The organism is Bacillus sp. C28GYM-DRY-1 (assembly GCF_030519405.1).
GTDB lineage: Bacteria > Bacillota > Bacilli > Bacillales > Bacillaceae > Bacillus > Bacillus spizizenii_A.
Genome location: NZ_JAUMKF010000007.1, coordinates 57,672 through 115,342, shown reverse-complemented (window position 1 = coordinate 115,342; position 57,671 = coordinate 57,672). Strand labels below are relative to the sequence as shown.

The following is a 57,671-nucleotide window of genomic DNA, read 5'->3' as shown; positions in this document are numbered from 1 at the left end:
ATCACCGCAGGGGCGAGGAGTTTATCAGAGATCCGCTGCTCGTTTATATGGAGCCGTACGCTTCATCGACAGCGGAATTGGTGACAGAGTTGCTTGAATATCAGCCGAAGCGCTTAAAAATCAATATGATTGAAGCAACAGCCCTATTAGCTGGTATAATAGTGGATACAAAGAGCTTTTCTCTCCGCACTGGTTCGCGGACTTTTGATGCGGCTTCTTATTTAAGGGCAAAAGGCGCCGACACGGTGCTTGTGCAGAAGTTCCTGAAAGAGACCGTTGATTCCTATATTAAACGGGCGAAGCTGATCCAGCATACAGCCCTCTATAAAGAGAACATTGCGATTGCTTCTCTTCCTGAAAATGAGGAGGAATACTTCGATCAAGTGCTAATTGCGCAGGCGGCCGATTCGCTGCTGTCGATGAGTGAGGTAGAGGCTTCATTTGCGGTGGCGAGACGGGATGAGCAAACTGTTTGTATCAGTGCGCGGTCACTTGGCGAGGTCAATGTACAGATCATCATGGAGGCGCTGGAAGGCGGAGGGCATTTAACAAATGCGGCGACTCAGTTGTCCGGCATTTCAGTTTCTGAAGCGCTGGAACGGCTGAAGCACGCCATAGATGAGTATTTTGAGGGAGGCGTACAGAGATGAAGGTTATTTTCTTACAAGATGTAAAAGGAAAAGGAAAAAAAGGCGAAGTCAAAAACGTAGCAGACGGTTATGCGCATAACTTTCTGATTAAAAAAGGCCTCGCGGTTGAAGCAAACGCGTCAAACATCAGCGCGCTGAACGGACAAAAACAAAAAGAGAAAAAAGAAGCCATTGCCGAGCTTGAGCAAGCAAAGAGCTTAAAAGAAACATTAGAAAAACTGACAGTTGAGCTCAGCGCGAAATCAGGCGAAGGCGGCCGTTTATTTGGTTCTGTGACAAGCAAGCAAATTACTGAACAGCTCCAAAAAGACCATAAAATTAAAGTAGATAAGCGGAAGCTTGAACTGCCGGACGGCATTCGTGCATTAGGATATACAAATGTGCCTGTGAAGCTGCATCCTGAGGTTCAGGCTGTGTTAAAGGTACATGTGAAAGAAGAAGTTTAATAGAAAAGAGGCTTGGAGCAATCCAAGCCTCTTTTTTTTATTCCACGAGATAAAGAGTTTGCTGGCTTTTTTCGCCTGGTCCTCTTCGCAAGCCTTGCTGGCTGCTGTTTGAGCTGCTAGAGGAACTGCGGTACTCGTCAGATGATATTTCTTTTCCACTTTTCTTAATCCAAGAAACAAGTTCGCTGTTTCCTGAGTTATTTCCTGATAGAAGGAAGTATTTCACTTTCCCTTCTTTGACCCATTTTTTTAGCTCGGACACAGTCAGTATTGGATCTGTGCCGTTAAATCCGCCCATTGCCATAACAGATTCATTTTCATGAATGATGTATGGCGCAGCCGTTACAGTTGTCAAAGTAGCAAATAGATACTCTTCGCCGGTATTATGCTTTCTCAGATAGGACAAGAGTCCGGTGTCAACCTCTGAGGAGAACATGTTCCCGCCGTTTGCTGAGCTTTTGAGCTGCGGGCCGGATTCAGGAAGAACGCTGTTGCCTCCGTATAGAAGCGGCGTTGCTGACCAGTAGATTGGCGTGAGCAGCAGAACACATAAGCTGATGATTGCTAGCTGCTTGCTGAACGGATGGCTGCGTTTAATCACCAGAAGCGCAAGGGTGATGCCTAGTCCTAAGAGTCCCAGCACGTACATCCATGCACTGCCGATTTGGCTTGTATAAGCGCTTAGAATATAAACCTGGAAAGCGGCTGTGATCAGAACGGCTGCCGGCAGAAGATAGCTGGCCCAGTCTTTATTGTTATTGTATAAACGGTACATCGTATGCCATCCAATACCGGAAAGTGCGGCAATCGGAGGTGCCAGCATAATTAAATAGTACTGGTGGAAAAATCCTGCAACGCTGAAGAAACCGGCTACAGGAACGAGCCAAGCCGCCCAGAATATCGATTCTTTCACTTCAGTAGCTTGACCCCGGCGATTACGGTACCAGTTGATGAATTCGCCCAGCAATCCGATCAATGCGAATGGAAGCATCCAGCTGATTTGGCCGGATAGTGCCGATTGGAAGAGACGGAGCGGTCCTGCATCGCCAGTGCCGAACATATTCGTGCTTTTTCCACCGCCAGGTCCGCCGTTTCCAGGGCCGATGCCGCCTGTTGGAGGTGTGCCTCCGCCATTGGGAACGCCGTTTTGACCGCTAGGCGGCTGAGGCCCCTGTGAATTGTTTCCGAATGATTGATTGGCGGTACTTTCGTCAGACTTGCTGTTTCCCGAAAAAGATGATCCGTTGCTGTTTGGCGGTTGCATGGTGCTATTATTCTGCATGTTACGGCCGTCAGCAGTATTCATATCACTCCTTGCAAGGCCGGTGGTTTGTCCAAGCAGCCGCTCTGTGCCGTTGTAACCAAAGGCCAGTTCTAACACTGAATTGGTCTGGCTGCTTCCTACATAGGGCCGGCTGGACGTTGTGGTTGAATCTACTACAACCGCCCATGAGAGCGAAACGCCTGTCAGAAGGACGAGAGACAGTATCAGAGACCCGATTTTTTTCTTCAGAGATATCCGAGATGCAATCAGGTAGAATAACACAAATGCAGGCAATACCATAAACGCTTGCATCATCTTCATATTAAAGGCGAGCCCAATCAGGGCAAATGCTGCCAGGAGCCAAACCAGCTTGCCTTGTTTGACGGATCGAATCAGGCATGATGAACCGAGCAATAAGGTAAAGACAAGCATGCTGTCAATATTGTTTGTCCGGCTGACGGCTACTGCGATAGGCGTCAGTGCCATGACAAGTGCGGCAATGCGGGCAGCTCCAATTCCAAAAGTCGGTTTGATCATTCTGTATAGAAGGAATACAGATCCAACTCCGGCGAGAGCTTGGGGAATGATTACACTCCATGTGTGAACGCCAAAAATCAGTGCGAAAATCGTTTGAATCCATAACACAACAGGCGGTTTATCTACTGTCACAAATCCAGTAGGGTCAAATGAGGCATAAAAGAAATTGTGGAAGCTTTGCGTCATGCTTTTCACAGCCGCCAAATAGTATTGGTTCGCTGTGTCATCCTGCCAAATGTTATACGCATTAAGAAAAGCCGCTGTAAGCAAGATGAGAATAAGGGCCACGTCGAATCGTTTGGTTTTCATCGTTTTTCACCTCTTTATGGTGTTTATTGTAAAAAACAAATATGAAAAACTTATGAATAAACCATAAATATTCGAAGAATGTCAAAGGAAAAAGCGGAGATATCTTCCCCGCTTTTTATGCTGAATTTCTTTGCTTCGCTGACTGAAGAATGTATCGGTCTCGTCCGGCTCCCAGTCCGGCCGCTCCCATTACAATCAGGGCAGCAATAAGAAGCACAATCGGCATTGTCCATGAATGTGTCTGGTCAAAGAGATAGCCGACAAAGATTGGACCGACAGCTGCAAGCAGGTAGCCGAATGACTGAGACATACCTGACAGCGCAGCGGCCTGCTGTGCATTTTCACTGCGGAGACCGATAAGAGCGAGTGCCAAACTAATGCTGGAGCCTTGTCCGATACCGATAATCACCATCCAGATAGCAAGCGTTGTATGGCTGCCGCCCGCTAATAATCCGCATAGGCCGATCAGGTAGACTGCGGCCAGCGCCGCAACGATACCGCGCTGATGTTTCACACGGTCGGCTAAAACCGGTGTCAGAAAAGTGGAAGGCAGACTTGCAAATTGCATGAGTGACACCATCCATCCAGCTGTTGATGTATCAATCCCGTGTGAACGGAGAATTTCAGGAAACCAAGCGATGCTGCTGTAAAATAAAAATGATTGCAGTCCCATAAAGATGGTGACAAACCATGCCATTTTGGAAGCCCAAACGGAACTGGTTTGAAGCTTAACCGCTTTATTTGCTGTATCCCGGTGGCGCAGCTGAGGTATCCAGATCAGCAATGCAAGGAACGCCAGCCCGCCCCATAAGAGAAAGGCTTGCTTCCATCCGCCTTCCATTTGTGCCGCCAGGGGTACGGTGACACCTGATGCCAAAGCAGCGAATATATTCATTGATGTCGTATACAGGCTGATCATGATCCCTGACTTTTCAGGGTATTTATGTTTGATTAAGCTTGGCAAAAGAACATTCCCGATTGCAATTCCGACTCCAATGAGTGCTGTTCCGAAAAACAAAGCGGCAGTGTAGCCGACAGAACGAATCAAAACGCCGATAAACAGGACCAGGAGACCAAGCCATAAGGTTCGCCCATTTCCGAGGCGCTGTCCGAGCTTAGGCGCAAGCGGAGAAAGAACTGCAAACGAAAGCAGCGGCAGTGCTGTCAAAAATCCGGCTGCCCCATTGGACATGTGCAGCTCTGCCCGAATAGAGCTGATGACCGGACCGACTGAAGTGATCGCGGGCCGTAAGTTAAACGCGATAAAGATAATGCCGGCAATCAGCCAAAACGATTGGATTTTTTTATTTTGTGGATGTGGCAAAGCAGTTACTCCTTCTTTCTAACATATACTAAATATCATTCCGTAAGATGAAAGCAAGTATGCCAACGAATGCTACGATTGTTTTTCTTCTTTCTGTATTTCAGCCATTTTGGCAAGCAGTATATGCTGAGGCATATGCATGATCTGTTCAAGCGGCAGATGTAAGGATTCTGCAAGCTTTTGGGCAGTTTCAGCAGAAATTTGCAAAGGTCTCACAAAAGATCCCTCCTCTCTTCTGTCCATTGTACAAGAATCAGATGTGAAATGTAATAAGATGTCACAAAGGATTGGAACAATCCGTAAATGCCCGTTATAAAAGAGGGAAGGAGGGTTCTTATGCAAGCACCGTTGTCATTTTTAAAACAAATGCTGACTGAGCATCAGATAGATACTGAGAAGGCTGTCACCTTTGAAGAATATATGGCTATGAGGCGGAAACTTCAGGAGCTGATGGGGAAATTTGCTTCATTCGAGGAGTGGGATCTGTATCAACAAGCGGCAGATCTGATGATGCATACAGGCTTCCAATGGATGAAATAAGCTGATCCACGAAAAAACCCCCGCTGCAGCGAAGGGTTTCATTCCATTAAAATGAGTATTCTTCTTCCACATTTTTGAACTGGTCATAAATCACAAGAGTTGCTGGACTGTTTTCTTTTGCCATCTGTTTGGCTTTTTCAATTGCGGCGTCTTTAGATGTATACAAAGCTGTCGGCGCCACATTCTCCACCTTAATAAACCAGCCGTCCGCATCAACATTAGGTGTAACCGCATATTTTTTCATCATCAATCATTCCTCCCACAAGTTTTATTGCATTTTTCCCGCCTTGTTACTGTCCGAAACGATCCAATCGGCTAGCTGAGAAAAACAGGAAATAGACAATTTTTCTATTTTTTTTCTGCAGAAATGGTAGAATGGAGTTTGGAGATTTTTTAATGAGAGGACGGTGCTTAGCATGACAGACCTTCTGAATGATCGGCTTCCTCCGCAAAATATAGAAGCCGAACAAGCCGTGTTAGGCGCAATTTTTTTACAGCCGTCTGCTTTAACGCTGGCTTCAGAAGTATTGATTCCAGATGATTTCTATAGAATGTCCCACCAAAAAATCTATAATGCGATGCTGGTGCTCGGTGACCGCGGTGAACCGGTTGATCTAGTGACGGTAACGTCAGAGCTTGCGAATACAGACCTGCTGGAAGAAGTGGGGGGTATTTCGTATCTGACAGATATCGCAAACTCGGTGCCGACAGCGGCTAACATAGAATATTACGCGAAGATCGTTGAAGAAAAATCAATTCTTCGCCGATTAATCAGAACAGCGACAACCATCGCTCAAGACGGGTATACCCGTGAGGATGAGGTCGAGGATTTACTCAGTGAAGCTGAAAAAACGATTATGGAAGTGGCGCAGCGCAAAAGCACGAGTGCCTTCCAAAATATTAAGGACGTCCTTGTCCAAACCTATGACAATATCGAACAGCTTCACAATCGAAAAGGCGATATTACGGGAATTCCGACAGGGTTTACAGAGCTTGACCGGATGACGGCCGGTTTCCAGCGCAACGACTTAATCATTGTGGCTGCTCGTCCGTCAGTGGGGAAAACGGCCTTTGCCCTGAACATTGCACAAAACGTGGCGACCAAGACCGACGAAAGCGTAGCAATTTTCAGTCTTGAGATGGGTGCAGAGCAGCTCGTTATGCGTATGCTCTGTGCCGAGGGAAATATCAATGCCCAGAATCTCCGTACCGGCAACCTGACCGAAGAGGATTGGGGCAAGCTGACGATGGCAATGGGAAGCCTGTCAAACAGCGGAATCTACATCGATGATACACCGGGTATCCGCGTGAGTGAAATCCGCGCCAAGTGCCGCCGCTTAAAGCAGGAAAGCGGCCTCGGCATGATTTTGATCGACTACCTGCAATTGATTCAGGGAAGCGGACGCTCAAAGGATAACCGTCAGCAAGAAGTATCAGAAATTTCCCGTGAACTGAAAGCGATCGCGAGGGAGCTGCAAGTCCCTGTTATCGCGCTTTCTCAGCTTTCCCGGGGCGTTGAGCAGCGTCAGGATAAACGCCCGATGATGTCTGATATCCGGGAATCAGGAAGTATCGAGCAGGACGCGGATATTGTGGCGTTCCTTTATCGTGATGACTACTATGACAAAGAAACCGAGAATAAAAATATTATTGAAATCATTATTGCCAAACAGCGTAACGGCCCGGTAGGAACCGTGTCACTTGCGTTCGTAAAAGAATACAACAAATTCGTCAACCTGGAACGGCGTTTTGATGACGCAGGTGTTCCGCCCGGCGCATAAACCCTCAAGAGCTGATCTTGGGGGTTTTTTTTCATTCGAAAGATGGAAGGAATACCGTTCGCTCAGCGGATGTAAATTTGAAAACGTTTTAATAAAATGGGAATAAAAAGGAGATGGTAACCATGGGAAACTCTTTTTCACACTTTCACGCAGCGCAAATCCGGATTGCGCGGCCTACGAGCCAGCTCAATGAAATCATTCGCTTTTACGAAGGGGGACTGGGCTTGAAACGGATTGGAGAATTTTCGCAGCATGACGGGTATAACGGTGTCATGTTCGGCCTTCCTCATGCCGATTATCATTTGGAATTCACCCAATATGACGTGGAAAGTACTCCTCCCGTTCCCCATCCCGACAGTCTCCTCGTTTTTTATGTGTCGAATGCAGATGAACTGACAGTGATCACTTCAAAGCTAAAACACATGGGCTATCAAGAGGTTGAATCTGAGAACCCGTACTGGAGCCATGGAGGCGTGACGATAGAGGATCCGGACGGCTGGCGAGTCGTTTTTATGAATACAAACGGGATATCAGGCAAGTAACTCTTTTCTGTGCTAAAGGACAAAAGTTTCACGAGAATTTTAGGACAATACGATGAGAAAACGCTTATAAAACGAATGGAAGCGAACGAATATCGATTTACATTAATTTAATGTTCGGATTTACAATTGACTTTCTGTTGCTTCACTGATAAACTTGATTTGTTTGAATAGAATCGTTTTGAAAGGTTAACGGAGGTGCACGGACATGTCTTCAGTAGTTGTAGTAGGTACGCAATGGGGCGATGAAGGAAAAGGCAAAATTACAGATTTCCTTTCAGAAAATGCAGAAGTGATCGCCCGTTATCAAGGCGGAAATAACGCAGGACATACAATCAAGTTTGACGGAGTCACATACAAGCTTCACTTAATCCCGTCAGGAATTTTCTATAAGGATAAAACGTGTGTGATCGGAAACGGAATGGTTGTAGATCCGAAAGCATTAGTCACAGAGCTTGCGTATCTTCATGAGCGCAACGTTAGTACAGATAACCTGAGAATCAGTAACAGAGCTCACGTCATTCTGCCGTATCATTTGAAATTGGATGAAGTGGAAGAAGAGCGTAAAGGGGCTAACAAGATTGGGACAACGAAAAAAGGAATCGGCCCTGCTTATATGGACAAAGCGGCCCGCATCGGGATTCGCATCGCAGACCTGTTAGACCGTGACGCGTTTAAGGAGAAGCTTGAACGTAATCTTGAAGAAAAAAACCGTCTGCTTGAGAAAATGTACGAGACAGAAGGGTTTAAAATTGAGGATATCTTAGACGAATATTATGAATACGGCCAGCAGATTAAAAAATATGTCTGCGACACATCTGTTGTCTTAAATGATGCTCTTGATGAAGGGCGCCGTGTATTGTTTGAAGGCGCGCAAGGGGTTATGCTCGATATCGACCAAGGAACATACCCGTTTGTTACATCATCTAACCCTGTTGCCGGCGGTGTTACGATCGGTTCCGGTGTCGGCCCGACCAAAATCCAGCACGTTGTCGGTGTATCAAAAGCATATACGACTCGTGTCGGCGACGGTCCTTTCCCGACTGAGCTGAAAGATGAAATCGGCGATCAAATCCGTGAAGTCGGCCGCGAGTATGGAACAACAACAGGCCGTCCGCGCCGTGTCGGCTGGTTTGACAGCGTTGTTGTCCGCCACGCCCGCCGTGTGAGCGGAATTACAGATCTTTCTTTGAACTCAATCGACGTTTTAACAGGAATTGAAACACTGAAAATCTGTGTGGCGTACCGCTACAAAGGCGAAATCATTGAAGAATTCCCAGCAAGCCTTAAAGCACTTGCTGAATGTGAGCCGGTATATGAAGAAATGCCAGGATGGACTGAGGATATCACAGGAGCGAAAAGCTTGAGCGAGCTTCCGGAAAATGCGCGTCACTATCTTGAGCGCGTGTCTCAGTTGACAGGCATTCCACTTTCTATTTTCTCTGTCGGCCCAGACCGTTCACAGACAAATGTCCTTCGCAGCGTGTACCGTGCGAACTAGATAGATTTTGCTTAAAAGCCCCTAATTCAGGGGCTTTTTTTTATTTGAAAGCCGCATATAAGTTGGTCTGAGAAAAAAATATGAAAAAAAACCAAAAAAGTTATTGCCACTTCTATTTGTTCGTGATATTATAAATCTCGTTGTTACGGAAACTGCTTCAATAGAGTACAAGATAGAACTTGATCCAAGTCGTTTGCTCTATGGAAATTCCGACATCTTAAGAGCCATTAGCTCAGTTGGTAGAGCATCTGACTTTTAATCAGAGGGTCGAAGGTTCGAGTCCTTCATGGCTCACCATTTCGTGAAGGCCCGTTGGTCAAGCGGTTAAGACACCGCCCTTTCACGGCGGTAACACGGGTTCGAATCCCGTACGGGTCATTGATTTACTTTAGCGTTATTGCTAATTCCTTATTTGTCTGCGAGGGCTGACACGACAGCTCTCGCGGCAAATTACTGTAAGGTCCGGTAGTTCAGTTGGTTAGAATGCCTGCCTGTCACGCAGGAGGTCGCGGGTTCGAGTCCCGTCCGGACCGCCATTTTACTTTACTTAGTAGAGAAAAATAAAACATTTGGCTCGGTAGCTCAGTTGGTAGAGCAACGGACTGAAAATCCGTGTGTCGGCGGTTCGATTCCGTCCCGAGCCACTTACCAAACGCATCTGCAATCGTAGGTGCGTTTTTTTCTTATAGGAAAAAGGTAAACATGAGGAGTGTTATAATAGAAGAAAAAGGGAGAACCGGCCCTGCGGCCGGTTCAAAGAAGAAGACGTCAATGATAAAGACGCACTCCGGTGAGGAGAGGTTTCAGTAAAGTTAGTTATTTTTAAAAAAGTTGACTAGTATGACAAAACATAAACAATGAGCGGATAAAGGTGAAATATGTGTTTTTTTCCAAACCTTTATTTTTTTTATCTTTTGACCTTAAACCGTTATAATAGACAAGGACCCTATGTTTACACGGGCCATAAGTGATGAAACGAATGTTATATAGATGAAATGAAGTCATTCGGCAGGAGGAAAATCAAAATGATGGATAAAAAGATCCTTGTAGTAGATGATGAAAAACCGATTGCAGATATATTGGAATTTAACTTAAGAAAAGAAGGCTATGAGGTGCACTGTGCCCACGACGGAAACGAAGCTGTTGAAATGGTAGAAGAGCTTCAGCCTGATTTAATTCTTTTAGATATTATGCTTCCTAATAAAGACGGTGTTGAAGTATGCCGTGAAGTCAGAAAGAAATACGATATGCCGATCATTATGCTGACGGCAAAGGATTCGGAAATTGACAAGGTCATTGGGCTTGAAATCGGTGCTGATGACTATGTCACAAAACCATTCAGCACACGCGAGCTCCTGGCACGTGTAAAAGCGAACTTGCGCCGCCAGCTGACAACAGCGCCTGCGGAGGAAGAGCCGTCCTCTAACGAGATTCATATCGGCTCTCTCGTCATCTTCCCTGACGCGTATGTCGTATCAAAACGAGATGAAACAATCGAATTGACTCATCGTGAGTTTGAATTGCTTCATTATTTAGCAAAACATATCGGACAAGTGATGACCCGTGAACATTTGCTTCAAACCGTTTGGGGCTATGATTACTTTGGCGATGTCAGAACGGTTGACGTAACAGTCCGCCGGCTTCGTGAAAAAATCGAGGACAACCCGAGTCATCCAAATTGGATTGTCACACGCCGCGGCGTAGGTTATTACTTGAGAAACCCAGAACAGGACTAATGCCCCTATGAATAAGGTTGGTTTTTTCCGGTCGATCCAATTTAAGATTACCTTGATTTATGTGCTTTTGATTATTATTGCCATGCAAATCATTGGTGTGTATTTTGTTAATCAGGTAGAGAAATCGCTGATCAGCTCGTATGAACAATCACTGAACCAGCGAATCGACAACCTTTCTTACTATATTGAACAAGAATATAAAAGCGATAACGACAGCACGGTCATTAAAGATGACGTTAGCCGTATTTTGAATGACTTCACGAAAAGTGATGAGGTCCGGGAAATTAGTTTTGTCGATAAAAGCTATGAAGTGGTCGGTTCCTCAAAACCGTATGGTGAGGAAGTAGCGGGGAAACAAACGACCGATCTGATCTTTAAAAGAATTTTTTCTACTAAACAATCGTATTTAAGAAAGTACTATGACCCGAAAAGCAAAATCAGAGTTCTCATTTCCGCGAAGCCCGTCATGACTGAGAACCAAGAGGTTGTCGGCGCGATCTATGTTGTCGCGAGTATGGAAGATGTCTTTAACCAAATGAAGACGATCAACACGATACTGGCATCTGGCACAGGTTTGGCACTTGTTTTGACGGCTCTTCTCGGTATTTTTCTTGCAAGAACCATTACCCATCCGCTTTCGGATATGAGAAAGCAGGCGATGGAGCTTGCGAAAGGGAATTTCTCGAGGAAGGTTAAAAAGTACGGGCATGATGAAATTGGACAGCTTGCCACTACGTTTAATCACTTAACGAGAGAGCTTGAAGATGCCCAAGCGATGACAGAAGGAGAACGCAGAAAGCTTGCCTCTGTTATTGCCTATATGACAGACGGCGTTATCGCCACAAACCGAAACGGAGCAATTATTCTCTTAAACAGCCCGGCGCTGGAGCTGCTGAACGTTTCACGTGAAACAGCCTTAGAAATGCCGATTACGAACTTGCTTGGGATTCAAGAGAATTATACATTTGAAGATTTAGTGGAGCAGCAGGATTCTATGCTGCTTGAAATTGAACGGGATGATGAATTAACGGTGCTTCGCGTGAATTTCTCTGTGATTCAAAGGGAACATGGCAAAATTGATGGCTTAATCGCTGTCATTTATGATGTTACCGAGCAAGAGAAAATGGATCAGGAACGCAGAGAATTCGTTGCAAATGTATCACATGAGTTACGGACGCCGCTCACGACAATGCGTAGTTATTTAGAGGCATTAGCTGAAGGCGCGTGGGAAAATAAGGACATTGCTCCGCGTTTCCTAATGGTGACGCAAAATGAGACAGAGCGTATGATCCGGCTTGTCAATGATCTGCTTCAGCTTTCGAAGTTTGACAGTAAGGATTATCAATTTAACCGGGAATGGATTCAGATTGTCCGGTTTATCTCACTTATTATTGACCGTTTTGAAATGACAAAAGAACAGCATGTGGAATTTATCCGAAATCTGCCGGACAGAAATCTGTACGTCGAGATTGATCAGGATAAAATTACGCAGGTGCTCGATAATATTATTTCCAACGCTTTAAAATACTCACCGGAAGGCGGACATGTCACATTCTCAATTGATGTAAATGAAGAGGAAGAACTCCTCTATATCAGCGTCAAGGATGAAGGGATCGGAATTCCGAAAAAGGATGTCGAAAAAGTCTTTGACCGCTTCTACAGGGTTGATAAAGCGAGAACGAGAAAGCTCGGCGGCACCGGTCTGGGGCTGGCGATTGCCAGAGAAATGGTTCAGGCGCACGGCGGAGATATTTGGGCGGACAGCATAGAAGGAAAAGGCACGACGATTACATTTACTCTTCCATATAAAGAGGAACAAGAGGATGATTGGGATGAAACGTGAAAATATAAAAACGATATTACTTACGGTACTCGTCATCATCAGTCTTGTGTTTACATGGGGGATATGGACGTTCCAGCCAAACTTTTCTGAAGGCTCTTCATCAACAGAGTCTACTGTGCGTGAGAAACATAAAATTGAAAAAAACACCCAAAAGTTGTCTGAAACGGTAAGGCCGAGGGACATGTTTATCCATGATGACGGCGCTCATTACAAAGTGGGTGATGAAGCCCTCTATGAAGAAGTATGGTCTGACTTGCCGCATTGGGATGTAAAAGGAATTAAAGATATCTCGGATCAGTATGATAAGGTTGGATTCAAGAGCTGGTTTTATGGAATAGGCGGATATGAAGCAAAGCTTGACTTGCAATTCACTGACACGATTCCGATTGATATTTTCCAAACGCTGTTTAGATGGTCTAATCAGTCGTTTGAATACAGTTCGTTTGATCATATTCTGATTCCGTTCAATGAATCAAAAGCGAATAAGAAGATTTATTTGGTGTCTTACAGCAAACAGCTCATTCTGGAAGTGACCGTTGAGTCTGCAAACTACCGGAACATTATGAGCGACTTGAAAAACAGGCAATCAAACATGCCGGCGTACAGTTTGTTCTCAATCGGTTCCAAGAAAGAATTCTTGCTGCCGAACAAAACGCTTATTATGGACAAAAAAGAATTTGTCACAGAGTCGATTAAAACAAATACCTTTAAGCAGGCCTTGTTCAGCGATCCGAGCATTGTAAGGGAAGATTCGAATTACAACAATAGAAATGTGCTGACAGATGGGATCAGCCGTTTAGATGTGAATTTAAGCCAGCGCCAGGTGCAATTCCAGCAACGCAATTTAGTCCAGAGCACTTCTTATCAAACAGGTGAGTTAATCAAAAGAAGCCAAAAATACCTTGAGGATACGGGAAGCTGGACGGATCACTATCAATTTTTCAATATCAATGACAGCCAGCAGCTGAGCTTCTATATCTTTATGGATCAGATGCCGGTCATTAACAGCATTGCCAAACCGTTCGGAGCGACATCGGCGATTACGTTGCAATGGGCGAACGATGATATTCTCAGCTATAAGCGGCCGAACTACAGTCTTGGAACGAATCCGATTAAAACAAGCGAGACAGAGCTGATGAGCGGCAGCGAAGTGAAGATGCTGCTTTCTAAACAAACCAAATATGATATTGACAAAATTGATCAGATCTTCCTTGCTTATCAATTGGTATCAACCTCAACCAATGATGACCCTCTTGTTGAGCTTGAACCGGTTTGGGCGATGAAAATAAACGGAAAAATGGTGCCAATTACAAAGGATTTGTTGACGAAGGAGGGGGCAAACAGTGGAGTGGAATAAGACAAAATCAATCTTCATCGTTGCCTTCCTCATTTTAGATATATTCTTAGGCTATCAGTTTTTCCAGAAATGGCAGGCTACCAGCAAAGAATATGAGGTCATCAAAAATGATGTCGAGCATGACATGAAAGCCGACCATATCACGTATGAAGGCCTGAATAAGGGAGCAATAGAAGGCTACCGGATCACAGCAAATCAAAAGGCCTTCACCAAGGAGGAAATTGAGGCACTCAAGGATCAAAAGCCTTTGATGGACATGCCAAGTGATGATCGTAAAGTAACGACCTTGAAAATGAAGTTTACGAGTCCGATCGCCCTATCAAAAAAAAACATCGAGGACGATGCTCAGGCACTTGTTTCTTCGAAGATCCAAGATGGTGAAAAATATAAACTTTGGAAGGTTGACAAATCAAAGAAAGAAATTATTTTCTTCCAAACATATGAAGGCGATTATATTTACCAGCAGACCGACAATTCTTCTAATATGATCGGGCAAGTGGTCCTGCACTTAAACGCTAAAAACGAGGTTGTGTCATATGACCAAACTACGCTTGAGGCGTTCAAGCAAATTCAGAAAGAAAGCTTAATTACTGAAATGGATGCGGTTGAGCTATTGTACTATCAAAATCAATTAAAAGAATACAGCACTGTGAAGAGCTGTAAATTCGGCTACGTTGCACAATATCCGCTGACAAGTACGCAGGTGCTGGCACCGGTATGGAGAATTACGGTCGAGTACGATAAAAAAGTGAACGGCGAGAAAAAGACAGTACAAGAGTATTTTACTGTGAATGCTTTGGAGAGTACGATTTTAGATACAGATCAATGAAAAATAATGGAGTGAGACAAACATGAGCTTGCAATTTAGCGTACTTGCGAGCGGGAGTACGGGAAATGCGTTTTATCTCGAAACAGAGGATCACGCATTTTTGGTGGACGCCGGTTTGAGCGGGAAAGCCATGGATGGGCTAATGGCGCAAATCGGGCGTAAGCTGGATGATGTAGACGGCATTTTTGTGACGCATGAGCATAGTGACCATATTAAGGGCCTCGGCGTGGTTGCGAGAAAGTACAAGCTTCCGATCTATGCGAATGAGAAGACATGGAAAGCGATGGAGAACCAGATCGGCAAAATAGACACCGATCAAAAGTTTGTGTTTCCGATGGAGACGGTGAAATCGTTCGGCGGACTTGATGTCGAATCGTTTGGCGTCTCCCACGACGCGGCGGAACCGATGTTTTATGTGTTCCATTATAACGGCCGGAAACTCGCATTAATGACAGATACGGGATATGTCAGCGACCGGATGAAAGGCATCATCCGCTCAGCGAATGTGTTTGTATTTGAAAGCAACCACGATGTGGGGATGCTGCAAATGGGAAGATACCCATGGAGCATTAAGCGGCGGATTCTAAGTGACGTCGGGCACGTTTCAAATGAAGATGCTGCCTTGGCGATGACTGATGTCATTGGCGACGAGACGTCTCGTATATACCTGGCGCATTTGAGCCAGGACAACAACATGAAGGAGCTGGCGAGAATGTCTGTGCAGCAGACATTGGCTTCAAAAGGATTCTTGACGGGTGAGACATTTGATTTGTATGATACCGATCCGAAGAAGGCTACTCCGCTTTGTGCTGTATAATTTTTCTATGTAAATCATGACTATTATAGGGGCTTCTAACCCACAATATAACCATATTAACGTTCTTGGAAAGGATGGAATATGGTGGATTACGATCGTGAGGAAGAACATACTACTCCTGAACAGCCAAAGAGAAGCAAAAAAGGATATTTTCTTTCTAGTCTGATTGGCGTGATTGTCGGTGCCGTATTAATGGCGTTTCTCATGCCGTACTTTTCAAATGAAGGGTTAGATACGGGTACGGGTGCCTTAGATCAGCAGCAGCAGAACAACAATGGCCGGGAATCAATCAGAACGGTGAATGTCAGTGTCAACAATGCAGTCACCAAGATTGTCAGCAATGTGTCACCTGCCGTTGTCGGTGTTGTGAACATCCAAAAATCAGATATTTGGGGAGAGAGCGGTGAGGCTGGGAGCGGATCCGGCGTTATTTATAAGAAAAATGACAACTCCGCTTATGTCGTGACCAACCATCATGTCATCGAGGGCGCTTCCCAAATTGAAATCAGCTTAAAAGACGGCTCACGTGTATCGGCTGAACTTGTCGGCAGCGATCAGCTGATGGACCTTGCTGTTTTACGGGTGAAAAGCGACAAAATCAAAGCTGTCGCCAATTTCGGAAATTCAGATAAAGTTAAATCTGGTGAGCCGGTTATCGCAATCGGGAATCCGTTAGGCCTTGAGTTTGCAGGCTCCGTCACTCAGGGTGTTATCTCGGGTACGGAGAGGGCAATTCCTGTGGATTCAAACGATGACGGACAGCCTGACTGGAACGCAGAAGTCCTGCAAACAGATGCGGCCATTAACCCTGGGAATAGCGGCGGCGCTTTGTTAAACATGGATGGGAAAGTCATTGGCATCAATTCAATGAAAATTGCCGAATCGGCGGTTGAAGGGATTGGCCTGTCGATTCCGTCTAAGCTTGTGATCCCTGTGATCGAGGATTTAGAGAAATACGGCAAAGTCAAACGCCCGTTCCTTGGCATTGAAATGAAATCGCTAAGCGACATCGCAAGCTATCATTGGGATGAAACATTGAAGCTTCCTAAGGATGTCACCAATGGAGCGGTTGTGATGGGTGTAGATGCCTTCTCACCTGCCGGAAAAGCAGGGCTGAAGGAACTGGATGTCATTACGGAATTTGACGGATACAAAGTAAATGACATTGTTGATCTGAGAAAACGACTTTATCAGAAAAAAGTCGGTGACCGGGTGAAGGTGAAGTTTTACCGCGGCGGAAAAGAAAAATCCGTTGACATTAAGCTCTCCTCCGCAGACCAATTAGGAAGTTAATCAAAACAATCTGGCACCGTTGTCAGATTGTTTTTTTATGCAAAAAACTGAACGAGGGTCACGCCCGTTCAGTTGAAAAAGGATATACCGAATATGAAGAAAAATATAAGATGGGTGTTACACGTGAAACAGCAGGCAATGCCTGTTAGCTGCAAATCCTTCCGTTTTCAGCATTGACTTTAATGTATGGTTGCTAGCTGTGATTTTAATGATGTACACATAGACGCCATTTTCTTTCTTCAATGTTGAAGATGTTACGGTGCCGTTGCATTTGTGATTGCTTTGACGGCCTTTCTGCTGCTACAGTTGATGTTGCAGGGGGAAATTCACCGTTTAACGATATACACGTCAGGCTTCCTGCGCCGGAATAATGCTGTTACTCGGCAGGCGGTTGAGAAAATTTCTTCAGCCTGTATTGTAGGCTTTGTCTGCTGATGCCAAGCTCCTGGGCAGCTTGCGAGATGTTATGGCCGTGTTTTCTTAACACGTTCTCAATCACATATTTTTCGAAGCTTTCCATTTTTTCCTTTAAGTCCGCGGCTGGTTGGTGTCTTGGTGTTTCAGGCTCTGGGAAATCAGCTGGCTTGATTTTCATGCGGTATTGATAGGGCAGATGGGAAGCCGTAATGGTTTGCTCGTCCGTCATGAAATTCATTGCGCCTTCGATCATATGCTCAAGCTCACGAATATTTCCCGGCCAGTCGTAGGATAGGAAAAATTGCTTCACATCTTCGCTGATGTGTTCGACATTCATTTGGAACAGATGGTTGTTTTTCTGGATAAATTCAGACGCAAGAAGCAAAATGTCTTCTTTCCGTTCCCGAAGCGGCGGGATGATCAGCGTCACGACGCTCAGCCTGTAATACAAGTCCTTCCGCATTCGTTCTCCCGCAATCGCATCAATCGGGTCTTCGTTCATTGTGGCAATAATACGCACGTCAATCGGCGTGTCCTTTGTTGAACCGATGCGCCTGATTTTCCGTTCTTGAAGGGCGCGCAGCAGCTTCGCCTGAAGGCTGAGATTCAGCGAGTTAATTTCATCTAACAGAAGCGTGCCGCCATGGGCTTGTTCAAACAGGCCGGGCTGATCGACAGCGCCGGTAAATGCCCCTTTTTTCGTCCCAAACAAAATGCTTTCCACAAGGCTGTCTGGCAGTGCCGCGCAGTTTTGTGAAATAAACGGGCCGCCTGAACGGTCGCTGCCATTATGGATACTTTGGGCGAACAGCTCTTTTCCCGTGCCGGTTTCGCCTGCGAGAAGGACAGATGATGACGTTCGCGTTGCCCGCTTGGCGTTTTCGATGACGTCTTGAATGGCCGGACTGGTGCCGAGAATGCTGTCAAATGTATAGGTTGTGTTGCCCTTTTTGTTCATATTCTCCCTGATCAGCCGTTCAAGCTTTGTCACATCCTTCGCAATTTCAACTGCTCCCCTGATTTTGCCGTCCTTGACGATGGGATAGGTATGATTGATCGTCGTGATTTCCTGCCCTTTATTATTGAAGTAGCTCTGTTTGACGTTTTTAATCGTTTTGCCTTCCTGAAGGGCCTGTACAAGTGTGCTGTCCTGCTGCTTTGAAAACATAAACACATCCATCAGGTTTTTATTTAGGACGTCATGCTTTTCCATATCTTCAATTTGCATCATTTTATTATTATAAACGATTGTGTTTCCGTGCTCGTCTACCACGTGCAAGCCAACATCGATTTCATCCAAAATGCTCTGAAACACTAACGTGAGGAATTCGCTGTCTTTGACCACTGTATAAACCTCCCTCGATTATTTTCTTAATATTGCTTCTATTTTATAAAAGAATGAGGAGGATATGCAAAAGAATTTTGCACTTGCAGAAATTTTTGCTCGAAATATCTGAAAGTTTTTGCACCTTTTCCACGAAATTTGTAGAAAACACACGAAATCTTGATTTGGCACAGAACTTGCATTTATAAAAAGGGAAAGCAGGATAACATGTTGAAACAGAAAACAAGGGGGAATTCAAATATGCCAGCTTTATCTAAATCCAAAGAAATCATTGATCAGACGTCTCATTATGGAGCCAACAATTACCATCCGCTCCCAATTGTAATTTCTGAAGCGCTGGGTGCTTGGGTAAAGGACCCGGAAGGCAATGAATATATGGATATGCTGAGTGCTTATTCTGCGGTAAACCAAGGACACAGACACCCGAAAATTATTCAGGCATTGAAGGATCAGGCTGATAAAATCACCCTCACATCACGCGCGTTTCACAATGATCAGCTGGGGCCTTTTTACGAAAAAACAGCTAAGCTGACGGGCAAAGAGATGATTTTGCCGATGAATACAGGAGCTGAAGCGGTTGAATCTGCCGTGAAAGCGGCAAGACGCTGGGCTTATGAAGTGAAAGGCGTAGCCGACAATCAAGCGGAAATGATCGCATGTGTCGGGAACTTCCACGGCCGGACAATGCTGGCGGTATCTCTATCTTCTGAAGAGGAATATAAAAGAGGATTCGGCCCGATGCTTCCTGGAATCAAATTAATTCCATACGGAGATGCGGAAGCGCTGCGTCAGGCAATTACGCCGAATACAGCGGCATTCTTGTTCGAACCAATTCAAGGGGAAGCGGGCATCGTCATTCCGCCTGAAGGGTTTTTACAGGAAGCGGCGGCGATTTGTAAGGAAGAGAATGTCCTGTTTATTGCGGATGAAATTCAGACGGGTCTCGGCCGTACAGGCAAAACGTTTGCCTGTGAATGGGACGGCATTGTTCCGGATATGTACATCCTAGGTAAAGCGCTTGGCGGCGGTGTGTTCCCAATCTCCTGTATTGCGGCGGACCGCGAGATCTTAGGCGTGTTTAACCCTGGTTCACATGGCTCCACATTTGGCGGAAACCCGCTTGCCTGTGCGGTGTCTATCGCCTCATTGGAAGTGCTGGAGGATGAAAAGCTGGCGGATCGTTCTCTTGAGCTTGGTGAATACTTTAAAAGCGAGCTTGAGAGCATTGACAACCCTGTCATTAAAGAAGTCCGCGGCAGAGGGCTATTTATCGGTGTGGAATTGACGGAAGCCGCACGCCCTTATTGTGAGCGTTTGAAGGAAGAAGGGCTTTTATGCAAGGAAACGCATGATACTGTCATTCGTTTTGCACCGCCATTAATCATTTCCAAAAAGGATTTGGATTGGGCGATAGAGAAAATTAAGCGCGTGCTGCAAAACGCATAAATCCGCCCCATGGCGGGATATTCACTTCGTTTGTATAAATTTACAACAGAAAAATCAGCACTCCCTATTTGCTCAGCTACAGTATTTTAGTATAATGTATCTTTATGAGAAGAAGTGAATTTTATATTAAATAGATAGAGACTCTTTGGACAGCAAACTGGGATATGCACCATGATAGATGTTCCAGCTTAGATCCAATACAAGTTGCTGAAGGGGTGCAGAATGTGAATACGAACCAAGATAACGGAAATCAGCTCCAGCGGACAATGAAATCTCGTCACTTGTTCATGATTTCATTGGGCGGAGTGATCGGAACCGGTTTCTTCCTTGGAACCGGATTTACCATTAATCAGGCGGGACCGCTCGGCGCGGTTCTGTCCTATTTAGTGGGCGGCTTTATCATGTTTTTGACCATGCTTTGCTTAGGGGAGCTGGCGGTCGCCTTTCCTGTGTCGGGGTCCTTCCAGACCTATGCGACAAAATTTATCAGCCCGGCCTTCGGGTTTGCGTTCGGCTGGCTGTACTGGCTCGGCTGGGCGGTTACATGTGCTATTGAATTCTTATCAGCGGGACAGCTGATGCAGCGTTGGTTTCCGCATGTGGAGGTCTGGATTTGGTGTCTGGTGTTTGCGGCACTGATGTTTTTACTAAATGCGATAACCGCGAAAGCCTTTGCAGAATCTGAATTTTGGTTTTCCGGGATTAAAATCTTGATTATCCTTTTATTTATTATACTCGGCGGAGCTGCCATGTTTGGCCTGATTGACCTGAAAGGCGGAGAGCAGGCACCGTTTCTGACACATTTCTATGAAGACGGATTTTTTCCGAACGGCATAAAGGCAATGCTGATTACGATGATTACCGTGAACTTTGCGTTTCAGGGGACTGAGCTGATCGGGGTTGCTGCAGGAGAAAGTGAAAACCCTGAAAAAACAATTCCGCGGTCGATTAGACAGACAGTATGGAGAACGCTTGTCTTCTTTGTTCTTTCCATCATTGTCATTGCCGGCATGATTCCGTGGAAGCAGGCTGGAGTCGTGGAAAGTCCGTTTGTTGTCGTATTTGAGCAAATTGGAATCCCGTATGCAGCAGATATCATGAACTTTGTTATATTGATTGCGCTCTTATCTGTTGCGAATTCAGGTTTATACGCATCGACACGTATCCTGTACGCGATGGCGAATGAAGGACAGGCCTTCAAAGCGCTGGGCAAAACAAATCAACGCGGTGTGCCGATGTACTCGCTAATCGTAACGATGGCTGTGGCCTGCCTGTCACTTCTGACAAAATTTGCGCAGGCTGAAACCGTATATATGGTGCTGTTATCATTGGCGGGCATGAGCGCACAGGTCGGCTGGATTACAATTTCGCTTTCCCAAATCATGTTTAGACGCAAATATATCCGTGAAGGCGGCAAGGTAGAAGATTTGAAATTTAAAACACCGCTATATCCGGTGCTGCCGATTCTCGGCCTGACGTTAAATACGGTCGTTCTCATCAGCCTAGCATTTGATCCGGAGCAGCGTATCGCGCTGTATTGCGGCGTACCGTTTATGGTCATTTGCTACATCATTTATCATGTCGTCATTAAAAAACGCCAGCAGGCAAATCGTCAGCTAGAGCTTTAAAAACGTTGTCCTCAAGTCATCTTTGTTATAACCCGCATAGGACATTATCTTATATGTTGAGGTGGAATCACAGATGGATAAAACGATTTCGGTTATTGGAATGCCAATGGATTTAGGACAAGCACGACGCGGAGTGGACATGGGCCCGAGTGCCATCCGGTACGCTCATCTGATCGAGAGGCTGTCAGACATGGGCTATACGGTTGAAGATCTCGGTGACATTCCGATCAACCGCGAAAAGATCAACAATGACGAGGAACTGAAGAACCTGAATTCCGTTTTGGCGGGAAATGAAAAGCTCGCTCAAAAGGTCAACAAAGTCATCGAAGAGAAAAAATTCCCGCTAATCCTGGGCGGCGACCACAGTATTGCGATCGGCACGCTGGCAGGCACAGCGAAGCATTACAATAATCTCGGCGTCATCTGGTATGACGCGCACGGCGACCTGAATACACTTGAAACATCACCTTCAGGCAATATTCACGGCATGCCGCTTGCCGTCAGCCTCGGCATCGGCCACGAGTCACTGGTTAACCTTGAAGGCTACGCACCTAAAATCAAACCGGAAAACGTCGTCATCATCGGCGCCCGGTCACTTGATGAAGGAGAGCGCCAGTATATTAAGGAAAGCGGCATGAAGGTGTACACGATGCACGAAATCGACCGTCTCGGCATGACTAAGGTGATCGAAGAAACCCTTGATTATTTATCAGCATGTGACGGCGTCCATCTCAGCCTTGATCTGGACGGACTTGATCCAAACGACGCACCGGGTGTCGGAACCCCTGTCGTCGGCGGCATCAGCTACCGGGAGAGCCACCTGGCTATGGAAATGCTGTATGACGCAGGCATCATCACCTCAGCTGAATTCGTTGAGGTCAACCCGATTCTTGATCACAAAAACAAGACTGGGCAAACAGCAGTAGAGCTCGTAGAATCCCTGCTAGGGAAAAAGTTGCTGTAATAAGAAAACCCCCGCATCCCGCGGGGGTTTTTCATTTATCCAATCATTTTCTCAGCGACTCTCATCTCCTGTGAATGGGTTTGATGATCCGCAATAAACCATCCTGATAAAATCACCGCTGCGACACCTGCACCAATCAGAAACTTTTTCATTTATATAACCTCCGTTCGTTTAATCAATTCTTCAATTTGTAAGGCTTCATAAAAAAAGTGGGTAGCCTCTTTGTAAAGCTCAAGTTCCCTATACCGTTCGCCAGCCAAAATGGAAAGTTCTCTTACACTGTCATACTCTTTCTCGGACAATAAGTCGTCCATATGTTGTTTGCATAAGTGAAACGTTTCCGCATGACCCCCTTCTGCATAAATGGCATATAAGATGTCTATTTTTGCTTCACATATTCTATTCGGCTTAGCAGCCAATTTTTCCTTCACATCTTGGTAATAAGATAAGGCATAATGTTTCTTTTTGATCTTAAACAGCTCTCGTATGAGCAAGTAGACAGAATGATAGTAATAGGCCGAGCGGGCATATTCTTCATTTTGAAGGGCCTCTTCTAATTTGGAGACCGCTTCTTCTGGCTTGCCGCTTTGCGCATGGAGAAGTCCAAAGTTATGCAAAAGCTGTGCTTCAAAAAAATGATCCTCTAATTCTCTCGTAATTCGAATCGCTTCGTCCAAATACGTTTGAGCTTCTTCAAACTGCCCCATCTCAGTAAAATTGCCTGACATGGTGATCAGGGCTGAAGCTAGTTTCTTTTTATAGTCTGTCTCTTCCCTAAACGTTTTGACCGCTTGCCGTGTATGATTGAGGGACACAATATTTTGCCCCAGCTTATAATAAAGCTTTCCGACCTTCAGGTGAAATTCGGCTTTCTCAATCGGATCGGGGATGTTGTCGAGATACTGCTCGGCATCTTTATAAAGCCCAATAGCAATATCGTAATTATTTTTATAGGCCTCATACATGCCTTCAAACAGAAAAAAGTAATATTTCAGCATGTCTGACGTAGCATTCATATGAGAAGGCTCCTCATGCTGAAAACCCTGGCCTCTCGCCTCGTGAAGCAAAACCTTGTGGCGCAGTTCCAATAAAGAGAAGTAGGCAAGCACCTCCTGATCCTCTTCCATGTCATCTAATAAAGGCTTCACTTCTTCAAACAAACGGGTGGACTCTTCAACTTCATGTTTCTTGATCGCAAGGTACCAATCGTTGAGAATGTTAGCGATTTCTGCGGGTGCAATTTTATTCATTCGAAACTCCTTTCTCTAGTGACTTATCAATCTTAGTTGCTTATTCTGATAGTAACACCTCTTTCTATTTTAAGTAAAATCCTCTAGTCAATATATAAAGGAGCGATGAGATGACAATCATGCTGACCCCGATGCAGACAGAAGAATTTCGGTCTTATCTCACGTATACGGCCAAGCATTACGCCGAAGAAAAGGTAAAAGCGGGAACATGGCAGCCTGAAGATGCATTGCTTCTGTCTAAGCAGACCTTTTCTACTCTTCTTCCGAAAGGTCTTGAAACACCTCATCACCATGTATGGAGCCTTACGCTGAATAAAAAGGAAAGCGTTGGCTGGCTCTGGATCCATGCTGAACCGGAGCATCCGCAGCAGGAAGCGTTTATTTATGACTTTGGGTTATATGAACCATACCGGGGCAAGGGCTATGCAAAGCAAGCATTAACAGCTTTAGAACAGATGGCAAGAAGCATGGGAATCCGAAAGCTGTCCCTCCACGTCTTTGCCCATAATCACACAGCACGGAAGCTATATGAGCGGACGGGATTTCAAGAAACGGATGTGGTGATGAGCAAGAAACTTTAACAAAAAAGGGCCTGGTAAAGGCTTTTTTTCATAGACAGCCTTCTGTAAATGAATTCTAAAAATTCTGTAAATCACCTAGTTACTTTCCTTATTTTCCTAATATAATGTGGGTGAGGAAATCACCTTTCCTACATTTACAAGAAAAGAGGAGATGTAATGAAGTTGAAGAAACGGGTTTCATTGTTATTGGTAGCGCTTACAATATGCTGCGGCCTGTTTGTTTCTCCCGTCAAAGCTGTAAAGACCACAAACTATGCTGAAGAAATCGCCGCACTGCAGCCAGGCACAACACCAGAGGAAATCATGAAGTCCGCCAGCCGGATTGCCAAACAGCAGCACGTAAAGCAAGACGTTATTCTAAAACAGTTCTATGAAGAAATCATTGCTGATAAAGCAGAAGGCGACAGGCTCGCCAAGAAAAGCGGCATGTCGATCATGGGCGGGTCGTCCGGCACGAAAAAACTCCCGACAAGCGCGAAAGGCAATATCTATTACACGAATTCCTACACAGCCTACTACAATCACGGCCACGTCGGCATGTATTCCGCCGCTGACAAGATTGTTGAATCTGTTCCGAGCGACGGCGTCAGGCAGATCGCTTATAATGCCAGAGACGTGGAAGATAACTCCATCGTACAGACAGTCAATGTCACCTCTTCAGAGAAAACATCTGCTGCCGACTGGGCGGTATCAAGAGTCGGAGACCCATACTCATTTAACTTCGTCAATAACAGAAATACCGGCCATGACGGCGCTAAAAACTGTTCAAAGCTCCTATGGTCTGCCTTTTTACTGAAAGCAAACATTGATATAGACAGTAACGGAGGCTTAGGCGTATATCCGCGCGACATCACAAGTTCTTCCTACACGACAACCATCATGACCATTTACTAAGGAGAAGGATATGAAAAAGTGGATGATCACCATTGCCATGCTTGTTCTCGCAGGAATCGCACTATTTGTCTTTATTTCTCCTCTCAAAAACCAAAAAGCCGTAAGTCAGCAGGATCTCAGAGACCCCAGTTTTCTTGATGACAAAGAAGTCCTGCTGTATTTCTCAACCTCTGCGGATCAAGATGCATTTGGCGGCGGGAAAAGCTACGCTTTGTTTAGCAGCGAGGACGGGTCGCTGTCTTCATTTAAGATGAAGGGTCTTGAGTTAGGCTCAGCCAAGGTTCACGGCGACAGTGTGATGCTGGAGGACAAAAACACGATTTACACGATTAAAGACGGCCTGCACTCCCATAAAAGAGCCTATCAGCATACAGGCGACAGCGCGGGTTTTCTGCAAAATACGAACGGCTTTTACACCCTATACAACTCCGGCTACGACAAAAAGGGAGACGGATACCGCTCAGAGCTGTACCGCCAGTTGGACGGGGAGTGGAAAAAAGACGTCATCCCCTACTACATCCGAGCCTCCGGTTCACATGACGGTACCATTTACGCACTCGTCCCGACAACTGACGAAAAAGGCTATCAGCTCCTCCAGATTCAAGCGGATCAACAGAAGCTCACCTATCACACGATAACGGAATGGCAGTATCGGGAAGGAGCCTCAATCGAATCCCAGCTTGCTGTGGACGACCAAGCGGTTTATGTTATGATTCGCGGCCAAAAGGCGCGCAATCTTTATCAAATGGTCAAATTCAACAAGAAAAGTGGAGAAGTGGAGCTTCATGACATCGCCAAATACAAAAACGACGAACAAACGATATACAGCTCCATGCCCTTCAGCTTCAAAAAAAGCTTCTTCTTTCATGATGGATACTTGTACTTCATTGACGGCTTCGGAAAGGTATACAAAATCAATGCAAAGACAGCAAAAACAAGCATCGCCTTCACTCTTTCGCCAGAAAAAATGAAAGCCGATTTTAAAGAAATCACCCAAAAAGGCAGCAGCCTCTATTTCTTCACATACACCTATAACCAGCCTGCAATCATTGAACAGTACAGCCTGAAAACCGGAAAGAAAGTAAAAGAAAAAGAAATTAGGAAGGTAAAGGATGTCGTGACGCCGAAGAGTCATTTGAAGCTGTATGATGTTGAGGTGATGAAGGGGTTGTAAGCGGAAACTATTGTCACATTATTTCTCAGGAAATACGAAAAAGAGACTTACAGGAAGTCTCTTTTTCTGTTACTTAATTTGATACATATCCTTGATAGAAAGCCGTCCAGCCGCCGTCATAGCGCGGTTCAAAATTATAAAGTTCCAATGTTCCTTTATAGCCGCCACTAGAGTAGTTGTAATAGTCAGGAATATCGTTGTAACTAGATAGTCCCCAGTAAGTCACTTTATAACCCGTGACATATTTGATATCCTGTGCCTTGACTTCCTGTGTAGAGAATTCAGCCGCAGAAGCCGGACTAGCAAAAGTGCCTCCAACACCTAGTGAAATTCCCAAAGCCAAAGTTCCAATCACAACTTTTTTAAACATTTTCTTCCCTCCCATTTTTTTGAAATCAAATAAAAGATTCAACGATTTTCATGAGATTCCTTTCGATTTAAAATTGAATCTGTGTTGAATATGTGAATTATTGTAAAATTAATGTATCAACTGGAAGATGGGTAAAGGAGGAATTACATGCGCAATAAACAAGTTATTCTTCAGGCAATCATCATCGGCCTCACCTCGGCGGTTACCGTGTTCCTGTTAAACGGAGGAAAAGCGGGCTGGTTGGACATCGTCGGAACCATTGTCGGGTGCTGGCTTGGCATCTTTATTGTCGTTAGAATGCAGAAAAAACAAACGTAAAACAGGGAAAGGGTCATGCCGAACCGAAGTCATGTGCTAGGGCGAAGAGTCCAAACACATGAATGGGAGGAATGGCGTTGACAGGAAACAAAGCGGTTGTGTACAAAGGTGAAGGAACTGTAGCGGTGGAGGATATCGGTTATCCGGATTTAATTTTGAAGGACGGACCTGGTGTTCCGAAGGCAAATGTGAATCGAAAATGTGAGCATGGAGTTATTTTGAAGGTGCTTACCACAAACATGCGGAAGCGACCAGCACATGGTGCTCGGGCATGAAATCACGGGAGAAGTCATTGAAACGGGGCGGGACGTCGAATTTATCAAAAAGGGCGACATCGTATCCGTGCCTTTCAATATTGCCTGCGGGCGCTGTGTGATGTGCAGAAAGCAAAAAACGCATGTGTGCCTGAATGATAATCCGGACCGGCCGGGATCGGCTTACGGCTACGTCGATATGGGCGGCTGGGTCGGCGGGCAGTCGGAATACGTCATGGTGCCGTACGCCGATTTTCAGCTGCTGGTCTTCCCGGATAAAGAACAGGCGCTAGAAAAGATTCTCGATTTGACGATGCTGTCCGACATTTTTCCGACCGGCTTCCACGGGGCGTGCACAGCGGGTGTGCAAACGGGATCGACCGTCTATATCGCAGGAGCGGGGCCTGTCGGCTTAGCAGCTGCACACTCCGCCCAGCTTCTCGGGGCTTCGACGGTTATTGTCGGTGATCTGAACGAAGACAGACTGGCACAGGCTAGAAGCTTCGGCTGTGAAACGGTCAACGTGCAAAAACACGACCGCCTTGGCGAGCAAATTGAACAAATACTAGGTGAACCGACCGTTGATGCCGCAGTGGACTGTGTCGGCTTTGAAGCATCCGGGCATGGCAATCAAGGAGAAGCGCCAGCCGCCGTGCTGAACTCGATCATGGGATGTCACCCAGGTCGGCGGAAATCTCGGTATTCCAGGCTTATACGTGACCGAAGATCTCGGTGCAAAGGATGCGGACGCCAAAACAGGCTCATTAAAAATCCGCTTCGGACTCGGCTGGGCCAAAGCCCATACCTTTGTCACCGGACAAACGCCCGCCATGACATACAACCGCAATTTGATGAAAGCGATCCTGAGCGGCAGAGCGCAAATCGCAAAAGCCGTCAACGCTACTGTCATTTCTCTGGACGACGCGCCAAAAGGCTACAGCGACTTCGACAAAGGCGCAGCCAAAAAATTCGTCATCGACCCGCATGGAACGCTGAAGTGAAAAGAAAAAGCCGGACGTTCAGTTGAACGCCGGCTTTATTGCTGGTAATCTGTTTCTTCAAATCGACTTCCCATTTCATCCTGTACGATGAATTCCCCTTCGATTTTGTCCAGTCCAATCAGAATATAAGGGTTTTTCTCATTTGCTTTGGAAGCAGGTTTCCGCTTCACAGTTACAATCGTTTCTTTAGGCGAGTATTTGACGCCTGACACCTCAAGCTTCTTATCCTTCTCGCTGCTTTCGAGAGAGACAATCACCATCTTTCTGCCTTCTAAAACGGTGAAGACTTGATACCCTTTTACGTCATCATGCATTTGAAGATAATTAGCGTATATTTCTAAGTCTGGACTGCCTTCACCGATTCGATCCTTCTCTAATACCCAATAAGACGGCTGACACCCAGCAAGCAACAACATGATCACAAAAAGCTAAATCCATCTAAAGCGCAAATACAGACCTCCCCAAACATCGGTTACATCCAACCTAACATACGAGCGAGATAGAGTCATCAACAGCTTGTTTGTCGAATTGTGGATAAAACTCAGCCCGAAGCACTACTAACATGTGAATAAATAGGTTATATTGGGAAGAGAATATTTGCAAAAACGCAAGAAACCATCGGAGGATTTGAACATGAAACAAACGTATTATTCCTGTGAAGAACACATCGAAACAGTGCTGGATATGTACATAGACGACCACGAGCTGCCGCCCGAAATCAGAAAAATCGAACATACTAACAGTTTATCCACAGGCTGTGAATTATGTGGAGACCCCGCAGTATATATAGTGGGGAACGAATGATCTTACACAAAATACAGAAAAGATATCCACAATTGTGGACAAAATATATGGATAACTTGTTTCTAAAGTGGGGATGACCTGTGAATATCAATATTGTGACAATTGGAAAACTAAAAGAAAAATACCTCAAGCAAGGCATTGAAGAATACACCAAACGACTTTCGGCCTACGCAAAAATCGACATTATCGAACTCCCGGACGAAAAAGCGCCGGAAAACCTAAGCAACCAGGACATGAAAATCATAAAAGACAAAGAAGGCGACCGCATCCTATCAAAAATCAGCCCCGACGCCCACGTGATTGCTCTCGCCATCGAAGGAAAAATGAAAACATCCGAAGAACTAGCCGATACAATGGATAAGCTGGCTACTTATGGAAAGAGCAAAATCACCTTCGTCATCGGCGGATCACTTGGATTGAGTGACGCGGTGATGAAGCGAGCAGATGACAAGCTGTCGTTCTCGAGGATGACATTTCCTCATCAGTTGATGCGGCTTATTCTAGTGGAGCAGATTTATCGGGCTTTTCGGATTAATCGTGGGGAGCCTTATCATAAGTAAATGAGGTTTTTGAGGCGTAAGATTTACGCTTTAGTAAGTGATAGCATATAGAGAAACTAAAAGATTTAATAAAGTATTGATGAATAGAGGAGGGAAGTTATGGGGCAAGTTGCACGAAATGCACTTAAAGGTTACACATTTCAACACTACATATTTACGCTGTTTGTAGCAAAGATGGATGTTGAAAGGAAAATCAAAAAAATTGAATCGGAAACGATTATTAGTGGAAACTTTGATGATTTATATATAGAGGCTGATGAGAATTATAGAATTCAAGTAAAAAATTACCCTAGTACTACATTGGATGACATTGTTATTACCAAAGACAGTGTTCGAATCAAAGGAAACTCTAATGACTACAATCAAGATGAGAATAATATTGTAATAATTAATACTGATCAGATTGATACAGATTCAGAGTTCATGGGTTTTCCAGCAAAAAAAGTAAACGGAATTGTGATAATACCACTAACTCCATTTGATGTACAAGATTTACTTGATGAGATGTTTAGTACTGAAAGTAGGGAAATTCAGATAATTCAGTTCGCATTTTCTTTGATAACTTCCTCAAACTTTGTGATAAATGAAGAGGAACTACCAAAAATGATAAGAATGTCTTTAGACTTAAATGACAGAACAATCTTAATTCGAGAACCATTAGAAAGCGTGGGGAAAGGTATTTTATGGATATATGGTAAGCCAGGTGTAGGCAAAAGCCATTATGTCGAAGAGTTGATTCAAAAATATAATGATGCAATAGTGTATAGGTTTTGGACTGGATCTCAAGATGAACGACTTATGAAACGGTTGCAATTTGATACGTTTTTAAATGATGTGGCACTAGGAATCCAAGGAGTTATACCATCGAAGAACTGATTCAAGAAATTATTAGACAAGAAAAAATATTGATTATTGATGGTCTAGATCATGTTGAAAATTATAATCCGAAAGAGCTTCAACTATACATAGATTTTATTAATTCATTGAAAGAAGCTCGTTTGGTTGTTTTATCAAGACCACTTTTAGCTAAAGTTAGTTGGCAACCTATGGAATTGATAAATTGGAGTTTTGACGAAACTGCATTATATTTGGCTATGGCTTACAACATCTGTGAATACAGAGTTGTTAAGGAAATCTACGAAGTTACCGATGGTTATCCGATAATCACTTATTTTATTGCTGAACATTATATAATGCATAAAGAGATTAATATTAGGCTTGAGATTGAAAACTTAAATCAATATTATGGTATTTTGCTTGAAAAAGCTAATCCAAAATCATTATTATCTATTTTTGCAACAAACAATAGTTTCTTCACAGAATCCGAGCTTAGAACTATTCTTAACGAATCTTTCGTGGTAGACGCAGTCATGGACTTTATTGAAGTACATCCATACTTGTTTAAAAGGACAATGAATAGGATTTCTTTAATTCATGATAGTTTTAATACATACTTGAGGTATCAACTAGAAAGTTATCCAGAATTAAAAGGCAGAGTGAATCAGTTTGTACAGAGTAGTTTATTGAGTGGAGATATTAATTTCATGTCAAGATTGTCTTCATTTGAACTTAGTGAAGATTTCTATAATGAACTATTATGGATGTATAGCGAGGTTGATAATTTTTCAGCTCTACTTGAAAGAACTTTAGATTATAATTCAATAACCTCATTTTACAACCAGCTACAGAAGTTATTAGAGCAACGAGAAGGAGTACTAGATCTATATCATTATTATTCATTTGCTTTGGTTTATCAAATGGCTAATCGTAATGACTTAATTGGATATGATGGTTTGGTGTATCAAATTCTTATATATATGAATGATCATTTAACTATAGAGGAAGAGATATTCAGTACTGGTGTTTTATGGAATATTTTTATCCTTTTAAAGTTGAAGGATGAAGCATCATATAAAAGGTATTTAGCAGATAGAATGTATGATCCAAATCAAATAAATGAACTATATGAGAAATTGAATGATGAACATTGTTACTTTGAAAAACGGAAAGAAAAGCCGAACTACAAAGAAACATTAGAAAAGTTACAAGAAAATGATATATTCGAATTTGGTAAACAAGATATCTTAATAAGACATATGGTAAAAGTCTGGGTTCACCAAGATAAAGAGGATATCTATTATAAAATACTAGATGAATTCTTGAATAACGATGAAAACATAGCAACATATCGATTAAGGAAAATTGTCGAAGAGAATGGTATTAAGGGTAGATGGTCAGCCAGGATACTATCATCTGTTAAATACCAACTCAATGAGATAGGTGAATTAGGAGAAAAGAATTTCTTTTATGGTAAATCTTTGAGCGATATTATAAGGAATAGTGCTCCAAATGGATCTTTTGAAACAGTAGAGTACGCACAATCCTTTATAAGGTTAGCCAATCATGAAAAGAGACAGATTGATATTTATTCAGTTAATCGAGTGTGGGCAATGTATTACAATCGAAAAGATTACAGTGTTTATACTCTAGATAGTGCATTAACAGTATTTGAGAAATTTGGTTTTTTAGAAGATTTAAAGTCGATTGAAATACTAAGAAAAGTAATGAATCAAAGTGAAAAAGGGATTAGGCATCTACTTGGAAGCTATATAAATCTGAAAGATGATTCACTTATAAATAAATTAGGTCAAATTGGTGCATTTAATGATAGTGATTTTCCGGTAGATATATTCGATTTAACACCCGAGAAAATAAATTGCCTTGATGTTAAGCACGTTGATCAAAGAATATATAAAATGCTTTCATATCATAATTATGGAAAAACCATTGAATACAGAAATATACTAAATCCATTGCGAAGTAAGTACTTTAATCGTGTTCTTGACGCTATAGATTACTATGGTTACAAAATATTCGGGCTGATTGATGATGAAGAAATTGAGGAAATGATTACTGAAAAAGGAATAGAAATACTAAAGCAAGTAAAAGAAGAAGACAGCTATATCCCATTTAAACATGGATGTATTCATGAAGCAGACATAGAGTATATACATGAAAACCAAATCGGATATCTTGAAGTATCAAGATACTCTGATGGGTGGCATTCCTGTTTACCGTTTGTAGATTTATATTCTCTTTATAACTTGGATGAAATCAGAATGTCCCACTTAAAGATAATACATAATGCAATGTTTGCTAGAGTATCAGATAGAGAATACATTGGTAATTGGAATTTGTTGATTGGTAATATACCACGATTTCTTGAACAATACGAGATTGATATCGACTGGAATAAAATGTACGAAATTCTAAAGTGGTTTCTAAGAGAATCATTGATTTACGATGTAGATGTAAATAATCAGTTATAATGATTCTATGAAGTCAATAATAAAAACGAGTTTATAAATACGCTCCTTAGCCTTAATGGCCCCTCTCTATTCGTAAGCTTTTTATAATAAAAAATATTATTTTGGAGATAAAAACATGATATGGAAAATTGCGGTAGGAGTACTAATAAGTGAATATCCCACAACATAATGGTGTAAATAAAGCTAAAATAAAACAAAAACATAAAATACCTGCAAAATTTTTTGATATGGATGATACTAACTTTGTACTTGTTGACTCCTCTCTTTGGAATCAGATTGGAAATGATTTAAATACATATACAGAACTACTCGATATTTTTGATGAGGTAGGGCAACATACATCTGAACGAATTAGAAGAGAATACTTCGGATTGTAAGAGGCGGATAAAAACCGCTTCTCTTTTTACTTATTCTATAAATAAACGAATCCATCAAGATATTCCTTGTTTTGGATACCCATCCATTGCCTCCATTCTTCTTTAGTTCATATTTATATACATTTATTGGAAATGGTTTATTTTTAAGAAGGTGTCGCACTAAATAGATCTGGAAAACGCAAAAAAGAGCCCAGAGAAAAATCATCTCTGAACCCTAAACGTTCCTCACTTCATATACCGATACTCCCGCAAACTCTCCAAAATCGCAACTTCCTGCAGCAGTTCCTCACCAACATTCGTTTCCTTCACTTTCTTCCGCTCAAGCTCTTTGTCCACTAATCGTTTGACCGTTAAGACATCGGTTCCGGTGCTTAGGACTTCTGCCTTGGAGTTGAAGTGTTTATGGGCGACGAGCTGCATGCCGTAGGAGTTGTATAGCAGCGTGTAGCCGGCGATACCTGTTGTGGATTGGTAGGCTTTGGAGAAGCCGCCGTCGATGACGATCATTTTTCCGTTTGCTTTGATTGGGTCTTCTCCTTCGATTTCTTTTACGGGTGTATGGCCGTTGATGATATGGCCATGATCTGGATTGAGGCCGAATTCAGCCAGGATGTTTCGGCAGGTTGCCTCGTCTTCGCGTAAATAGTAATACGGGTTTTTCTTCTCTTTATGCGTTTCCTTCTCTTTAATGAAATACCGCTCAAATGTCGTCATGGCGCGTTTTCCGAAGAGGGAGGAGTACTCACCTGTCCATAAATACCATGCCATATCTGTCGCCAGGTCATCGGTTTCTTCCGGGTGGGCAAACGCTTCCCGCATGAATCGTTCAAATACATCGAGCAGCTCACGGCCCGCATAGGCTTTGTCCTCAATCATCATTGTTTCCATATTGCCGTTTTCATCGACAGGAATACAGCCGTGAATTAACAGGTTGCCGTTATATTTTAAATAAAGGCTGCCTTTTTTCATCATAAACTTCATATGGCGGCCCAGCTTTTCAGAATGCTGAACGGAGAATAGCAGCTTGTCCATGACTTCTGCTTCTTCTTCTAATAGCTCATCAGGCTGTTCTGGATTAATCGTCGCAAAGCAGGTGTTTTCCAGTTGATATGTTTTTCCGTGCAGCGTGATTTCGTTTTTGTCGTAATCTATTTTCTCTAATAATAGCCGTTCTTCCATATTAAAGTTTGGCCGTCTCTTGATAATCGGGCTCTCAAGCTTGAATTGGATTATGGCAATCGCTTGATGGATTTTTGTGATTTGCTTAATCTCATCCACTGGCCTGTTTTCGTCTGCTTTCGGACGGAATGCTGGATTATCGTCGTAATATTTTTCGGCAAGGTTCAGCAGCGGTCTCAGGTTGATGCCGTACACGTCTTCAATAATATCCAGGTTGTCGTAGCGGGCACAGATGCGGATAATATTGGCCAAGCACACTTTGGAACCGGCATAGGCGCCGATCCAAAGGACATCGTGATTTCCCCACTGAATATCGACAGAATGATAGTTGATCAGTTCTTCCATAATTCTATCCGGCTGCGGTCCGCGGTCGTAAATATCGCCGACCACATGCAGATGGTCGACCACCAATCGCTGAATGCTGTAAGCAAGACCGGTGATCAGCTTATCGGCTTGGCCAAGCTCAATGATCTGATCAATGATTTCGGAGTAATATTGCTCCTTATTGCCAGCTTGTTCTGTTTTGTATAGCAGCTCCTCCGTAATATAAGCAAACTGGGCTGGCAGTGCTTTGCGCAGTTTGGAGCGGGTATACTTCGAGGAGCAATAAGAAACAAGCCTAATCATTCGGTTAATCGTTTCTTTATACCACTCGTTTAACGCATCTTTCGCATCAAAATCATGTTTGATTAACTTCAGTTTGTCTTCCGGATAATAGACCAATGCTGCTAATTCATCAATTTCTCTATCGTAAATGACACCGCTGAAAATGTCGCGTATCTTCTCTTTGACTCGTCCTGAACCATTTCGCAGCACGTGCTGGAATGCCTGATACTCCCCGTGCAAATCACTGACAAAATGCTCGGTGCCTTTTGGCAGGTTCAGTATCGCTTTCAAATTAATGATTTCCGTTACCACTTTTTCTTCACAATCGTATTTTTGTGCGAGTAGATCTAGGTACTTGCTTTCCAAAACCGTCCATCCCCTTTTTAGAATAAACCCCTATTTATGAGCATGTGCATGATAAGTTGAAATGAAAAGTATGACATTATTTTTCATCATTGGACCTTTATATGATAGTACCGCATAACTGCTTTTATAGACAATTGAAATGAGTGAAAGAGGAGCAGAGATGAGCGTTAAGAAAAGTGGAAAACAGGAGAGAAAGCAAGAGAGCTCAAAAAAAGCTCCTTACACTTGTTAATTTGCATTATTAATATAGTGATAACAATCATTTGTTTACCCTAATCACTGCTTGATTATCTAAGAGTGGGAGTAATTGTTGTCTTTGTTTCTATCTACTTGAAGACCTGTATACCTGTTGTAGTCTATTAATGATGTTTTGATTCGGAAGTGAGACATGACTTTTAATCTTTATGATATAGGTTTCAGTGGATCTATATCAATGGCGAATGAGTGATATATCCTAGAATCAGAAAAAATATTCTGATTTTTTAGTCTAATGTGTTGACTCATATTGGACTATATGGAATAATTGGATTATATTAGTAGAGAAGGAGGGGATATTATGAAAAAGGAAAACACAAACAATGAGCCTGTAAAAAACTTAGAGTTTAAGGGTCTATTAGACGAATCACAGAAGTTAGCAAAAGTGAATGACCTTTGGTACTTTGTGAAATCAAAAGAAAATCGCTGGATTCTTGGAAGTGGTCATTAATTAGGGGGTATAAAGGAGAGTTTAACTCTCCTTTACCATTTTTCGGGGGGGGTTAATCATGTATGACAAAACAGTATCAATCAATTTAGATTCTAAGTGTAATGCGTCTTGTGATCATTGTTGTTTTTCTAGTTCGCCAACTTCTACAATTAAGATGGAAAAGGATTATATAAGAGACTTAGTTACTGAATTTGCAAAAAATAAAACCATTCAAGTGATTTCATTTACAGGCGGGGAAATTTTTTTAGATTATATATTTTTAAAAGAACTAATGGAAATCATTAAACCATATGAAAAACAAATAACGTTGATTTCTAATGGGTTTTGGGGTGTCAGCAGGAAAAGGGTTCAAGAATACTTTTATGATATGAATTCGTTAAATGTCGTAGCCTTAACTATAAGTTATGATGAGTACCATGCTCCATTTGTTAAATCGTCCAGTATTAAAAACATATTAGAACATAGCAGGAAATACCCTGATATCGACATTTCTCTTAATATGGCAGTTACTAAAGACAAGATGTCAAACCACATTTTGGAGGATTTGGGTGATTCAATCTTAGGTGTAAAGATTACAAAATTTCCAATGATATCAGTTGGTGCTGCCAGAACTAGGATTAGACAAGAAAATATACATAAGTTTTACAATCTTGATGATGAGGATTCCTTATATTGTCCCGGATATGAGATTGTATATCATCATGACGGAGAGATTTATCCGTGTTGTTCACCCGCTATTTTTGAAACAAAAATAACCTTAAGAGAAGAGTATAATCAGAATTTTGAAAGAACAGTGGAAAAGTTAAATTCAAATTTGCTATTATTTATTCTTAGGAAAGAAGGATTCAAATGGTTCTTGGATATTTTAAAAGAAAACAATAAAATAGAGGAATTTGATATCCCTTATGAATTTTCTTCGATTTGTGGTGTTTGTGGTTCTCTATTCAACTCCGCGGAAAAAATAAACTACTTTTATCCTCACATGGAAAAATATTATTATGAAAATTTTGAAGTATGAAGATGAAAAATATGAAGTGATTGTACAAAAAAACGTTTTTATAAAAGATAAAACAAGTGGAGATTATTATAAGAAAAACTTAGATTCTCTTACAGATGAACAATTATCATACTTTAAAACTTATAAAGAAAAAGTGTCATCAAAGTTTTTTTACCTGTTCTTATCTTTTACGGCTACAATGTTTCTGTTGAATTATATTCATTTGATAAAATTGCAAAATGAGTTAACGACTGTAGTATTTGGATGGAAAATGTGGATAATTATAGCTATTTATTTTATAATGAATATAGTGCTTCATGAAATGGGACATATTTATTCTTTAAAATTTTTTGGGAAAAACTTTGATAAAGTTGGATTTAAACTGAACTTTTATGTGTTCCCTGCTTTTTATGTCCAATTGAATGAAACCTATATGCTATCCAGAAATGAAAAGATAATCGTCCATTTATTCGGCTTGTTTATTAATTATTTTATAATTAATATTCTTGAAATAATAAATCTATTTACAATTTCCAGTGAATTCTTAACGATGGCATTTATGCTATTCTCATCTACTTTACTATGGAACTTAGTGCCAATATTGAATTCTGATGGTTACAAAATTCTTTTGGCTTTTCTTAGCTTAGACGAATATAGCCGCTTTAAAACAAATCATTGGTTAGTGCTTACTATTCAAATTATAGGAGTTGGCCTTGCGGTAAATTCCGTTGTACATTGGATATTATATATTATAAAATAGAGTAAAAGATCTCCAATTTAATCATTTAAAAGCATTTTGTACAGCACCGAATCGGAAACGAAAGAGGTACTCAAATTGAAAACAATTGTAATTAAATCAAATGATAGAAGCTTTTCATTACTGTGCAAATATTTCATAGGAGTATGCATATGAACATAGCAAATTATACGTTAAAAGTGAAAGGTAAGACGTTACTTCAGGATACAGACTTACAGTTTTCGTCTGGAAAAATGAATCATATCGTCGGAAAAAATGGAGTCGGTAAATCACAGCTTGCTAAAGATTTTTTGTTGAATACTAGTAAACGAATTGATAGAGATATTCGTCAAAATGTTTCTTTAATTTCCAGCTCGTCAAATATACCTCATGATGTTTCTAAGGACTTTTTAATAAACTTTTTAAGCGAAAAGTTTGATTCAGAAAAGATAAATAGGATTGGACATTTACTTAATCTTGATAATATTGACGGTAAAGTTCTTATCAAAAATTTGAGTGATGGGCAAAAGCAAAAATTGAAATTGCTTAGCTTTTTACTAGAGGATAAAAATATTATTATTTTAGATGAAATAACGAATTCATTAGACAAAAAAACAGTTATAGAAATTCATGGCTTCCTAAAAAAATACATAAAAGAGAACCCGGAGAAGATAATCATTAATATCACACACGATTTGTCTGATTTAAAGGCGATAGAAGGGGATTATTATATGTTTAATCACCAAGAAATCAAACAATATCATTCAGTGGATAAATTGATTGAAGTGTATATAAATGAGTAATAAAACAGTGGGGGCTTAAGATGAAATTAGAGTTTAAAAAGAGTATAAGCAACAAGGTTTTCATTATTTTAGGATCTATGTTCGTGTTTTTATTTTTACTGGGTTATTTTTTACTGGTAGGAATTGATAAAGTCAGCCATGTCACACCTGAGATGTTTTTCTTTAGCTCCTATACCGTTGCGACCCAGTTTGGTTTGATGTTATTTTCATTTGTTATCGCTTTCTTTATTAATAGAGAGTATACAAATAAAAATATTCTCTTTTACAAACTCATAGGGGAAAACATCTATACCTTCTTTTATAAGAAGATAGCTGTTTTATTTTTGGAATGTTTTGCGTTTATCGCGATTGGTCTGCTCATCATTTCGTTGATGTACCATGATTTTTCCCATTTTGCATTATTGCTCTTTTTATTTTCTGCCGTTATATTGCAGTATATTTTAATTATTGGAACTATAAGTATGTTATGTTCGAATATATTAACTAGTATAGGTGTTAGTATCGTTTATTGGATTACTTCAGTTATTTTAGTAGCAATAAGCAATAAAACGTTTGGTTTTATTGCTCCTTTTGAGGCAGGTAACACGATGTATCACCGAATAGAAAACGTGCTGCAGTCTGATCATATGACACTTGGTAATCATGATATTTTATATATTATATTATATTTAATTTCAATCATGATAATAAACGTAATTGTACTTCGCTTTTCTAAAACGAGATGGGTCAAAATGGGCATTTAACAAAAAGGAAGCTACTTCACGTTGAAGTAGCTTTTTTTGTGCGATAAGATGACGTGCTGTGATGGAGTTATGTTAATATGGGGGTGTTTTTTAGCTTTCATCAACCATCTTTCCCCAATCTATTGTTGTTTTTCTTTCACCATCTTTATAAAGAGAAAGAAGAGAATGAATACGATAAAGTAATTCATTGGATTCTTAAAGATACTCATATCGAGTGAGAGCTGTAATAAAATCCATAGGGCAAATATGGCTAGTATTGAAGGAATGATGATTTTGTACATTTCGATCACCTTCTATCGTTAGTAAAAATGAGGGAGTGACCCTCTTTTAAAAGCAAGATGCAGCAGCCCCTGTCATTGCACCGCCAACAGCGCCAGTAATTGCACCAACGGCACCAGCACCTACAGTTCCAATGCCGGGTATCGTGACTGTTCCTACAGCAGCGCCAGCAAGACCCAGAGTACCTCCACCAGTTATCGCACCACCGCCAGTACCTAGAATACATTTTCCAACCGATTGGGTTCTGACTGTACCGGTGGTTTGTCCAGATTCTTGGCTTACTAGTTTGACCAGAACGCCATGATCGATTTTTTCGTATTGTAGTGTAACAGGATCACCATTTTTGTCAGTTGAGTTTTTAGGGAGAACTTGCTCTTCGCCCGCTACGTGATCTTTTAGTGTAGCATTTCCATCAGCGTCAATATGAATATCTGCATGATCGAACGTCATCTTCAGCACACTATCGTTGAGGTTTTCAACTTTATATGTAGCTTGGGATTCTGCGGCATCTGCAGCATTAGGTAAAACCGGGAGGGCTAAGGCACCTACTAGGAATACCAAGGCTGCAAGTTTTACTTTGGTTAGCTTTATTATGTGCGTAATTATCTTCCTCCTTTGGTTGCCATACTAACAGAGACGTTTCGCCTGTTAAACCCTTTATTAAGAAATGACTGAAATTTCACCATATCGAACTACCCATATTTGCATTTCCACTTCAAAAGTTATAGATAATTGAAGAGGTTTTTCATTCTAATATCATCACTAATATCTTTCTAGTTACGAAAACCAAATTTTTTCTATTTAAATATTGGTAAATGAGCTTTGTTGTCCTATTACATAGGCAAAGGGTTGTTAAAGTAAAACAGTTTCACAACAAAAAACTATTCGCCTGCACCACAAACTGTGACTGCTCATAATGATAAGAGATTTTCGAGAAATCAAACGGCTGCCCATTTGTCAGATGAAAAATACTCTCTATATAAAGCTTGGGCAGTCCTGCCTCTAACCCCAAGTACTCCGCTTCTTCCTCATTTAGCTGGCCCACGTGAAGAAACAAATCAGAAAAGCCAATCTTCAGTCCCAATCCTTCCCGGATGTAATGAAAGATTGAGTGAGACACAATTTCCTTGTTCAAATACGTCACGATGGATTTGTTGTAATAGGATTCTTCGAAGCATAGGGTTTGTCCGTTGATATAGCGGACCCTTTTGACATAGTAGACGTCTTCATCAAGTCTGATGTTGAGGTTTTCTGCCGCTTCCGGAGTCGGTTTCCTCACGTCTAGTTCAATGACCTTTGAGGTGACATTGAAATCCTCGAGGTCTTTTTTAAATCCTTGATTCGACAGGAGGCTGATGTAGCCTTTTCGTTTATGCTTTCTGACGAAGATGCCGCTTCCTCTGAGCTGAAAGATCGCGCCTTTTTGCTCTAATAGATCTAGGGACTTTGTGATTGTGCTTTTGCTGACTTCAAACTGGGCCATGAGGGTTTCTAGCACTGGCAGTTTGTCTCCCTGCTTCAGCTGGTGTTCTTCTATATATGTTTCAATTTTCGCTGCGATTTGCTGGTACTTTAACATACGCATTCCTCATTTATTCGTTTAGTTTCACTTGCCAAAATTATAGCATAAACCGCTTACAATGATAGTTAGTGTCAAAATATTTTGTTAGGGTATTGATAAATTATACCGGTACAATTATAATGAAAGCGCAACCAAAACAAAGGGGTGGGTGAAAATGTCGGGGAAAGTGAGAGATTATACGAGACTAGCGAAAGACATTTTGGAGGCCGTAGGCGGGGAAGAGAATGTGATTGGAGCTTCTCGCTGCGCGACCAGGCTTCGGTTGGTGCTAAAGCGGTCTAACCCTAAAGCGAAGGATATCGTGAAGTCGATGCCCGGCGTCATTACGGTGGTGGAGAACAGCGGCCAATTCCAGATTGTCATTGGACAGCATGTTGGGGAAGTCTTCGAGGAATTTTCAAAGCGGGTCAATATTGATCTTTCCGGCGTACAGAGTGAGAATAAAGGAACGTTGTTGAACCGGATCATTGCGACGATGTCAGCGGTGTTTGCGCCGTTTGTCTACATTCTGGCCGCTGCTGGTATTTTGCAAGGCGCATTAATTATTATTAACTTATTGTTTTCCGGTTTTGAGAAAACAGGAGTTTATCAGGTTTTTAGTTTCATCTCTTGGGCACCGTTTACGTTTTTGCCTATTTTTATCGCGATTACGGCATCAAAGCATTTTAAGACCAACACGTATATCGCTGTAGCATGCTGTGCCGCGTTAGTCAGTCCGACATGGGCGGAGATGGCAGCTCAAATCGCAGATGGAAAGAGCATTTCTTTCTTAGGGATTGCTTTATCACAAACGACATACACGTCTTCCGTGCTGCCGCCATTATTTTTAGTGTGGATCCTGTCTTATGTTGAACGATTCTTACATAAGAGAATGAACGAAGTGGTCAGACCGTTATTTGTTCCGTTTCTATGTATGGTCATCATGGTGCCGTTAACGATAGTCCTCATAGGCCCTGTGACAACATTAGGCGCAAACGGAATTGCAAACGGTTACAACTTCTTGGCGGAAAACGTGCCGGCATTGGCTGGAGCGATCATCGGCGCATTCTGGCAGGTCATTGTCATCTTTGGTGTACACTGGGGCATCACACCGATGGTATTGGCAAACTTTGATTTATACGGCCGGGATTCATTCCAGGCGTATCAGACAATAGCGGTCGTTGCGCAGGTTGGTGCCGTGCTTGGTGTCATCCTGAAAGCGCGAAACAAGGAAACGAGAAAAGTCAGCGTTTCGGCTGGCGTCACAGGATTGTTTGGCATTACAGAGCCGGCGATCTATGGTGTGACCTTAAGATTTAAGAAGCCGTTTATCTTTGGCTGTATATCCGGAGCGGTTGGCGCAGTCGTAGCAAGCTTTTTTCAGCCGTATTACTTTGCCTATGCGGGACTTCCGGGACCTCTGACGATCGTGAATGGCATCAATGAACAATTCCCGACATCCATTTGGGGCATTTTATTCGGTGCTGCGATTGCGGTGATTCTCCCTGTTGTACTGATTCAGATCTTTGGCTACGGTGAAGATACTGCTGCACAGACGGGAAAGACCAAGCTTCAAGCGGAACAGGCGAATGAAGAGACAGTATATGCCCCATTTAGCGGCAAGGTCATTCCGCTTTCTAAGGTGCCTGATGAGGTATTCAGTTCAGGCGCAATGGGACAAGGCTTGGCGATTGAGCCATCTGATAATAAACTGTTTGCCCCGTTTGACGGGACCGTCGTCATGGTGGCGCCTACAAAGCATGCGATCGGCCTTCGTTCGGTGTCTGGCGTCGAATTGCTTATGCACATCGGACTGGATACGGTGACATTAGACGGCACTCCTTTTGCCTTGAAGGTGAAAGAAGGCGATATAGTCAAAAAAGGCGAAGTGCTTGTAGAATTTGATAAAGCTTTCATTGAAGAGAAAGGATTAACAACGATTACCCCAGTCATCATCACGAATTCACATGCGTATCAAGAAATTCTCATCGAGGATCTTGAAGAAAGTGCGTTAGACAAAAAATTATTTACAGTCGTAAGCTAAGGAGGAATGTAACATGGGAAACATGCCGAAGGATTTTTTATGGGGCGGCGCTTTAGCTGCCCATCAATTTGAAGGCGGATGGAATCAAGGCGGTAAAGGGCCGAGCGTCGTCGATGTCATGACAGCGGGGGCACACGGTGTGCCGAGAAAAATCACGGATACCATTGAAGAGAACGAGTTTTATCCGAACCATGAAGCCATTGATTTCTATCACAGATATAAGGAAGATATCGCGTTGTTTGCAGAATTGGGATTAAAATGCTTGCGGACATCCATCGGTTGGAGCCGGATTTTTCCGAAAGGCGATGAGGCCGAACCGAACGAAGCGGGGTTGCAGTTCTATGATGACGTGTTTGATGAATTGCTGAAGCATGGGATTGAGCCGGTCATTACGCTGTCTCACTTTGAAATGCCGTTGCACCTGGCCAGGGAATACGGCGGCTTTAGAAACCGGAAAGTCGTGGACTTCTTCGTCAACTTTGCAGAGGCTTGCTTCAACCGTTACAAAGATAAAGTGAAGTATTGGATGACATTTAACGAGATCAACAATCAAATGGACGTGAACAATCCGCTGTTCCTATGGACGAATTCAGGTGTTCTGGTTGGCGAAAACGAAAACGCCAAGGAAGTTATGTATCAAACGGCGCACCACGAGTTAGTAGCGAGTGCTTTAGCAGTGGCAAAAGGAAAGGACATCAACCCAGACTTCCAAATTGGGGCCATGGTGTCACACGTGCCGATTTATCCCTTCTCCTCCAATCCTGAAGATGTGATGCTGGCTGAAGAAGAAATGAGACAGCGGTATTTCTTCCCGGATGTGCAGGTTCGCGGGTACTATCCAAGCTACGCGTTGAAGGAATTTGAACGAGAAGGCTATCACATTACGTTCGAAGACGGCGATGATGAGATTTTAAGAAAAGGAACCGTTGATTATTTAGGCTTCAGCTATTATATGTCTACAACTGTGAAAAGCGATGTGGAAAATGATAATACGGGCGATATCGTCAATGGCGGATTGCCGAATGGTGTTGAAAATCCGTACATCACATCGAGTGACTGGGGTTGGGCAATTGATCCAACTGGGCTGAGATATACATTAAACCGTTTTTATGATCGGTACCAAATCCCGTTATTCATCGTTGAAAACGGCTTTGGTGCGGTGGATACGCTGGAGGATGACGGCAAGATCCATGATCCGGAACGAATTCAATATTTGAAATCACATATTAAAGCATTGGAAAAAGCGGTTACTTACGATGGTGTAGATTTGATAGGCTATACGCCGTGGGGGATTATTGATATCGTCTCCTTTACAACAGGAGAAATGAAAAAACGCTACGGCATGATCTATGTGGATCGTGATAATGAAGGAAACGGATCTATGAAACGATATAAGAAGGATTCATTTGAGTGGTACAGGAACGTCATTCAAACGAACGGCGAGGAATTATAAGCTGCTGGCCCGAATCGAGTACTTTTACTGAAGTGCTTGGTTCGGGTTTTTTGGTGTGATGTGAACTGACATCTATTGGCGGGAATAGATTACCAATGCTAATTGCTATGTTATGATTTCACCTGCAAGATGCTTTTTTGTATAATTTAATATTAGAATGGTAGATAGGGAGAGAGTTTGTGAGTAAAAAGGGATGAAAGCGGGTATCCGGCTGTAGATTTAAAATCATGAAAGAGTTCCCTAAGCAAATCTCCTGACAAATTTGGCGAGAAAGGGGCAATACCACATTGAAAAATATTTTAATAAGGGCTGGCATATCACCATTTGATACATTTAATGCAGCTGAAATGATTGTTCGCAACTCCATTGGCGGCAACGTAGGAAACTTAGTATATGCCTACAGTGTGTTTCGCACGCTGATGACAGAAGGAACGACGATTACTCCAGATTATTATCGGATTAATCCGGAAGATGCTGAACAAATTAATAAAACATATGATATGTATATTATTCCGCTGGCAGATGCATTCCGCGAGGATTTTGTACCTTCTTTACGGAAATATACCCAATTAATTAAGAAGCTAACCATTCCGGTTGTTGTAATTGGAGTTGGTTTGCGGGCTCCGTTTGAACCAAAATTAAATGAAGGTTTTTCTTTTGATGAGGATGTAAAGGCGTTTGTGAGTGCCGTGCTGGAGAGATCAAATATGATCGGTGTCCGCGGTGAAATTACAGCGAAATACCTTTCAAGATTAGGATTCCGTGAAGGCATTGACCATACGGTGATTGGCTGTCCTTCTATGTATGCGTTTGGCAGAGAACTGAAGATAAGAGAAACCAATATCACAACAGAATCAATGGTGACGGTTAACTCATCAAGGCTGTCTCCTAAGCATGTACTGGACTTCATTACGAGAAGCATGAAAGAGTTCCCAAACCATTACTTTATCCCGCAATGGCGAAAAGAGATGATTTTGACGTATGCAGGTGCGCCTGCGATAGCGAAGCCTGCTGATAATTATCCGGTCAGCATGGAAGACCCAGCTTATCACAATGATAGAGTCCGTTTCTTTTTAAATGTGCCGACATGGCTGGATTTTCTGAGACAAGCTGATTTAAGCTTTGGCGCAAGGCTCCATGGGAATATCGCAGCAACGATTGCTGGAACACCGAGCCTTTTGCTTCCGAAAGACGCAAGAATGCGGGAATTAGCTGAGTACCACCAGTTAACGCATGTCATGGCAAATGAGATAACCGATCAGACAAAACTGTCAGAATTAATTGAAACACTTGATTTTCATCAGCCTGAGAAACGGCAAGCGCAAAACTTTGACCATTTCATCAGCTTCCTGAATCAAAATCAATTGGATCATATTTATCAAGAGAAAGCGATTCCTGATACCGTTCCTTTTGACGAAAAACTATCTAATACGAAGCTTCTTCCGCCTGTAACTACAGTTAGCGGCTGCAGTTCCACAGAAACAGCGAAACGCTGGGAAGCGCTTATGGCATTAGAAAATGCCAAAAAGGAAAAAACCATTAAAGATCTGAAAAAAAAGGTCAAAAAGTATCAGGGCACTTTAAATAGGAAATCAGTGCGTATCGCTTTAAAAACAGCAAATATGCTGAGTGTGAAGTAACCATTTACTAATATTACAACTATATTACAAGTGTATAAAACATGCAATATTTTTGGAATAAAAAAGAAAGCCGCAATGCTGCCAATCTGGCAATATTGCGGCTTTCTAATATCAGTTACGGATAAGGTAATCAAACGCGCCGAGGGCGGCAGTTGCACCTGATCCCATCGAAATAATAATTTGATTGTACGCACTGTCTGTGCAGTCGCCGGCAGCAAATAAGCCCGGGACGCTTGTTGCGCCGTGTTTGTCGACGATGATTTCGCCGATGCGGTTGCGTTCAACCGTTCCGTCTAACCATTCTGTGTTTGGCACGAGACCAATTTGGACGAATACACCTTGGAGTTCAACGTGTTTTTCTTCGCCTGTTTCGCGGTCTACGTATGTGATGCCGTTAACGCTCTGATCGCCTGTGATTTCTTTTGTTTGTGCATTTTTCACGACAGTGACGTTTGGCAGGCTGTAGAGACGTTTTTGCAGGACTTCGTCTGCTTTCAGTTCTGGCGCGAACTCTAGCACAGTAACGTGATTGACAATACCTGCAAGGTCAATCGCTGCTTCGATTCCAGAGTTTCCGCCGCCGATAACCGCTACGTCTTTGCCTTCAAACAATGGCCCATCACAGTGTGGGCAGTATGCGACACCTTTGTTTTTGAACTCTTGTTCACCAGGTACGTTGACATTGCGCCAGCGGGCACCTGTTGAAAGGATCACTGTTTTACTTTTCAGGACAGCGCCGTTTTCAAGTTCAAGTTCAAACAGATCTTTCTTCTCAAGGCGTTTTGCGCGCTGAAGGTTCATGACGTCAATATCATATTCCTTCACGTGCTCTTCAAGACTTGCAGCAAGCTTCGGACCTTCCGTCGCTTTGACGCTGATGAAGTTTTCGATGCTCATTGTGTCGAGAACCTGTCCGCCGAAGCGCTCAGCGACAACACCAGTGCGGATGCCTTTACGCGCAGTGTAGATGGCTGCACTTGCGCCAGCAGGTCCGCCTCCGACAACAAGAACGTCAAACGGCTCTTTGTCAGCAAACTCAGATGCATCTGCGCCGCTGCCCAATTTCGCAAGAATTTCTTCAAGCGTCATACGGCCGCTTCCGAAGGATTCGCCATTCAGGTAAACGGTCGGCACTGCCATGATGTTTTTGCTTTCAACTTCTGATTTGTATGCTGCACCGTCGATCATCGTGTGCGTAATGTTCGGGTTCAGCACGCTCATCATGTTTAAAGCTTGTACAACGTCAGGACAGTTGTGGCATGTCAGGCTGATATAAGATTCAAAGTGGTATTCACCGCTGATCTTTTTCACCTGATCAATGACTTTTTGGTCTACCTTAGGCGGTCTGCCGCTCACTTGGAGCAATGCCAAGACTAATGATGTGAATTCGTGGCCCAGAGGGATACCGGCGAATGTAACGCCAGTGTCTTCTCCGACACGATTGACACTGAAGCTTGGCGTTCTGTTTAATTCAGTTTTTTCGACTGAAATTTTTGATGACATGGAAGCCAGCTCATCAACGAGAGCCAGCATGTCCTTAGAAGTGTCATCTTCGCCTGCGCTAACTTTGAGAACAATATCATTCTCAATTAGCTGCATGTATTGATTTAATTGTGCTTTGATATTTGCATCAAGTACCAATGGAATGCACTCCTTAGATTTTACCTACTAGATCAAGGCTAGGTGTAAGAGTTTCGCCGCCTTCTTCCCATTTAGCCGGGCAAACTTCACCTGGGTTTTGACGAACGTATTGTGCTGCTTTTACTTTGCTAATCAGGTTGCTTGCGTCACGGCCAATTCCGCCTGCATTGATTTCTACAGTTTGGATGACGCCATCTGGATCGATGATGAATGTTCCGCGGTCAGCAAGACCAGTTTCTTCGTCAAGAACATCGAAGTTGCGAGAGATCGTTTGAGATGGGTCACCAATCATTGCGTAAGTGATTTTGCCGATTTTTTCAGAGCTGTCATGCCAGCCTTTATGTACGAAGTGAGTATCTGTAGAGATAGAGTATACTTCAACACCTAATTCTTTAAGTGCAGCGTATTGTTCTTGAAGATCTTCAAGCTCAGTCGGGCATACGAAAGAGAAATCTGCTGGATAGAAGCAGAATACGCTCCATTGGCCTTTCAAATCTTCGTTTGTTACATCGATGAATTCACCGTTTTTGAATGCTTTTGCTTCAAATGGAAGTACTTCTTTACCGATTAAAGACATAATGTATATTCCTCCTAAAAATGTATTAGAAAGCATATTCGCTTTCAATAATAATTCTAAATATATATGAATTATTAATTAATATATATTTTTTGTCAAGCCAAAACCCATTAATAACTTACATTTTTTCGTCTTGTGTTAGGTATGATAGGAAAGATTTAGGCATTTCTTTTATAGAAGATAAGAATGTTAAAATGGGCTGATTCTCAATTAGACAAGGTTTTCAGCGGCTTTATCCATCAGAAGATCAGGCTTGTTAGAGCATTTGAACATTTTATGACAGAGTGAGCAAGGGGTGAATCGTTTAATCATTTCTCTCAATAAAAAAGCTGAGTAGAACGGAACAGTAAGCATGCTGTCACATGAATATTTTGGGGATTGTTTCTAGCTATTATTGTATCACTGTTTATGATATTTATAACATTGCTTATGTCTCTAGCTGTTTGGATCATTGTGATAGTACTGGTTCTCTTTCAGAATAAGAAGAAATCAAAAAACACGGTTCAGTTGAACTGACCGTGTTTTTTTGATGGCTGTTATTCAGACCAATTCGTATGGAAAACGCCGTCCATATCTGTCCGTTCGTACGTATGGGCGCCGAAGTAATCGCGCTGCGCCTGCAATAGGTTTGCATTGGAACGCCCTGTGCGATAGCCGTCGTAATAAGAGAGCGCTGTGGTTAAGCATGGGAATGAGATTCCTGTGCTGATGCCCTCACAAACGACTTTTCGCAGGCCTGTTTGATAGGCTTGGAGCTTATCTGTGAAATATGGCGCGATCAGAAGGTTTGCCAGATTTGGCTGCTCGCTGAATGCTTCGCTGATCACATTCAGGAAGTCTGCGCGAATGATGCAGCCGCCTCGGAAAATCAAAGCGATGTCTTTGAGCGGCAGGTTCCATCCGTAAAGCTCAGAAGACATTTTATATTGGGCAAAGCCTTGTGCGTAGGCGCATACTTTTCCCATATAAAGAGCCTGTCTGACGTATTCAATCCAAGTGTCTTTATCAAAGTGTTTTTCTTCGGCTTCCGGGCCTGCTAACACGTCTTGAGCTGCCACCCGTTCTTCTTTTAAGGATGACAAGTAGCGGGCGAACAAGGACTCTGTGATGATTGTGGACGGGATGCCGTTATCAATCGCCTGCATGCTCGTCCATTTCCCGGTGCCTTTTTGGCCTGTTTTATCAAGGATGACATCGATCAGAGGCTGTCCTGTTTTTTCGTCTTTCTTGCGTAAAATCTCAGCTGTAATCTCTATAAGATAGCTTTTCAGCTCACCTTGATTCCATGTTTCAAAAATAGATGCAATTTCATCAAGCGGCAGACGAAGCGTTTCTCTCAGAAATGTATAGGCTTCTGCAATTAGCTGCATGTCGGCATACTCAATGCCGTTGTGCACCATTTTTGTAAAGTGCCCTGCCCCTTTGGGACCGATGTAAACACAGCACGGATCATCTCCGACCTGAGCTGCGATTTTGGTCAGGATAGGAGCGACTTTCTCATAGACATCGCGATCCCCGCCCGGCATGATGGATGGCCCTGTTAATGCGCCAACTTCCCCGCCGGAAATGCCGACTCCCAGGTAACCGATGCCTTTTTCTTTCAGCTCGTCATATCTTCTTTCTGTGTCCTCATAATGGGAGTTTCCTCCGTCCATGATGACGTCGCCTTCTTCAAGTAAAGGCATTAATGATTGGATGACGGAATCTACGGGTTTTCCCGCTGTGACCATCAAAAAGATTTTTCTTGGTTTCTCTAACGATTGAACAAAATCCTCAAGCTCGTAATATGGGCTGAGAGCTTGTCCATCAAGCTTTTGGACAAGCTGGTCCGTTAGATCTCTGGTGTAATTATAGACGGCGACGTTTTCACCTTTGTTTGCCATGTTTAAGGCGATATTGCTTCCCATTACGCCTAAGCCTATGACACCAATCGTATTGAACATGTGTTACAGCTCCTTCATCAATTTCATACAACTAAACTTAACAATAATATGAATCCCAGTCCAGCAACGGAAATAATCGTTTCCAGCAACGTCCATGTGGCAAATGTTTCTTTCATGCTTAATCCGAAGTATTCCTTAAACATCCAGAAGCCGGCGTCATTGACGTGTGAAGCGATGACACTTCCTGCGCCTGTTGCTAGCACGACTAATGCCAGGTTGACATCAGAATGTCCCAATAACGGAATGACGAGCCCTGTTGTGCTTAGCGCGGCAACGGTGGCTGATCCTAAAGAAATGCGCAGGATCGCCGCAATGAGCCATGCTAAGACGATTGGCGATAATGCAGTACCTTTGAATAAGTCTGCTACGTAATCGCCGACACCGCCGTTGATCAGCACTTGTTTGAAGGCGCCGCCTCCTCCGATGATCAGAAGCATCATGCCGATTTGTGAAATGGCTGTTGAACAAGAGTCCATCAGGGTTTTGACTGGAATGTTGCGTTTGATGCCCATTGTATAGACTGCAACTAATAACGAAATAATCATAGCAGTCGATGCGTTTCCAATCAATCGGATAAAAGCTAAAACTCCGTTATCCGCAAATCCAATTGTTTCTTGAAGCAGATCAATAATCGTCGCGACCGACATGATGATAATTGGAAGCATTGCAGTAAAGACGCTGATTCCAAAGCCAGGTGTTTCTTCAAGCTTGAACGTTTTTTGTGTACCGAGTGACGCAATATTGCCGTTTTTCGCAAATGAGGCAGGAACGATTTTTTTCGCAAGCTTTGTAAACAAAGGGCCTGCAATGAGCACTGTTGGAACAGCAACGATAAAGCCGTACAGCAGCACTTCCCCAATGTTTGCGCCGTACTCACCGGCAATTGCTGTAGGTCCCGGATGCGGCGGCAGGAACCCGTGCGTGACGGACAGCGCTGCGACCATCGAAATCCCGAGATATAAAATAGAAATCTTCAATTCTCTTGAAATCGCAAATACAATCGGAATTAATAGAACCAATCCTACTTCAAAAAATAATGCAATACCAATAATGAATGAGGCAATGACAACGGCCCATTGAATGTGTTTCTCGCCGAATTTATTGACGAGTGTCATCGCGATGCGCTGTGCCCCTCCTGAATCGGCGATCAGCTTGCCCAGCATCGCACCAAGTCCGAAGATGAGCGCGATGTGGCCAAGAGTTCCCCCTATTCCTGCTTCAATAGAGCTGACAACTTTATCGAACGGCATCCCGAGTGCCAATGCCACGCCGAACGATACGACCAGTAAGGAAATAAATGTGTTTAATTTTAAGCCCATTATCAAAAGCAGTAATGCTAAAATCCCAATTGCAACGATAATTAATGGCATGGTAATGCCCTCCCCTTCATGTCATGGACTAGTTGTGTGTGATTAAGCCTCTCTGATAATCCGCAATCTGTGTATATTGATTCTCTAATGATCTTGAGAGATTAATAAAAATCGGTATTAATTTTCTGTATTCTTTGGCTGAGTCTTCAATCGGCGTATGTCTGTGCATACTGCCGACCATTTCAGACACGGCATCGAATGAATCAATTTTCCCTGTCGCATACAGGCCTAAAATGCAGGCGCCAAGACATGAGCTTTCGTAGCTTTCCGGAACGACAACCTCTGATTCGAAGATATCTGACATCATTTGGCGCCAAACCTCCGACCTTGCAAATCCCCCTGTCGCCTGGATGCGGGTAACCGGTCCTTCCATGCATTCTGTTAACGCCAGGAACACTGTGTACAGATTGTAAATGACGCCCTCTAATGACGCCCTTATCATATGCTCTTTCTTATGCGACATGGTCAGGCCAAAAAATGAGCCGCGTACATCCGGATTCCACAACGGAGCGCGTTCTCCGGCGAGGTACGGGTGGAACAGCAGGCCGTCAGAACCAGGTCTGACACGCTCGGCGATTTTCGTCAGCACATCATATGGATCAATGCCCAACCGTGTCGCTGTCTCGATTTCGGAAGAGGCAAACTCGTCTCTGATCCAGCGAAGGACGATGCCCCCATTGTTTACCGGCCCGCCAATGACCCAATGCTTGTCCGTTAAGGCGTAGCAGAATATCCGTCCCTTTTCATCGGTTTGCGGCTGGTCAATAATCGTGCGGATGGCACCGCTTGTCCCGATGGTGACAGCGATCTCGCCCTTTTTAATGGCGTTGACGCCGAGATTAGACAGTACGCCGTCGCTTGCGCCGATGACAAAAGGTGTTTCCGGATCGATTCCCATCTGTATCGCTAATTCCGGGCTGCAGTGCTGAAAGATCTCGGTTGTCGGCACGAGTTTGGATAAGTGATCCTGCGTGATGCCTGCGATACGCAGTGCCTCTTCGTCCCAATCCAAGTTTTTCAGGTTCATCATGCCTGTTGCAGATGCCAATGAGTAATCAATGACATACTCATTGAACAGCTGTTTAAAAATGTACTCTTTGATGCCAATATATTTTTTTGCTTTGGAAGCGATTTCTTTTCGTTCGTTCGTGATCCAGGCAATTTTGCTTAACGGTGACATCGGATGGATCGGTGTTCCTGTCCGTTTGTACACCTCATGCCCGTTCCATTCATCTTTGATCTTATGCGCCCAGCTTTCGCTCCGGTTGTCGGCCCATGTGATGCAAGGCGTCAGCGGCTGGTCCTTTTCATCGATTGCGATGACGCTGTGCATGGCGCTGCTGAACGAAATGAATGAGATCTGTTTTTCAGGATGCTGTTTTGTAATTCTCGCTGTTGTTTGGATGACTGCCTGAAAAATCTCTTCCGGGTTTTGTTCAGCTGTTGAAATGTCCGGTGTATAGAGCGGATAGCCGATGCTTTCTTTCTGTACTACGTCTCCATTTTCACTGAACAACACAGCTTTTGTGCTTGTCGTGCCGATATCGATTCCTAACATATAACTAGTCATTGTTGTCTTCAGCTCCTTTTGCCAGCATTTGTTGTGAGAGCCACAGGTCTTCTACCTTTTCTTGCACATCATCAAAATTTTGGTGAAGGGACTGAATCATCAGCGCCCTATCCTTTGTTTTAATGGCCTGTATATAAAGCTCATGGTTATCTAAAATCCTTGTGAAGTCTTCATATTTTTCCTTTAATCGTGCCCGCATTGATAAAAGAATAAAGCTTTCCATTACGGGTTTTAGATTGTTCCAGATCATGTGAATGTATGAATGATCGATAGCCTGGATAATCGTTTCATGAAACAGCACATCTTGAAATGAAAATTCGTCAGCATCCTCGTATTTGATGGAGACTTTCATCATTTCAAGGATTTTGCTGAGATCCTTGACTAATGGGTCAGGGTCAATTTTGACAAGCCGTTCAAAGACGAAAGTTTCTAATAGTAAACGTACATCATAAATTTCTGCGATTTCCTTTTCAGTTAACCCAATAACAACCGCTCCCATTCGTTCTAAGCGGATGATTTTTTCAGATGCGAGTATTTTGAACGCTTCGCGAACCGGTGAACGGCTTACTGAAAACTCGGCGGCGATCGTATTTTCTGATAAAATGGTACCGCTTTCAATCATGCCTGAAATGATTCGCATTCTCAGCTCGTATGCGACACGAACACCGGTTGACGCTTTTGAGAGCCATTTTGCTGGATACAACAGGTTCTTGGAGTCTATCATACACTCACCTTCCTCACTCAAGGAGTATACTTGTATACAAGTATGATAACGTGAATGTTTCGTTTATGCAAACACTTTCATTTCTAGTTTTTAATTTAATTTTTACCATAAATGATGGTATGTATTCCCAGTGTTGGTGTGGTACATTGTAGATAAATAGGTTACGTGAATCATGATTGAAAGAGGCGATTTGGATGAAAATCATCATTGCACCTGATTCTTTTAAGGAAAGCTTATCAGCTCTGGAGGCCGCAGACGCGATAGAAAGAGGATTCAAAACAGTTTTTCCGGGTGCTGATTACAGAAAATTGCCGATGGCGGACGGCGGCGAGGGTACGGTTCAGTCTCTGATTGATGCCACAAACGGATGGATCAAAGAACGGGTTGTTACGGGTCCGCTAGGGGAATCGGTGAAGGCGTTTTTTGGCATGATGGGAGATGGGAAAACAGCTGTGATTGAAATGGCTGCCGCCTCAGGGCTGCATCTGGTGCCCGTTGATAAACGAAATCCGCTCGTCACCACAACAAGGGGAACGGGAGAATTAATCGGAGCGGCTCTTGATGCGGGCGCAGAGCGTTTGATCATCGGGATCGGCGGAAGCGCCACGAACGACGGAGGGGCCGGGCTGATTCAAGCATTGGGCGGAAGGCTTCTTGATGACTCGGGCCGTGAGATCGGGCCCGGGGGCGGCGCGTTATCTCAGCTCGCATCAATAGATGTAAGGGGGCTTGATTCCAGACTGCAAAGTGTCAAACTGGAGGTCGCTTGTGATGTGGACAATCCGTTAACAGGGCCACGAGGAGCTTCGGCTGTTTTCGGGCCGCAAAAAGGCGCGACAGCCGACATGGTGGATGCGCTGGATCAGAACTTGGTCCATTTCGCGGATATGGCAGAAAAAGCGCTCGGAACAGCCTGCAGAGAAACAGAGGGCGCCGGGGCAGCGGGCGGTCTGGGGTGGAGTCTGTTGGCTTTTCTTCATGCTGATCTGAAAAGAGGCGTTGATATTGTCCTTGAAGCGGTTGATTTTGAAAATGAAGTTCAAGATGCAGACCTTGTGATTACTGGTGAGGGGCGGATTGACAGCCAAACGATTTACGGAAAAACGCCGATCGGTGTGGCCAAAGCGGCAAAATCATATGATGTGCCTGTCATTGGCATTGCTGGATCAATATCACGAGACAGTGATGCCGTCTATCAACACGGAATCGATGCGCTCTTCAGCATCGTTCCCGGACCTATGCCTCTAAAAGACGCATGTGAACATGCCGCGGAATATATGGAAAGAACGGCGCGGGACATTGCAGCGTCTATCAAGTTGGCGAAAACGATGTTTCTAATATAGCGCGCACACGCCAATGCATAGCCAGCCTCCTTTTTGGGTAGATACAGGTAACCACACAATGAGGCATTCATCCCAGAAGGAGGACGACGACATGACTGTACAAGAAATCAAAGGCAAAAAACTCGTAAAAGGCATTGCGCCAAATGTGGAGCCAGAAGCCCTGTTAAATGATAAACGAAAAGTATTTTTGTTTGGTTCCCCGAGTTACACAAACATTGGTGACCAAGCGATAGCGTATGCGGAAGAGAAATTTATCAAAAACCATTTTCCTTACTATGAATACATTGAGATTATGGATTATGCAACAGATGAGGGCATTGAACTGGTGAAGGAGATCATCCGTGAAGACGATATTGTCTGCTTTACAGGCGGAGGGAATTTAGGAAACCTCTATCTCGATATTGAGGAAGACAGAAGAAAGGTCTTCGCGGCGTTTAAAGACTACAAATCGATTTCTCTGCCGCAATCCGTTTATTTTGAAGATACCGAGGACGGAAATAAAGAAAAGAAAAAAACACAGGATGCGTACCATCAAAATCCAAACTTAACGATTGCTGCGCGTGAGACCCAGACACTGGATGTTGTAAAAAAAACCTTCAACTCCAATGTGATCTTTACACCGGACATGGTGCTTTCCTTGGATATTGTGCCGAGAGAGCTCGAGCGGGACGGCGTTCTCTTTATTTTAAGAGCGGATAAGGAGAAAGTGACCGATGAAGATTTTATTTCACACATGAGGAAATGGGCAGAAAAAACAACTTATACGGAGCGTACTGATACGGTGCTGGATACGGTCGACACGATTGATTACGCCGATCGTGAAAAGCATTTTATGGAAATGCTTGACCGCATCGGCTCCAGTAAATTGGTGATTACCGACCGCCTTCACGCCATGATTTTCTCGATTATCACCAAAACACCTTGCCTTGTCTTTGGAAACAGCTATGGCAAAGCCAAACATTCATACCGGGATTGGCTTGAAAGCTTAAACTTCATTGAATATACAGATAAGAATGATGTTGAGGAGCTGGAGCGCATGATTGACCGCCTGCTTCAAGTAGAACCGAATGACGTTGATTTATCTAAGGACTTTCAGCCGCTGATTGATTTTTTTGCTTCTTAAACGAAAAAGACTGCCCTCCCCCGGGGCAGTCTTTCTTTCTTAAACATGAAACAGCCAGACGACGAGCGGGCCGATGAATGAGCCAAGCACCGCACAAAGCGTCATTGAGACGGAACTCATGGATACGGCGAGTTCCCCATATTCCAATGCTTTGGAGGTGCCCAGTGCATGGGAGGCGCTGCCTAATGCGATGCCTTGGCCAAGTGAGCTGCGTATGCGAGACCATTTTAGGACCAGCGGCCCGAGGATGGCGCCTGAGAAGCCGGCAATCATGACAAATACGACCGTCATAGAAGGAACACCGCCAAGACCGGCGGCGATCTGAATAGCGACAGGGGTTGTGATCGACTTTGGCAGAATGGATAATAAGAGATCATGATCAATCCCGAAGGCTTCTGCGAAAATCAGCCCGCTGATCATTCCCATGCATAATCCGACCAGGACGCCGCCTAGGATGGGAACACAATGTTTTACAATGATATGCCATTGTTTATAAAGCGGATAGGCTAGCGCTACAACAGCGGGCCCAAGCAAAGAATTGATCCATTTCCCCCCGATCATATAGCCTTCATACGAAACATGGAACATAACCAAAACCGCGACAATCAATATTGTCGTTGTCAGAACTGGGATCAGAAATGGAAGCGGGAATCGCTTATAAAGCTTGCCCATCGCTAAGTAAGCGGCAACTGTTAAAAGAATTATAATGATTGCGATACTTGCTTGCTGCATTTCTCTTTCTCCTCACGTTTTTTTGTTTTTTTCTCTAATAGCTGGCTGGCGAATCCA

At 43.2% G+C, this 57,671-nt stretch carries 56 protein-coding genes, 4 tRNA genes and 1 pseudogene (2 of these 61 cut by a window edge); 40 read left to right on the top strand and 21 right to left on the bottom strand.

What is annotated here, in order from left to right; genetic code table 11:
* Both gdpP and rplI read left to right on the top strand, forming a co-directional pair.
* Positions 1-650, top strand: the 3' portion of a protein-coding gene (gene gdpP / locus Q3W56_RS09140; protein ID WP_302895233.1) for a cyclic-di-AMP phosphodiesterase GdpP. 1,330 nt of this gene lie to the left of the window's left edge; only the last 650 of its 1,980 coding nucleotides appear in the window; the start codon falls outside the window, past its left edge; the stop codon is at positions 648-650.
* The gene (gene rplI, locus Q3W56_RS09135; protein WP_003219165.1) at positions 647-1,096 is read left to right on the top strand and encodes a 50S ribosomal protein L9; all 450 of its coding nucleotides are present in this window, start codon (positions 647-649) and stop codon (positions 1,094-1,096) included. The genes gdpP and rplI overlap by 4 nt, the downstream gene beginning before the upstream one ends.
* Before the next feature lie 37 nt (positions 1,097-1,133).
* Here the strand turns inward: rplI and Q3W56_RS09130 are convergent, their stop codons facing one another.
* The 3 genes from Q3W56_RS09130 to Q3W56_RS09120 form a co-directional block, all read right to left on the bottom strand.
* On the bottom strand, positions 1,134-3,206 hold the full coding sequence (locus Q3W56_RS09130; RefSeq protein WP_302895232.1) for an ArnT family glycosyltransferase: 2,073 nt from the start codon (positions 3,204-3,206) through the stop codon (positions 1,134-1,136).
* Positions 3,207-3,321: 115 nt separating this feature from the next.
* Complete coding sequence (locus Q3W56_RS09125) at positions 3,322-4,530, bottom strand: CynX/NimT family MFS transporter (RefSeq protein WP_302895231.1); 1,209 nt, start codon at positions 4,528-4,530, stop codon at positions 3,322-3,324.
* A 72-nt stretch (positions 4,531-4,602) separates the two neighbouring features.
* Positions 4,603-4,746 (bottom strand): YycC family protein, encoded by a 144-nt coding sequence (locus Q3W56_RS09120; RefSeq protein WP_019716349.1) that lies wholly within the window; start codon positions 4,744-4,746, stop codon positions 4,603-4,605.
* A gap of 120 nt (positions 4,747-4,866) precedes the next feature.
* On the opposite strand from Q3W56_RS09120, the gene Q3W56_RS09115 reads away from it, so the two are divergent.
* Positions 4,867-5,070, top strand: a complete 204-nt coding sequence (locus Q3W56_RS09115) for a hypothetical protein (RefSeq protein ID WP_268401254.1) — start codon at positions 4,867-4,869, stop codon at positions 5,068-5,070.
* Positions 5,071-5,116: 46 nt separating this feature from the next.
* Here the strand turns inward: Q3W56_RS09115 and Q3W56_RS09110 are convergent, their stop codons facing one another.
* Positions 5,117-5,317, bottom strand: coding sequence for a DUF2188 domain-containing protein (locus tag Q3W56_RS09110; RefSeq protein WP_019716347.1), 201 nt, complete (start codon positions 5,315-5,317; stop codon positions 5,117-5,119).
* A 169-nt stretch (positions 5,318-5,486) separates the two neighbouring features.
* On the opposite strand from Q3W56_RS09110, the gene dnaB reads away from it, so the two are divergent.
* From dnaB to Q3W56_RS09040, 14 genes are all read left to right on the top strand, one after another.
* Positions 5,487-6,851: a replicative DNA helicase gene (gene dnaB, locus Q3W56_RS09105; protein ID WP_302895230.1), complete on the top strand. Its 1,365-nt coding sequence runs from the start codon at positions 5,487-5,489 to the stop codon at positions 6,849-6,851.
* Positions 6,852-6,973: 122 nt separating this feature from the next.
* Positions 6,974-7,393, top strand: coding sequence for a VOC family protein (locus Q3W56_RS09100; protein ID WP_302895229.1), 420 nt, complete (start codon positions 6,974-6,976; stop codon positions 7,391-7,393).
* A 205-nt stretch (positions 7,394-7,598) separates the two neighbouring features.
* On the top strand, positions 7,599-8,891 hold the full coding sequence (purA, locus tag Q3W56_RS09095; RefSeq protein ID WP_019716345.1) for an adenylosuccinate synthase: 1,293 nt from the start codon (positions 7,599-7,601) through the stop codon (positions 8,889-8,891).
* A 221-nt stretch (positions 8,892-9,112) separates the two neighbouring features.
* Positions 9,113-9,188 (top strand) — tRNA-Lys (locus tag Q3W56_RS09090).
* A gap of 9 nt (positions 9,189-9,197) precedes the next feature.
* Positions 9,198-9,269 (top strand) — tRNA-Glu (locus Q3W56_RS09085).
* A gap of 81 nt (positions 9,270-9,350) precedes the next feature.
* Positions 9,351-9,427, top strand: a tRNA-Asp gene (locus Q3W56_RS09080).
* A 35-nt stretch (positions 9,428-9,462) separates the two neighbouring features.
* Positions 9,463-9,535: transfer RNA gene (locus Q3W56_RS09075), tRNA-Phe, on the top strand.
* A gap of 384 nt (positions 9,536-9,919) precedes the next feature.
* Positions 9,920-10,627 (top strand): cell wall metabolism DNA-binding response regulator WalR, encoded by a 708-nt coding sequence (gene walR, locus Q3W56_RS09070; RefSeq protein ID WP_003244363.1) that lies wholly within the window; start codon positions 9,920-9,922, stop codon positions 10,625-10,627.
* Positions 10,628-10,634: 7 nt separating this feature from the next.
* Positions 10,635-12,470 carry a cell wall metabolism sensor histidine kinase WalK gene (gene walK / locus Q3W56_RS09065; protein WP_268401256.1) on the top strand — a complete coding sequence of 612 codons (1,836 nt, stop codon included), beginning with the start codon at positions 10,635-10,637 and terminating at the stop codon, positions 12,468-12,470.
* A complete protein-coding gene (gene walH / locus Q3W56_RS09060) occupies positions 12,460-13,827 on the top strand; it encodes a WalRK two-component regulatory system regulator WalH (RefSeq protein WP_302895228.1) in 1,368 nt (455 codons plus the stop codon). Before walK ends, walH begins: the two co-directional genes overlap by 11 nt.
* A complete protein-coding gene (walI, locus tag Q3W56_RS09055; protein ID WP_302895227.1) occupies positions 13,814-14,656 on the top strand; it encodes a WalRK two-component regulatory system regulator WalI in 843 nt (280 codons plus the stop codon). The genes walH and walI overlap by 14 nt, the downstream gene beginning before the upstream one ends.
* Before the next feature lie 22 nt (positions 14,657-14,678).
* Positions 14,679-15,473, top strand: a complete 795-nt coding sequence (locus Q3W56_RS09050) for an MBL fold metallo-hydrolase (RefSeq protein ID WP_268388252.1) — start codon at positions 14,679-14,681, stop codon at positions 15,471-15,473.
* An 81-nt stretch (positions 15,474-15,554) separates the two neighbouring features.
* Entirely contained in the window at positions 15,555-16,766 is a 1,212-nt protein-coding gene (htrC, locus tag Q3W56_RS09045) for a serine protease HtrC (RefSeq protein ID WP_029317156.1), read from the top strand.
* Positions 16,767-16,792: 26 nt separating this feature from the next.
* A complete protein-coding gene (locus Q3W56_RS09040) occupies positions 16,793-16,915 on the top strand; it encodes a hypothetical protein (protein WP_302895279.1) in 123 nt (40 codons plus the stop codon).
* Between the two features lie 227 nt (positions 16,916-17,142).
* Here the strand turns inward: Q3W56_RS09040 and rocR are convergent, their stop codons facing one another.
* Complete coding sequence (gene rocR / locus Q3W56_RS09035) at positions 17,143-18,528, bottom strand: arginine utilization regulatory protein RocR (RefSeq protein ID WP_302895226.1); 1,386 nt, start codon at positions 18,526-18,528, stop codon at positions 17,143-17,145.
* Positions 18,529-18,768: 240 nt separating this feature from the next.
* Here rocR and rocD point away from each other — a divergent pair, with 240 nt between their 5' ends.
* The 3 genes from rocD to rocF all read left to right on the top strand — a co-directional run bounded on the left by rocD (position 18,769) and on the right by rocF (position 22,566).
* Entirely contained in the window at positions 18,769-19,974 is a 1,206-nt protein-coding gene (rocD, locus tag Q3W56_RS09030; protein WP_302895225.1) for an ornithine aminotransferase, read from the top strand.
* Between the two features lie 224 nt (positions 19,975-20,198).
* The gene (locus Q3W56_RS09025; protein WP_019716333.1) at positions 20,199-21,602 is read left to right on the top strand and encodes an amino acid permease; all 1,404 of its coding nucleotides are present in this window, start codon (positions 20,199-20,201) and stop codon (positions 21,600-21,602) included.
* A gap of 73 nt (positions 21,603-21,675) precedes the next feature.
* Positions 21,676-22,566: an arginase gene (rocF, locus tag Q3W56_RS09020; RefSeq protein WP_019716332.1), complete on the top strand. Its 891-nt coding sequence runs from the start codon at positions 21,676-21,678 to the stop codon at positions 22,564-22,566.
* Positions 22,567-22,601: 35 nt separating this feature from the next.
* Here the strand turns inward: rocF and Q3W56_RS09015 are convergent, their stop codons facing one another.
* Both Q3W56_RS09015 and rapG read right to left on the bottom strand, forming a co-directional pair.
* Positions 22,602-22,718, bottom strand: a complete 117-nt coding sequence (locus tag Q3W56_RS09015) for a Phr family secreted Rap phosphatase inhibitor (protein WP_302895224.1) — start codon at positions 22,716-22,718, stop codon at positions 22,602-22,604.
* Positions 22,719-23,816, bottom strand: a complete 1,098-nt coding sequence (gene rapG / locus Q3W56_RS09010; RefSeq protein ID WP_302895223.1) for a response regulator aspartate phosphatase RapG — start codon at positions 23,814-23,816, stop codon at positions 22,719-22,721. It lies immediately after the preceding gene.
* A 110-nt stretch (positions 23,817-23,926) separates the two neighbouring features.
* Here rapG and Q3W56_RS09005 point away from each other — a divergent pair, with 110 nt between their 5' ends.
* The 3 genes from Q3W56_RS09005 to Q3W56_RS08995 all read left to right on the top strand — a co-directional run bounded on the left by Q3W56_RS09005 (position 23,927) and on the right by Q3W56_RS08995 (position 26,465).
* Complete coding sequence (locus Q3W56_RS09005; protein ID WP_302895222.1) at positions 23,927-24,397, top strand: GNAT family N-acetyltransferase; 471 nt, start codon at positions 23,927-23,929, stop codon at positions 24,395-24,397.
* A 156-nt stretch (positions 24,398-24,553) separates the two neighbouring features.
* Entirely contained in the window at positions 24,554-25,291 is a 738-nt protein-coding gene (locus tag Q3W56_RS09000; protein ID WP_302895221.1) for a YiiX/YebB-like N1pC/P60 family cysteine hydrolase, read from the top strand.
* Between the two features lie 10 nt (positions 25,292-25,301).
* Complete coding sequence (locus tag Q3W56_RS08995) at positions 25,302-26,465, top strand: hypothetical protein (RefSeq protein ID WP_302895220.1); 1,164 nt, start codon at positions 25,302-25,304, stop codon at positions 26,463-26,465.
* A 73-nt stretch (positions 26,466-26,538) separates the two neighbouring features.
* On the opposite strand, the gene Q3W56_RS08990 is transcribed toward Q3W56_RS08995, so the two are convergent.
* Entirely contained in the window at positions 26,539-26,835 is a 297-nt protein-coding gene (locus tag Q3W56_RS08990) for a hypothetical protein (RefSeq protein WP_019716327.1), read from the bottom strand.
* Positions 26,836-26,982: 147 nt separating this feature from the next.
* Here Q3W56_RS08990 and Q3W56_RS08985 point away from each other — a divergent pair, with 147 nt between their 5' ends.
* Together Q3W56_RS08985 and fdhA are read left to right on the top strand one after the other, a co-directional pair.
* Complete coding sequence (locus Q3W56_RS08985; protein WP_302895219.1) at positions 26,983-27,153, top strand: hypothetical protein; 171 nt, start codon at positions 26,983-26,985, stop codon at positions 27,151-27,153.
* Positions 27,154-27,215: 62 nt separating this feature from the next.
* Positions 27,216-28,408, top strand: a pseudogene (gene fdhA, locus Q3W56_RS08980) (formaldehyde dehydrogenase, glutathione-independent).
* 35 nt (positions 28,409-28,443) lie between these two features.
* Here fdhA and Q3W56_RS08975 read toward each other — a convergent pair.
* A complete protein-coding gene (locus Q3W56_RS08975; RefSeq protein ID WP_302895278.1) occupies positions 28,444-28,824 on the bottom strand; it encodes a hypothetical protein in 381 nt (126 codons plus the stop codon).
* Between the two features lie 217 nt (positions 28,825-29,041).
* Here Q3W56_RS08975 and Q3W56_RS08970 point away from each other — a divergent pair, with 217 nt between their 5' ends.
* The 5 genes from Q3W56_RS08970 (at position 29,042) to Q3W56_RS08950 (ending at position 33,478) form a co-directional block, all read left to right on the top strand.
* Positions 29,042-29,212 carry a CxxH/CxxC protein gene (locus Q3W56_RS08970; RefSeq protein WP_080344249.1) on the top strand — a complete coding sequence of 57 codons (171 nt, stop codon included), beginning with the start codon at positions 29,042-29,044 and terminating at the stop codon, positions 29,210-29,212.
* A gap of 80 nt (positions 29,213-29,292) precedes the next feature.
* Positions 29,293-29,772, top strand: coding sequence for a 23S rRNA (pseudouridine(1915)-N(3))-methyltransferase RlmH (gene rlmH, locus Q3W56_RS08965; RefSeq protein ID WP_302895218.1), 480 nt, complete (start codon positions 29,293-29,295; stop codon positions 29,770-29,772).
* A 99-nt stretch (positions 29,773-29,871) separates the two neighbouring features.
* Positions 29,872-30,648 carry a P-loop NTPase family protein gene (locus Q3W56_RS08960; protein ID WP_302895217.1) on the top strand — a complete coding sequence of 259 codons (777 nt, stop codon included), beginning with the start codon at positions 29,872-29,874 and terminating at the stop codon, positions 30,646-30,648.
* 29 nt (positions 30,649-30,677) lie between these two features.
* Complete coding sequence (locus tag Q3W56_RS08955) at positions 30,678-33,101, top strand: hypothetical protein (protein ID WP_302895216.1); 2,424 nt, start codon at positions 30,678-30,680, stop codon at positions 33,099-33,101.
* A gap of 149 nt (positions 33,102-33,250) precedes the next feature.
* Positions 33,251-33,478, top strand: coding sequence for a TdeIII family type II restriction endonuclease (locus Q3W56_RS08950; protein ID WP_302895215.1), 228 nt, complete (start codon positions 33,251-33,253; stop codon positions 33,476-33,478).
* Positions 33,479-33,703: 225 nt separating this feature from the next.
* Here the strand turns inward: Q3W56_RS08950 and fbp are convergent, their stop codons facing one another.
* On the bottom strand, positions 33,704-35,629 hold the full coding sequence (fbp, locus tag Q3W56_RS08945; RefSeq protein WP_302895214.1) for a fructose-1,6-bisphosphatase: 1,926 nt from the start codon (positions 35,627-35,629) through the stop codon (positions 33,704-33,706).
* A gap of 556 nt (positions 35,630-36,185) precedes the next feature.
* On the opposite strand from fbp, the gene Q3W56_RS08940 reads away from it, so the two are divergent.
* The 5 genes from Q3W56_RS08940 (at position 36,186) to Q3W56_RS08920 (ending at position 39,614) form a co-directional block, all read left to right on the top strand.
* Positions 36,186-36,335: an epipeptide YydF family RiPP gene (locus Q3W56_RS08940; RefSeq protein WP_014115819.1), complete on the top strand. Its 150-nt coding sequence runs from the start codon at positions 36,186-36,188 to the stop codon at positions 36,333-36,335.
* Positions 36,336-36,393: 58 nt separating this feature from the next.
* Entirely contained in the window at positions 36,394-37,353 is a 960-nt protein-coding gene (locus Q3W56_RS08935; protein WP_302895213.1) for a YydG family radical SAM peptide epimerase, read from the top strand.
* Complete coding sequence (locus Q3W56_RS08930) at positions 37,334-38,092, top strand: peptidase (RefSeq protein WP_302895212.1); 759 nt, start codon at positions 37,334-37,336, stop codon at positions 38,090-38,092. The genes Q3W56_RS08935 and Q3W56_RS08930 overlap by 20 nt, the downstream gene beginning before the upstream one ends.
* A 149-nt stretch (positions 38,093-38,241) precedes the next feature.
* On the top strand, positions 38,242-38,871 hold the full coding sequence (locus Q3W56_RS08925) for an ATP-binding cassette domain-containing protein (protein ID WP_302895211.1): 630 nt from the start codon (positions 38,242-38,244) through the stop codon (positions 38,869-38,871).
* A gap of 20 nt (positions 38,872-38,891) precedes the next feature.
* Positions 38,892-39,614 (top strand): peptide ABC transporter permease, encoded by a 723-nt coding sequence (locus Q3W56_RS08920; RefSeq protein WP_268401284.1) that lies wholly within the window; start codon positions 38,892-38,894, stop codon positions 39,612-39,614.
* A 119-nt stretch (positions 39,615-39,733) separates the two neighbouring features.
* Here Q3W56_RS08920 and Q3W56_RS08915 read toward each other — a convergent pair whose 3' ends face one another.
* The 3 genes from Q3W56_RS08915 to Q3W56_RS08905 form a co-directional block, all read right to left on the bottom strand.
* Positions 39,734-39,895 carry a hypothetical protein gene (locus Q3W56_RS08915; RefSeq protein WP_268401285.1) on the bottom strand — a complete coding sequence of 54 codons (162 nt, stop codon included), beginning with the start codon at positions 39,893-39,895 and terminating at the stop codon, positions 39,734-39,736.
* Positions 39,896-39,941: 46 nt separating this feature from the next.
* Positions 39,942-40,454: a hypothetical protein gene (locus Q3W56_RS08910; protein ID WP_019716316.1), complete on the bottom strand. Its 513-nt coding sequence runs from the start codon at positions 40,452-40,454 to the stop codon at positions 39,942-39,944.
* 307 nt (positions 40,455-40,761) lie between these two features.
* Complete coding sequence (locus Q3W56_RS08905) at positions 40,762-41,472, bottom strand: GntR family transcriptional regulator (RefSeq protein WP_302895210.1); 711 nt, start codon at positions 41,470-41,472, stop codon at positions 40,762-40,764.
* A gap of 157 nt (positions 41,473-41,629) precedes the next feature.
* On the opposite strand from Q3W56_RS08905, the gene Q3W56_RS08900 reads away from it, so the two are divergent.
* From Q3W56_RS08900 to Q3W56_RS08890, 3 genes are all read left to right on the top strand, one after another.
* Positions 41,630-43,498: a beta-glucoside-specific PTS transporter subunit IIABC gene (locus tag Q3W56_RS08900; RefSeq protein WP_302895209.1), complete on the top strand. Its 1,869-nt coding sequence runs from the start codon at positions 41,630-41,632 to the stop codon at positions 43,496-43,498.
* A 13-nt stretch (positions 43,499-43,511) separates the two neighbouring features.
* A complete protein-coding gene (gene bglA / locus Q3W56_RS08895) occupies positions 43,512-44,951 on the top strand; it encodes a 6-phospho-beta-glucosidase BglA (protein ID WP_302895208.1) in 1,440 nt (479 codons plus the stop codon).
* Positions 44,952-45,238: 287 nt separating this feature from the next.
* On the top strand, positions 45,239-46,591 hold the full coding sequence (locus Q3W56_RS08890; protein ID WP_302895207.1) for a polysaccharide pyruvyl transferase family protein: 1,353 nt from the start codon (positions 45,239-45,241) through the stop codon (positions 46,589-46,591).
* A 111-nt stretch (positions 46,592-46,702) separates the two neighbouring features.
* Here the strand turns inward: Q3W56_RS08890 and ahpF are convergent, their stop codons facing one another.
* The 6 genes from ahpF to gntR all read right to left on the bottom strand — a co-directional run bounded on the left by ahpF (position 46,703) and on the right by gntR (position 54,416).
* Positions 46,703-48,232: an alkyl hydroperoxide reductase subunit F gene (gene ahpF / locus Q3W56_RS08885; RefSeq protein ID WP_302895206.1), complete on the bottom strand. Its 1,530-nt coding sequence runs from the start codon at positions 48,230-48,232 to the stop codon at positions 46,703-46,705.
* Between the two features lie 13 nt (positions 48,233-48,245).
* Positions 48,246-48,809 (bottom strand): alkyl hydroperoxide reductase subunit C, encoded by a 564-nt coding sequence (gene ahpC, locus Q3W56_RS08880; protein WP_019716311.1) that lies wholly within the window; start codon positions 48,807-48,809, stop codon positions 48,246-48,248.
* Between the two features lie 536 nt (positions 48,810-49,345).
* Positions 49,346-50,752, bottom strand: coding sequence for a decarboxylating NADP(+)-dependent phosphogluconate dehydrogenase (gnd, locus tag Q3W56_RS08875; RefSeq protein WP_302895205.1), 1,407 nt, complete (start codon positions 50,750-50,752; stop codon positions 49,346-49,348).
* 23 nt (positions 50,753-50,775) lie between these two features.
* Positions 50,776-52,122: a gluconate permease GntP gene (gntP, locus tag Q3W56_RS08870; protein ID WP_019716309.1), complete on the bottom strand. Its 1,347-nt coding sequence runs from the start codon at positions 52,120-52,122 to the stop codon at positions 50,776-50,778.
* A gap of 28 nt (positions 52,123-52,150) precedes the next feature.
* Entirely contained in the window at positions 52,151-53,692 is a 1,542-nt protein-coding gene (gntK, locus tag Q3W56_RS08865; protein WP_302895204.1) for a gluconokinase, read from the bottom strand.
* On the bottom strand, positions 53,685-54,416 hold the full coding sequence (gene gntR / locus Q3W56_RS08860; RefSeq protein ID WP_302895203.1) for a gluconate operon transcriptional repressor GntR: 732 nt from the start codon (positions 54,414-54,416) through the stop codon (positions 53,685-53,687). The genes gntK and gntR overlap by 8 nt, the downstream gene beginning before the upstream one ends.
* A 194-nt stretch (positions 54,417-54,610) precedes the next feature.
* On the opposite strand from gntR, the gene Q3W56_RS08855 reads away from it, so the two are divergent.
* Both Q3W56_RS08855 and Q3W56_RS08850 read left to right on the top strand, forming a co-directional pair.
* Positions 54,611-55,759: a glycerate kinase gene (locus tag Q3W56_RS08855; RefSeq protein ID WP_302895202.1), complete on the top strand. Its 1,149-nt coding sequence runs from the start codon at positions 54,611-54,613 to the stop codon at positions 55,757-55,759.
* 91 nt (positions 55,760-55,850) lie between these two features.
* Positions 55,851-56,882, top strand: coding sequence for a polysaccharide pyruvyl transferase family protein (locus tag Q3W56_RS08850; protein WP_302895201.1), 1,032 nt, complete (start codon positions 55,851-55,853; stop codon positions 56,880-56,882).
* A gap of 39 nt (positions 56,883-56,921) precedes the next feature.
* Here the strand turns inward: Q3W56_RS08850 and Q3W56_RS08845 are convergent, their stop codons facing one another.
* The gene (locus tag Q3W56_RS08845; RefSeq protein WP_302895200.1) at positions 56,922-57,614 is read right to left on the bottom strand and encodes an LrgB family protein; all 693 of its coding nucleotides are present in this window, start codon (positions 57,612-57,614) and stop codon (positions 56,922-56,924) included.
* On the bottom strand, positions 57,584-57,671 hold the 3' portion of the coding sequence (locus Q3W56_RS08840; protein ID WP_302895199.1) for a CidA/LrgA family holin-like protein. 317 nt of this gene lie beyond the right edge of the window; only the last 88 of its 405 coding nucleotides appear in the window; its start codon lies off the right edge, out of view; its stop codon occupies positions 57,584-57,586. The genes Q3W56_RS08845 and Q3W56_RS08840 overlap by 31 nt, the downstream gene beginning before the upstream one ends.

Bases quoted from the DNA above. Each gene is read 5' to 3' on its own strand.
- rplI (WP_003219165.1), top strand. From the start codon at position 647: ATGAAGGTTATTTTCTTACAAGATGTAAAAGGAAAAGGAAAAAAAGGC.
- Q3W56_RS09130 (WP_302895232.1), bottom strand. From the start codon at position 3,206: ATGAAAACCAAACGATTCGACGTGGCCCTTATTCTCATCTTGCTTACA.
- Q3W56_RS09115 (WP_268401254.1), top strand. From the start codon at position 4,867: ATGCAAGCACCGTTGTCATTTTTAAAACAAATGCTGACTGAGCATCAG.
- Q3W56_RS09110 (WP_019716347.1), bottom strand. From the start codon at position 5,317: ATGATGAAAAAATATGCGGTTACACCTAATGTTGATGCGGACGGCTGG.
- dnaB (WP_302895230.1), top strand. From the start codon at position 5,487: ATGACAGACCTTCTGAATGATCGGCTTCCTCCGCAAAATATAGAAGCC.
- Q3W56_RS09100 (WP_302895229.1), top strand. From the start codon at position 6,974: ATGGGAAACTCTTTTTCACACTTTCACGCAGCGCAAATCCGGATTGCG.
- purA (WP_019716345.1), top strand. From the start codon at position 7,599: ATGTCTTCAGTAGTTGTAGTAGGTACGCAATGGGGCGATGAAGGAAAA.
- walR (WP_003244363.1), top strand. From the start codon at position 9,920: ATGGATAAAAAGATCCTTGTAGTAGATGATGAAAAACCGATTGCAGAT.
- walK (WP_268401256.1), top strand. From the start codon at position 10,635: ATGAATAAGGTTGGTTTTTTCCGGTCGATCCAATTTAAGATTACCTTG.
- walH (WP_302895228.1), top strand. From the start codon at position 12,460: ATGAAACGTGAAAATATAAAAACGATATTACTTACGGTACTCGTCATC.
- Q3W56_RS09050 (WP_268388252.1), top strand. From the start codon at position 14,679: ATGAGCTTGCAATTTAGCGTACTTGCGAGCGGGAGTACGGGAAATGCG.
- htrC (WP_029317156.1), top strand. From the start codon at position 15,555: ATGGTGGATTACGATCGTGAGGAAGAACATACTACTCCTGAACAGCCA.
- rocD (WP_302895225.1), top strand. From the start codon at position 18,769: ATGCCAGCTTTATCTAAATCCAAAGAAATCATTGATCAGACGTCTCAT.
- rocF (WP_019716332.1), top strand. From the start codon at position 21,676: ATGGATAAAACGATTTCGGTTATTGGAATGCCAATGGATTTAGGACAA.
- Q3W56_RS09015 (WP_302895224.1), bottom strand. From the start codon at position 22,718: ATGAAAAAGTTTCTGATTGGTGCAGGTGTCGCAGCGGTGATTTTATCA.
- rapG (WP_302895223.1), bottom strand. From the start codon at position 23,816: ATGAATAAAATTGCACCCGCAGAAATCGCTAACATTCTCAACGATTGG.
- Q3W56_RS09005 (WP_302895222.1), top strand. From the start codon at position 23,927: ATGACAATCATGCTGACCCCGATGCAGACAGAAGAATTTCGGTCTTAT.
- Q3W56_RS09000 (WP_302895221.1), top strand. From the start codon at position 24,554: ATGAAGTTGAAGAAACGGGTTTCATTGTTATTGGTAGCGCTTACAATA.
- Q3W56_RS08995 (WP_302895220.1), top strand. From the start codon at position 25,302: ATGAAAAAGTGGATGATCACCATTGCCATGCTTGTTCTCGCAGGAATC.
- Q3W56_RS08990 (WP_019716327.1), bottom strand. From the start codon at position 26,835: ATGTTTAAAAAAGTTGTGATTGGAACTTTGGCTTTGGGAATTTCACTA.
- Q3W56_RS08985 (WP_302895219.1), top strand. From the start codon at position 26,983: ATGCGCAATAAACAAGTTATTCTTCAGGCAATCATCATCGGCCTCACC.
- Q3W56_RS08975 (WP_302895278.1), bottom strand. From the start codon at position 28,824: ATGTTGTTGCTTGCTGGGTGTCAGCCGTCTTATTGGGTATTAGAGAAG.
- Q3W56_RS08970 (WP_080344249.1), top strand. From the start codon at position 29,042: ATGAAACAAACGTATTATTCCTGTGAAGAACACATCGAAACAGTGCTG.
- Q3W56_RS08960 (WP_302895217.1), top strand. From the start codon at position 29,872: ATGGGGCAAGTTGCACGAAATGCACTTAAAGGTTACACATTTCAACAC.
- Q3W56_RS08940 (WP_014115819.1), top strand. From the start codon at position 36,186: ATGAAAAAGGAAAACACAAACAATGAGCCTGTAAAAAACTTAGAGTTT.
- Q3W56_RS08935 (WP_302895213.1), top strand. From the start codon at position 36,394: ATGTATGACAAAACAGTATCAATCAATTTAGATTCTAAGTGTAATGCG.
- Q3W56_RS08930 (WP_302895212.1), top strand. From the start codon at position 37,334: ATGAAAATTTTGAAGTATGAAGATGAAAAATATGAAGTGATTGTACAA.
- Q3W56_RS08925 (WP_302895211.1), top strand. From the start codon at position 38,242: ATGAACATAGCAAATTATACGTTAAAAGTGAAAGGTAAGACGTTACTT.
- Q3W56_RS08920 (WP_268401284.1), top strand. From the start codon at position 38,892: ATGAAATTAGAGTTTAAAAAGAGTATAAGCAACAAGGTTTTCATTATT.
- Q3W56_RS08915 (WP_268401285.1), bottom strand. From the start codon at position 39,895: ATGTACAAAATCATCATTCCTTCAATACTAGCCATATTTGCCCTATGG.
- Q3W56_RS08905 (WP_302895210.1), bottom strand. From the start codon at position 41,472: ATGTTAAAGTACCAGCAAATCGCAGCGAAAATTGAAACATATATAGAA.
- Q3W56_RS08900 (WP_302895209.1), top strand. From the start codon at position 41,630: ATGTCGGGGAAAGTGAGAGATTATACGAGACTAGCGAAAGACATTTTG.
- bglA (WP_302895208.1), top strand. From the start codon at position 43,512: ATGGGAAACATGCCGAAGGATTTTTTATGGGGCGGCGCTTTAGCTGCC.
- ahpC (WP_019716311.1), bottom strand. From the start codon at position 48,809: ATGTCTTTAATCGGTAAAGAAGTACTTCCATTTGAAGCAAAAGCATTC.
- gnd (WP_302895205.1), bottom strand. From the start codon at position 50,752: ATGTTCAATACGATTGGTGTCATAGGCTTAGGCGTAATGGGAAGCAAT.
- gntP (WP_019716309.1), bottom strand. From the start codon at position 52,122: ATGCCATTAATTATCGTTGCAATTGGGATTTTAGCATTACTGCTTTTG.
- gntK (WP_302895204.1), bottom strand. From the start codon at position 53,692: ATGACTAGTTATATGTTAGGAATCGATATCGGCACGACAAGCACAAAA.
- gntR (WP_302895203.1), bottom strand. From the start codon at position 54,416: ATGATAGACTCCAAGAACCTGTTGTATCCAGCAAAATGGCTCTCAAAA.
- Q3W56_RS08855 (WP_302895202.1), top strand. From the start codon at position 54,611: ATGAAAATCATCATTGCACCTGATTCTTTTAAGGAAAGCTTATCAGCT.
- Q3W56_RS08850 (WP_302895201.1), top strand. From the start codon at position 55,851: ATGACTGTACAAGAAATCAAAGGCAAAAAACTCGTAAAAGGCATTGCG.
- Q3W56_RS08845 (WP_302895200.1), bottom strand. From the start codon at position 57,614: ATGCAGCAAGCAAGTATCGCAATCATTATAATTCTTTTAACAGTTGCC.